The sequence below is a fragment of the Pseudoxanthomonas suwonensis J47 genome (assembly GCF_000513955.1).
Classification (GTDB): Bacteria; Pseudomonadota; Gammaproteobacteria; order Xanthomonadales; family Xanthomonadaceae; genus Pseudoxanthomonas; species Pseudoxanthomonas suwonensis_C.
The window spans coordinates 54,470-111,386 of record NZ_AZUZ01000009.1 but is presented as its reverse complement, the minus strand read 5'-3'; the positions used below and the strand labels follow the sequence as shown (position 1 = coordinate 111,386).

The following is a 56,917-nucleotide window of genomic DNA, read 5'->3' as shown; positions in this document are numbered from 1 at the left end:
CACAGGAAGCCGTAGAGCAGGGCGAACACCGTCTCGAACACGATCATCTGCCCGGCCAGGCTCAGCGGCAGCAGGCGGCTGGCGCGGTTCCAGAAGGCGTTGCCGATCACCGAGGCGAACAGCGCCAGCGCCGCCGACACGCCCCAGAAGCGCGGCCAGTCGCCGGCGCCGTGCCCACCGGCCACCGCAAACGCGGGGACGACCAGCAGCAGGGCCACGCCGCCGGTGGCCACGCCGGTCAGCAGCGACCAGTCGCGGCCGGAGATGTCCGGGCGCCGCGCCAGCCAGCGCGCATTGACCACCGAATAGGCCGACCACGACAGCAGCGCGCCGGCGGCGCAGAGCAGGCCGAGCGCGCGGCCTGCCTGGCCGGTGGCCATGCCGCGGCCGGCGTGCATGGCGTCGATCGCGACCAGGACCATGCCCAGCACCGACAGCACGCAGGGTCCGGCCAGCGCGCGCAGCGAAGGCCCGCGGCGGTTGCGCGCGAACACGCTGGCGACGGTCACCACCACCGGCACCAGGCCGACGATCAGCGCGGTGGCCGCGCCGCCGGCGGAATGGATCGCGCGCGCCAGCAGGACGAAGTAGACGAGGTTGCCGAGCAGGCTCAGGCGGACCAGCGCCCACCATTCCGTCGCGCCGACATGCGAGGTCGCCGCGCGCCAGCGCGGCAGCAGCACGACCAGCGCGAGCAGGCCATAGGCGAGGTAGCGGGCGACCGCCTGCTGCAGCGGCGTGAACGCGGCCAGCAGCTGCGGCGCCAGGAACACCAGGCCCCACAGCGCGCCGGCGGCCACGCCGCTCCACACGCCACGGGCCAGGTGCGCTTCGCGGCGGGGGGTGTCCGCGGGCGTGGATGGAGACATGCGGTGGTGCCGGCCGGCGCGAAGCCGGCCAGGCCTCCTCGGGCTCAGCCGGCCCAGGTGTCGCGCAGGGTCACGCTGCGGTTGAACACCGGGACTTCGGCGGTGTGATCGTAACGGTCGGCGACGAAGTAGCCGGTGCGCTCGAACTGGAACGACTGCTCGGGGGCGGCCTGGGCCGCGGCCGGCTCGACCCAGCCGCGCACGATCTTCTTCGACTCCGGGTTGAGATGATCGCGGTAGGTCTTGCCCTCGGACTCGTCGTCGGGCTTCTCCACCGAGAACAGGCGGTCGTACAGGCGGATCTCCGCGGCCACCGCATGCTTCGCGCTGACCCAGTGGATGGTGCCCTTGACCTTGCGGTTGGCGCCTTCCATGCCCGGGCGCGACTCCGGATCCAGCCAGCCACGCAGCTCGACCACGTTGCCCGCCTCGTCCTTCACCACCTCGTCGATGCGGACGATGCCGGCGCCGCGCAGGCGGGCCTCGCCGCCCGGGACCAGGCGCTTCCAGCCCTTCGGCGGCACCTCGGCGAAATCCTCGCGCTCGATCCACAGCTCGCGCGAGAACGGCACTTGGCGCTCGCCCTGGCTCTCGTCCTTGGGGTGGTTCGGGAAGGTCAGCGATTCCTCGTGGCCTTCCGGCAGGTTGGCCAGCACCAGCTTGAGCGGGTCGATCACCGCCATGCGCCGCGGCGCGCTGGCGTCCAGGTCCTCGCGCAGGCAGCCCTCGAGCACCGAGAAGTCGATCACCGAGTTCTGCTTGGAGATGCCGACGCGGTCCACCAGCAGGCGCAGCGAGGCCGGGGTGTAGCCGCGGCGGCGAAGGCCCTGCAGGGTGTACATGCGCGGGTCGTCCCAGCCGTCGACCAGGCCCTCGCCGACCAGCTGGGTCAGCTTGCGCTTGCTCATCACCGTGTAGTTGATGTTCAGGCGCGAGAACTCGATCTGGCGCGGCTTGCCCGCTTCCTTCGGCAGGCCCTTGGCGACCAGCGGCTCGAGCAGGTCGGGGTTGCCGGCCAGGTCGACGTTGTCCACGCACCAGTCGTACAGGGGGCGGTGGTCCTCGAACTCCAGCGTGCACAGCGAATGGGTGATGCCCTCGATGGCGTCGCCCAGGGCGTGGGCGAAGTCGTACATCGGGTAGATGCACCAGCCGTCGCCGGCGATCGGGTGCGGGATGTGCTTGATCCGGTACAGGGCCGGGTCGCGCAGGTTGATGTTGCCGCTGGCCATGTCGATCTTCGCGCGCAGGGTGCGCGCGCCGTCCGGGAACTCGCCGGCGCGCATGCGCCGGAACAGGTCCAGGTTCTCCTCGACGCTGCGCTCGCGGTACGGCGAGTTGCGGCCCGGCTCGGTCAGGGTGCCACGGTAGGTGCGCACTTCCTCGGCCGACAGGTCGCAGACGAAGGCCTTGCCGTCCCGGATCAGCTTCTCGGCGGCCAGGTAATAGACCTCGAAGTAGTCCGAGGCGTGGCGCAGGCTGGCCCAGTCGAAGCCCAGCCAGCGCACGTCGTCCTGGATGGCGCGCACGAACTCGGGGTCTTCCTTGGCCGGGTTGGTGTCGTCGAAGCGCAGGTTGCAGCGCCCGCCGAACTCGGCGGCCACGCCGAAGTCCAGGCAGATCGCCTTGGCGTGGCCGATGTGCAGGTAGCCGTTGGGCTCGGGCGGGAAGCGGGTGCGGATGGCGGTGTGCTTGCCGCTGGCCAGGTCCTCGCGGACGATCTGGCGGATGAAGTCGCGCTTCTCGGGAGCGGCGTCGGCGGGCGTGGGCGTGTCGGCAGGCAGGGACATGGGGCGCGGGGGCTGCGAAGGCAAACCGCAAGTTTAGCCGAGCGCCGCCCCCGCCGGGCCGCGGCGCCTGCGCCGTTCAGGGCGGGAATCCCGGCCGGGCGTATGCTCGGGACAGGCCCCCCATTCCCCCTTGAGCCCGCATGCAGGTCGCCTACCGCGCCAACAACCTGATCGACGCCCACCTGGCCAGGCACGTGCTGGAGGACGCCGGGATTCCCGCGTTCGTGTTCGGCGAGAACCTGCTGGGCGGGGCCGGCGAGCTGCCGCTGTTCGGGGTGCTGCGGGTCTGCGTGCCCGACTCCTCGTTGCCCGAGGCCGACGCTGCGTTGCGCGCGGCGGGCTTGCGCGACGATCCGCAGGACCCCATCCCGGAGGCCGAACCCGGCCTGCTGCCGGCCTGAAGGAGCCCCCCATGAACCTGGAATCCCTGCTGGGCATCGGCGCGCACAAGCAGCGCATGCCGCGCGCGGAAGACCTGCTGCCGGGCCGCGACACGCCGCTGCCGCTGCACAACGCGCACCACGTCCATGGCCGGCCCCTGCGCGGGGATTTCCCCGGCATGGAGGTGGTCGAATTCGGCCTGGGCTGTTTCTGGGGCGCCGAGCGCAAGTTCTGGCAGGTGCCGGGGGTGTTCACCACGGCGGTCGGCTATGCCGGCGGCGGGACGCCCAACCCGACCTACGAGGAAGTCTGTTCCGGGCGCACCGGGCACGCGGAGGTGGTGCGGGTGGTCTACGACCCGGCGCAGGTGGACTTCGGGACCCTGCTGAAGGTGTTCTGGGAAAGCCACGATCCGACCCAGGGCATGCGCCAGGGCAACGACGTCGGCACCCAGTACCGCTCGGCCATCTACAGCCACACGCCCGCCCAGCACGCAGCGGCGCAGGCCAGCCTCGAGGCCTACCAGGCCGACCTTCGCGCGGCCGGCTATCCGCCGATCACCACGGAGATCGTGTATCCGGCGCCGCCGTTCTACTACGCCGAGGACTACCACCAGCAGTACCTGTCGAAGAATCCGCAGGGCTACTGCGGACTGGGCGGGACCGGGGTTTCCTGCGCGATCTGAGAAGATCCGTTCGTGGAAAGTGGAGGCCGCCCTTGGGGGCGGCCTGCCCGCAACGGGCAGTCGTCGCCCGGACAAGGCCGCAGGCCGCATCCGGGGGAAGATGTGGCGGCATTCCCGGAATCCATGCGCCTGCCGTAAGCCGGCTCCGGATGCGCTTGCTTGTCCGGGCTACGGACGCCCTCGCATAAAGGAAAAGGCCGCCCATGGGGCGGCCTTTCTTTTCGTTGGCGGGTAGCCCGACGCGCCCGTCAGGCCTGCAGGCGCTGGGCGATGTCGGCGCGCAGGGCGTCGAGGTCCTTGGCGAAGGCGGCGATGCCTTCGGCGAGCTTCTCGCTGGCCATGGCGTCGGCGGCCAGGTCGGCGGCGAAGCTGGTTTCGGTGACCGGGGCGATGGTGCGCTCCTCGCGCGGCACCGGCGAGAGCTTGCGTTCGACATGGCCGGTCGAGCCGTCGAGCTGCTCGAGCAGGTCCGGCGAGATGGTCAGGCGGTCGCAGCCGGCCAGCGCCAGCACCTGGTCGACCGAGCGGAACGAGGCGCCCATCACCACGGTGGCGGCGCCGCGCTTCTTGAACTCGGTGTAGACGCCGCGCACGAACTGCACGCCCGGGTCCTCGTCGATGGTCGCCGGCACCTGGCCGCGCGCCTTGTACCAGTCGAGGATGCGGCCGACGAAGGGCGAGATCAGGAACGCGCCGGCCTCGGCGCAGGCGATGGCCTGGGTGGGGTTGAAGATCAGGGTCAGGTTGCAGTCGATGCCTTCGGCCTGCAGCTCGCGCGCGGCCTCCACGCCTTCCCAGGTGGCGGCGACCTTGATCAGGATCTTCTCGCGCGGCACGCCGCGTTCGGCGTACATGGCGATGAACTTGCGCGCCTTGGCGACGGTGGCGGCGGTGTCGTGGGCGAGGTCGGCGTCGACCTCGGTGGAGACGCGGCCGGGGACGAGGGCGCTGAGCATGGTGCCGACGCCGACGGTCAGGCGGTCGGCGACTTCGTCGACCAGCGCCTTGCGGTCGCCGTCCTGGCCGCGCGCCCAGGCCAGCTCGCGCTCGATCAGCTCCGCGTAGACCGGCAGGGCCAGCGCCTTCTTCACCAGGGTCGGGTTGGTGGTGCAGTCGACCGGGCGCAGGCGCACGATCGCGTCGTAGTCGCCGGTGTCGGCCACGACGACGGACAGTTCGCGCAGCTGCTGCAGGCGGGAGGGGGCGGAGGCTTGGGCGGTGGCGGTCATCGGAATCGCAATGGCTCGGGGGACAGGGAAGACTGTCCATCCTAGCCTGCCTGCCGCCCCGCGTCGCCCACCTCTGCTTCACGCGCAGGCCGTTGTTGCTGCAACCTTTTTCCGTCCGCTGGCGTATGTCGAGCCGGTTCGTGATGGCTTGCCGGACGGCCGGATGACAGCGCTGCCTTGGGCCGCGGCGATGTGGTAGTTTCGCCTGTCTTTTCCGACCCCCAGACCACGTCCCGGACATGACCGATCGCCTGCGCCGCACCAAGATCCTCGCCACCCTCGGACCGGCCACGGACGCGCCCGGCGTGCTGGAGGCGCTGTTCCGCGCCGGCGTCAACGTCGTGCGCCTGAATTTCTCCCACGGCGACCCGTCCGGCCAGGCCAGGCGCGCCGCCGAAGTGCGCATCGCCGCGCAGAAGGTCGGCTTGGAGATCGGCATCCTCGCCGACCTGCCGGGCCCGAAGATCCGCATCGAGCGCTTCGCCGAGGGCAAGGTGTCGCTGAAGGCCGGCGACCGCTTCGACCTGGTCGCCTCGAACGACGCGCCTCCCGGCGATGCCAGCCAGGTCGGCGTCAGCTACCTGGGCCTGCCGGGCGACGTGAAGGCCGGCGACGTGCTGCTGCTGGACGACGGCCTGATGCAGCTGCAGGTGGCCGAGGTGCAGGGCGAACGCATCGTCACCACGGTGCTCAACGACGGCGTGCTGTCCGACCGCAAGGGCCTGAACAAGCAGGGCGGCGGCCTGTCGCTGGGCGCGCTGACCGAGCGCGACCGCGAGCTGATCGGCATCGCCGCGAAGATCGGCGTGGACTTCATCGCCGTGTCCTTCTGCCGCAATGCCGAGGACATGAACGAGGCGCGCCGCATCGCCCGCGAGCACGGCAGCGACGCGGCGCTGGTGTCGAAGATCGAGCGGACCGAGGCGATCGAGAACCTGGTCGAGATCGTCGAGGCGTCCGACGTGGTGATGGTCGCCCGCGGCGACCTGGGCGTGGAGATCGGCGACGCCGAGCTGCCGGGCCTGCAGAAGAAGATCATCAAGGAGGCCCTGGCGCAGAACAAGGTGGTGATCACCGCCACGCAGATGCTGCAGTCGATGGTCGAGAGCCCGCTGCCGACCCGCGCCGAGGTGCTGGACGTGGCCAACGCGGTGATCGACGGCACCGACGCGGTGATGCTCTCGGCCGAGACCGCCGCAGGCGCCTACCCGGTGCGTGCGGTCGAGGCGATGGCGCGCATCTGCCTGGGCGCCGAGCGCCAGTTCCAGACCGAGACGGACTACGGCAAGGCGCAGCGCAACCTCGAGCGCGCCGACCAGGCCATCGCCATGGCGACGATGTTCCTGTCCGAGCACATCGGCGTGCGCGCGATCGTGGCGATGACCGAGTCCGGCGGCACGCCGCGCTTCCTGTCGCGCTTCCGCGCCTCGGCGCCGATCTACGCGATCAGCCGCCACGACGGCGCGCGCCGGCAGATGGCGCTGATGCGCGACGTGTTCGCGATCAATTTCGACAGCCGTGGCCTGACCCCGCGCGAGGCCGCGCGCGGCAGCATCCGCGTGCTGGTCGACGCCGGCCTGCTGGCGGCAGGCGACCGCGTGGTGTTCACCAGCGGCGAGCACATGGAAACCCACGGCGCGACCAATACGCTGCGCCTGCTCGAAGTCGGCCCCGACGGCCGCGCCAGCGGCCTGGGCGAGCTGTAAGCGCCGCCACTCGCCCGGGCGGGAGCCGTTCCCGCCCTGCGTTGGGGCCGGCTGCGCCACGCTTGCGGCCGAACGCGGGTGGGCCGGCGTGGGCCACCTGCGCCGCGACCCTGGTTGTCAAAAGGCCTGCACGGGGGCGCCGCTTATAATTTGCGGCTGCATTCTTCCCCCACAGGCTTTCCCCCCATGAGCATCGAGCAGCTTGCCGAAACCGCCCAGGCGATGGTCGCCCCGGGCAAGGGCATCATCGCCATCGACGAATCGACGACCACCATCGGCAAGCGCTTCGCCGCGGTCGGCATCGAGAACACCGAGGAGAACCGGCGCGCCTACCGCGAGCTGCTGCTCACGACGCCGAAGCTGTCCGAGCACATCTCCGGCGCGATCCTGTACGACGAGACGCTGCGCCAGTCGACGAAGGGCGGGGTGCCGTTCGCCAGGTACCTGGAAGAGCACGGCATCCTGCCGGGCATCAAGGTCGACAAGGGCACCACGCCGCTGGCCGGTTACCCGGGCGAGCTGGTCACCGAGGGCCTGGACGGGCTGCGCGCGCGGCTGGAGGAGTACTACCGGCTGGGTGCGCGCTTCGCCAAGTGGCGGGCGGTGATCAACATCGGCGAGGACATCCCCACCGGCACCTGCATCGACGTCAATGCGCACGCGCTGGCGCGCTATGCGGCGCTGTGCCAGGAGCAGGGCCTGGTGCCGATGGTCGAGCCGGAGGTGCTGATGGACGGCGACCACGACATCGAGACCTGCTACGAGGTCACCGAGGCGGTGCTGCGTTCGGTGTTCGGTTCGCTGTACGACCAGAACGTGCTGCTGGAAGGCACCATCCTCAAGGCCTCGATGGTGCTGCCGGGCAAGGACTGCGAGGAGCAGGCCGACGTGCAGGAGGTGGCCGAGTCGACGCTGATGTGCCTGAAGAGCACGGTGCCGGCGATCCTGCCGGGCATCGTGTTCCTCTCCGGCGGGCAGAGCGACGAGGATGCGACGGCGCACCTGGACGCGATGAACCGGCTGGGCCCGAACCCGTGGCCGCTGAGCTTTTCCTACGGGCGGGCGATGCAGCAGGCGGCGCTGGCGCTGTGGGCCAAGGACATGGCTGGCAACTACCGCAAGGCGCAGGAAGCGGTCTACGTCCGCGCCCGCGACAACGGCCTGGCCGCGCTGGGGCAGTGGAAGGGCGCCTGAGTGTGGCGAAGGGAGAGGGGCTCGCACGTAGTCCGGACAAGGCCGAAGGCCGCATCCGGGGTTCGTGCCTGGCGCGCAGCCGTCCCTGATGCGCTTCGCCTATCCGGGCTGCGAACAGGGGCTCCGGCCGGGAGCCGATCTCATTCCGTCCGCAGCGTCCCACCCGGCACGAACACCCAGGTGCGGGTGACGTGCAGGATGTCCACGCCGTCCTTCGCGTCGGGCAGCGGCGGGAAGGGTTCGGCGAGCCGGACCATGTGCAGGACGGCGTCGTCCAGCAGCGGGGTGCCGCTGGGCCGCAGGACTCGGGTGCTCTCGACCGTGCCGTCGCGGCGCACGCCGACGCTCACCACCACCTGGCCGCCGAGGCGCTTGCGCCGGGCCTCGTCGGGGTAGTTGAGGTTGCCGATCAGCTCGGCCCGGTCGACCCAGGCGCGCAGGTAGTTGGCGTAGGCGTATTCGCGGGTGCTGGCGGAGACGAACTTGCGGGTCGGGCGCTTGGCGTACAGCTCCGAGCGCAGGTAGACCTCGGCGGCCAGGCGCGCCATCTCGGCGTCGCGCGCGGACTTGGCCGGGCTCACCGGCGGCAGTTCGGCGGGCAACTCCGGGGCGATGGGCTGGGCGGTGGGCACCGGATGCTCGCCGCGGCGGCTTGCGAGCACGCGGGCCTGCTCCGGCGGCGCCTCCACCGGTGCGCGGGCGCGTTCGGGCAGTGGCGCGTCGCCGGGCTCGGCGCGCGGCACGGCGCCGGCCTGCAGGTCGCGTGGGCGCTGGGCCTGGTCGTGTTCGCCACCGCCGCGGTTGTTGGCCTGGGCGAGGAAGTCGGCCTGTTCGGGGGTGAGCGGGGTTTCGGTGCGGCTGAAGATCACGTCCAGGGTCGGCACCAGCGGCGCTTCGCCCTTGAGCACGAAGCCCAGGCCCAGGATCAGGATGCCGTGGACCAGCACCGAAAGGACGACGGTGGCATTGAGCCGCTGCTGCGGCCCGATCGGCGGGCGCGGGGCGACGGCCGTCGCGTTCATGCCTGGCGGGCGCCCGGCGGGCCGGCCTCGATCGCGTCGAACAGCTGGCCGGCGATGTTCAGCCCGAACTGCGCGTCCAGCTCGCGCACGCAGGTGGGGCTGGTGACGTTGACCTCGGTCAGGTAGTCGCCGATGACGTCCAGGCCGACGAAGCGCATGCCACGGCGGCGCATCTCGGGGCCGACCTGGGCGGCGATCCAGCGGTCGCGGGCACTGAGCGGGCGGCCTTCGCCGCGGCCGCCGGCGGCGAGGTTGCCGCGGAACTCGTCGCCCTGCGGGATCCGCGCCAGGCAGTAGTCGACCGGTTCGCCGTCGATCAGCAGGATGCGCTTGTCGCCGGCGCTGATCTCGGGGATGTAGCGCTGCGCCAGGGCCAGCTTGCGGCCGCCCTCGGTCAGCGTTTCCAGGATCACGTTGAGGTTGGGGTCGCCGGCGTGGCTGAGGAAGATCGAGCGCCCGCCCATGCCGTCCAGCGGCTTGAGCACCACCTTGCCGTGTTCGCTGGCGAAGGCCTTCAGCTCGGCCGCGTCGCGGCTGATCCGGGTCGGCGGGCAGCACTGCGGGAACAGCATCGCCGCCAGCTTCTCGTTGAAGTCGCGCAGGCCCTGCGGGTCGTTCAGCACCTCGGCGCCGGCGGCCTTGGCGATGTCCAGGATGTGCGTGTCGTACAGGTACTCGCCGTCGAACGGCGGGTCCTTGCGCATCAGCACCACCTGGCCGGGGCCGAACGGCAGTTCGGCGAACCCGCCCAGCTCGTACCAGCCGGCCTTGTCGTCGCGGACCGCCAGCGGGGCGGCCCAGGCCAGGGCCCGGCCGTCGCGCAGCGACAGCCCGCCGGGGCGGACGTAGTGCAGGCGGTGGCCGCGCCGCTGGGCCTCCAGCAGCATGGCGAAGGTGGTGTCCTTGGCGATCTTGATCGACCCGATCGGGTCCATCACCACGATCACGTCCAGGGGGGCTGCCATGCGGTCGGCGGGAAGCGGTGGGGGTGGACCGGGGATGTTAGCCGATCCGGGGGCCGGACCCCGCCGGTCCGGAATGTGAACTGCGCCACAGAATCGCAGGAGGCCCCTCCCGCGCCGCGGTCGGCGATCCCAGTGCGGTCAAGCCGGGCTTGACAGCCCTTTGCCGGACTGGGATATAGAGACCTTCGCAGTGGCGCCACCAGAAGCGCCACGCGCATGGGGAAGTAGGGTAATGACTGACAACACGGCCCCTAGCGGGGCATTGGGCGGCTTGCGGGTCATGGTGATCGATGACTCCAAGACCATCCGGCGGACGGCCGAGACGCTGCTCAAGCGCGAAGGCTGCGAGGTGGTCACCGCCAGCGACGGCTTCGAGGCCCTGGCGAAGATCGCCGACCAGCAGCCGCAGATCATCTTCGTCGACATCATGATGCCGCGGCTCGACGGGTACCAGACCTGCGCGCTGATCAAGGGCAACCAGAAGTTCAAGTCGACGCCAGTGATCATGCTGTCCTCCAAGGACGGTCTTTTCGACAAGGCGCGCGGCCGGATCGTCGGCTCCGAGCAGTACCTCACCAAGCCATTCACACGTGAAGAGCTGCTGGGCGCGATCCGAACGTACGTCAACGCCTGACCGGGGGGCAGGCACAACATGGCTCGAATTCTGCTGATCGAGGACTCGCCGACCGACAGGGCGGTCTTCACCCAGTGGCTGCAGCGCGGTGGGCACCAGGTGCTCCTCGCCACCAACGCCGAGGACGGGCTGGAACTGGCGCGCAAGCAGCTGCCGGACCTGATCCTGATGGACGTGGTCCTGCCCGGCATGAGCGGGTTCCAGGCCACCCGTGCGCTGACCCGGGACGATGCGACCAACAAGATCCCGGTGCTGATCGTCAGCACCAAGAGCATGGAAACCGACCGGGCCTGGGGCATGCGCCAGGGCGCGGTCGACTACGTGGTCAAGCCGCCGCGCGAGGAAGACCTCCTCGAGCGCATCAAACAGCTGGTAGCCGCCTGACATGCGTACCCCGTTCGACATCCTCGCCGACTACGAATCGCGCAGCCTGGCCCATGCGGTGCAGCTGCCCTCGCGCGAGCTCGGGCCGGAAACCTGGCGCGGCGTGGGCTACCGCATCGGCGACCACCGCCTGGTTTCGCAGTTCGGCGAGGTGGTCGAAATCCTGTCGATGCCGCCGGTGACCCCGGTCCCCGGCGCGCAGCCGTGGCTGCTGGGCATCGGCAACCTGCGCGGCAACCTGTTCCCGGTGGTCGACCTGAAGCTGTTCCTGGAAGGCGAACGCACCGTGCTGCACGAGGGCCAGCGCGTGCTGGTCATGCGCCAGCAGGGCGGCGACGTGGCGCTGACCATCGACGAGCTCTACGGCCAGCGCAGCTTCGGCGAGGAGCAGGCGATCGACCCGGCGCCGCTGGCGCAGGGCCGCTACGCGCACTTCATCGAACGTGCCTTCCACAGCGACGACGCCGACTGGGGCGTGTTCTCGCTGTCGCGCCTGGCACGCACCCCCGAATTCCGCCACGCCGCCGCGTAAGCGCAGCGGCCGGCTTTACCGCATCGAGGTCGAGCAAGCATGAGCAGCACTCCGGACTCCTCCAAGGCCAGCCGCACGGGTGGCAGCACCGGCTTCTGGCTGGTGATGCTCATCCTCTCGGTCATCGTCCTCGGCCTGAACACCGGCGTGAGCCTCTGGCAGGGCAACCGCCTGGCCGGCGCCAGCACCGGCGCCGCCGACCTGCAGGTGCTGTCGCAGCAGCTGGCCAACCAGGGCCGCGACGCGGTCGGCGGCAACGCCGAGGCGTTCAAGGATTTCCGCCAGACCAAGACCCGCGTCGAGAGCACCGTGCAGGCGCTGCAGTCGCGCTTCGGCGCCGAGCCGGGCGTGTCGGGGCAGCTGGCCGACCTGGTCAAGGTGTGGCGCCCGCTGGGCGAGAACGCCGACCAGATCGTCGCATCCGAGCCGGCGGTGCTGGCGCTGGCCGGCAATGCCGACCGCTTCACCGGCCGCGTCCCGCAGCTGCAGGCGCAGCTGAACGAAGTGGTCCGCGCGATGACCGCCGGCGGCGCGCCCGCCTCGCAGGTGTTCAGCGCGCTGCAGCAGGTCGTGGTCGCGGGCACCATGGCCCGCCGCGTGACCGAAATCCGCGCCGGCGGCCCCGGCGCCTCCTCCGCCGGCGACGCGCTGGCGCGCGACGCGGTGGTGTTCGGCCAGGTGCTCGAGGGCCTGACCAAGGGCAACGAGGAACTGGGCGTGGCCCCGGTCCGCAACGCCGCGGCGCTGGCCGCGCTGGAGCAGTCGCAGAAGCTGTGGGCCGAGATGCGCACCGACCTGGACGCGATCCTGGCCAGCTCCCGCAACCTGTTCGCCGCGCAGGCGGCGGCCTCCAGCCTGGTGGCCGGCTCGGGCGAGATGCTCGACTCGAGCAAGAAGCTGTTCGATGCGTTCGCCGCGTTCGGTTCGGTGCGCGACACCCGCATCTTCCCGAACTTCTGGATCGGCGCCGGCTCCGGTTTCATCGCCCTGCTGTCGCTGACCCTCTACATCGTCGCCACCGTGCGCAGCCGCCAGCGCGAACAGGAACAGCGCTACCAGGCGCAGGTGGAATTCAACAGCCGCAACCAGCAGGCGATCATGCGGCTGCTGGACGAAATCAGCTCGCTGGGTGAAGGCGACCTGACGGTGAAGGCCTCGGTGACCGAGGACATGACCGGCGCGATCGCGGACGCCATCAACTACGCCGTGGACGAGCTGCGCCACCTGGTGACCACGATCACCGAGACCTCGGTGCAGGTCGCGGCCTCGTCGCAGGAAACCCAGGCCACCGCGCTGCAGCTGGCCGAGGCGTCCAACCACCAGGCCGAGCAGATCACCGCCGCCTCCGAGCGCATCAACGAAATCGCGGCGAGCATCGAGCAGGTGTCGCGCAACTCCACCGAATCGGCGGAAGTGGCGCAGCGCTCGGTGGTCATCGCGGCCGAGGGTGCCGGCGTGGTGCGCGAGACCATCCAGGGCATGGACCAGATCCGCGACCAGATCCAGGAAACCTCGAAGCGCATCAAGCGCCTGGGCGAATCGTCCCAGGAGATCGGCTCGATCGTGGAACTGATCAACGATATTTCCGAGCAGACCAACATCCTGGCGCTCAACGCGGCCGTGCAGGCCGCCGCGGCGGGCGAGACGGGCCGCGGCTTCGCGGTGGTGGCGGACGAAGTGCAGCGACTGGCGGAACGAACCTCCAACGCGACCAGGCGGATCGAAGGCCTGGTCCAGGCGATCCAGGCGGACACCAACGAGGCGGTCAGCTCGATGGAACAGACCACCGCCGAGGTGGTGTCCGGTGCCCGCCTGGCCGAGGACGCCGGTACCGCGCTGACCGAAATCGAGCGCGTGTCGAACGACCTCAACGAACTCATCAAGAACATCTCCGTCGCGGCGCAGCAGCAGGCAGGCGCCGCCGCCGACATCACCAAGACGATGGAAGTGGTGCGGCAGATCTCCGGCCAGACCTCGCGGGGCGCGGGCCAGACGGCGGATTCGATCGGACACCTGGCTCAGCTGGCGGCGGACCTGCGTCGCTCGGTGGCCGACTTCAAGCTGCCGGCCTGATTGGCGCGCGACGGGGGAAAGAGCCAATGACGGGTCGTAACATGCGCACGCAGGGATGCCGCCCGGAGGAACGCCGATGAGCGCCCTTCGCGATGCGATGAGCCATGCCGTGCTGGGCTGGGTGAAGCCCGAGCTCGACGAGACGCTGCGCCAGGCGCGCAACGAGATCGAGGCGTTCGTCGAGGATCCGGCCGATACCAGCCGGATGCGTTTCTGCGCCGGTTACCTGCACCAGGTGCAGGGCACGCTGCGCATGGTCGAGCTGTACGCCCCGGCGATGGTGGCCGAGGAACTGGAGCTGCTGGCCCAGGCGGTGCAGCAGGGCGCGGCCAACGACCGCGACGAAGCCTGCGCCACGCTGATGCGCGGCACCGTGCTGCTGCCCGATTACCTGGAGCGCCTGCAGAACGGCCACCGCGACATCCCGATCGTGCTGCTGCCGCTGCTCAACGACATCCGCGCCGCGCGCGGTGCCGCCGGCCTCAACGAAAGCGTGCTGTTCGCGCCCGACCTGACCCGGCCGCTGCCGGAACAGGTGCCGCAGGCCTCGCAGCTGCCGTGGATCCAGCGCCAGGACAAGGTCGCCGCCGCCCGGGCCCGCTTCGAGCAGGCGCTCGGTGCCTGGCCGGAGCAGGGCGGTCCCGCCGATCCGGCGGCGCTGGCCCAGGCCGCCGGCGAGCTGCTGGAGAACGCCCGCCACGACACCACCCGGCGCATGCTGTGGGTGTTGTCCTCGACCGCCGACGCCCTGCGCGACGGCGCGCTGCCGGCCTCCGACGCGCTGCGCTCGGCCTTCGCCGGCGTCGCCCGCGCGCTGCGCCAGGCCTACGAGGACGAATCCGCGTCGACCGCGTCGCAGGGCGCGGCCAGCCAGGAACCGACCCGCCAGCTGCTGTACGTGGTCGCGCAGGCGCGCGCCGCGCACCCGGCGCTGGACGCGCTGCGCCAGGCCTTCGACCTGGACGCGCTGGCCCCGACCGAAGCCGAGCTCGACCACGCCCGCGGCAGCCTCTCCGGCCGCAACCGCGAGCTGCTCAACACCGTCGGCACCGTGGTCAAGGAAGAACTGCTGCGGGTGAAGGACGCGCTCGACCTGCACCTGCGCACCGGTGGCGACCCCGGCGCGCTGCAGCCGCAGGTCGGCGACCTGGCCAACGTCGCCGACACCCTTGGCATGCTCGGCCTGGGCGTCGCCCGCGACGTCGTGCTGCAGCAGCGCGACACGCTCGATGCGATCGTCCGCGGCGACCAGCCGGCCAGCGAAAGCGCGCTGCTGGACATCGCCGGCGCGCTGCTCTACGTCGACGCCTCGCTGGACGACCAGGTCTCGCGCCTGGGCGCGCCGGGCGAGGAATCGCGCGAGGATGCCTCGGCCGCCGCCGAGACCCTGCGCACCCTCGAGGTGCTGGCGCAGGAGGCGATCGCCAACTTCGCCGCCGCCCGCGAGCACTTCGTCGCCTTCATCGAGACCAACTGGGACCACGAGCGCCTGGCCGACGTGCCGCGCCTGCTGTCCGAAGTCTCCGGCGCGCTGCGCATCCTCGACCTGCCGCAGCCCGCCGACTACCTGGAAGGCGTGCGCCGCTACATCGGCACCGAGCTGCTGCTGCGCCACCGCGTGCCCAGCGGCCGCCAGCTCGACACCCTGGCCGACGCCATGGCCAGCCTCGAGTACTACCTCGAGGCGCTGCGTGACCGCCGCCCGAACCGTGACGAGATCCTCGAGATCGCGCGCAGCAGCCTGGAAAGCCTGCATTACTGGCCGCTGCCGGACGAACCGGAGCCGGTCGCGCCGGTGGTCGAACCGGCCGCCGTGGTCGCGGTGCCCGCCGCCGCGGCGCCCGCGCCGGTCGCGCCGGCCGCCGCTTCGCCGTGGGATCCGGTCGCCGCCGAAGCCGCCTCCGCTCCGCAGCCGGAAGCGCTGGAGCTGCCGTCGCTGCAGGTCGACCTGCCGCCGGTCGAGCCGGCCGCCGTGCAGGCGCCGGATGCCGGCGCGGTCGCGGCGCAATGGACCAGTTTCGACCCGGTGGCCGCCGAAGCCAGCGACGCGCCGGTTCCGGCCGATGCGGCGCCGCAGGCGCCGGCCGCGGAAGAGAAGCCTTCGTGGCTCAACGTGAGCATGAAGGTCGAGCCGGAAGTGCACCTGGGGCAGGTGTTCGAGGCCAGCAACAGCCGCCTCGAGGTGGATGGCGATTCGACCACGCTGATCGCCGAGATCACCACGGCCGCCGCCAACCTCGACGCGCCGTTGCCGGCGGCCCCGGCCATCGAGCCGGCTGCCGCTGAAGCGGCCGCGGCCCCGCTGGCTGCGGAAGCCGCGGCTGCCGCCGTGGTGGCTGCGCCGTCCGCGGACGTCCCGGCCGCGCCGGTCGCGCCCACCGGCGCGACGATCGGCGGCTTCGACGAAGCCGAGGACATCGACGCCGACATCCGCGAGGTGTTCCTCGAGGAGTTCGAGGAGGAGCGCGGCAACCTGGAGCGGATGGTTCCGGAGTGGCTGCAGGCGAGCGAGGACCTGGAGCGCCTGCGCCCGATCCGCCGGGTGTTCCACACCCTCAAGGGCAGTGGCCGCCTGGTCGGCGCGCGCGCCCTGGGCGAGTTCAGCTGGAAGATCGAGGGCATGCTCAACCGCGTGCTCGACGGCACCCGCCCGCCGAGCCCGGCGGTACAGGCGATGGTGCAGCTGGCCTGCAGCACGCTGCCGCAGTTCGACGCCGCGCTGCGCGGCGTGGCCAGCGTCCAGGCCGACATCCACGCGATCGAGGCGGTGGCCGAGCGCATCGCCGCCGGCGAGGAAGCCTTCTACTCGGCGCCGGCTTCGGTTGCAGTCGAAGCCGTGGCCGCCCCGGCGGCCGCCGAAGCCGCGCCGGCCGTCGTGGCCGCCGAACAGCCGCTCGAGGGCACGCCGGCCTCGGTCGACAGCGTCCTGCGCGAGATCCTCGAGGCCGAGGTCACCCAGCACCTGGAAACCGTCGACGCGTGGCTGGCCGAAGCGCGCCCGGTCCCGGTCGCGGCGACCGACGCGCTGCTGCGCGCGATCCACACCATGAACGGCGCGTTCGCGATGACCGACGTGCCGGAGATCACCACGGTCACCGATCCGGCCGAAACCTTCGTCAAGCGTTCGCTGGCCGCCGCGGCGGTGCCGTCGGCCGACGCGGTCGACGCACTGGCCTCGATGGCCGCCGCGATCCGCACCTGCGTCGCCGCGCTGCAGGCCGAGTCGCCGCGCATCCCGGGCTTCGCCGTGCTGTCCGCGCGCCTGCGCACCCTGGCCGATTCGCTGCCCGAAGCGCGCTGGCCGCAGGTGGCCGACGTCGAGGCGCCGGTGGAAGAGCCGGCGGCCGCGGACGAGGGCCTCACCGCGGTCGACGACCTCAGCACCTATTTCGATCCGGCCCAGCTGGACGAAGTTGCCGCGGCGCTGCCGGGCGAGCCGCTGGCGGCCGCCGATGCCGCCGCCACCGCGCCGGTCGAGGAGGCCAGCGCGATGGCCTTCGACCTGGCGTCCGTGGCCGAAGATGCCGACCCCGCGACCCCGGTCGAGGCGTTCGAGCCGGCCCCGGCCGACATCGACCTGGCCGGTATCGAAGCCGCGCTGGCGTCCAGCGACGAGGCCGGGGCGGTCGAAGCCGCCGGCGCCGACACCATCGAATTCGCGGAAGAAGCCGCGGCCGATGCGGACGGCGTGGAGATGGCCGACGCCGGTGCCATCGAGTTCGAGACCATTACCTGGGAAGCCGAACCGGTCGCCGCCGTGGCGGACGAGAGTCCGGCGCCGGAGTACGTCGCCGCGGAAACGCCGGCGGAAACCGAAGAAGTCCAGGCCGAGGCCGCTGCCGACGCAGGCCTGGTGGCCGCCGACGCGACGCCGGACGTGGCGGAAGAGCTGGCCGCCGGCTTCGACGTCGAAGCCGAAGCCGCCGCCGCCGCGCCCGAAGCCATCGAAGCCGCCGCGACCGTGGAAGCGGTCGAGATCGCCGGCCTCGAAACCGGCTTCGTCGAGGTGGAGGCCGCTGCGGTCGAGGAGACCGATGCGTCCGAAGCCGCCGGGACTGTCGAGACCGCGGAGGCTGGCGAAGCCCTCGAGGTCGTCGACACCATCGACGCTGTCGAGGCCGTGGAGTCCGTCGAGCCCGCGGAGGCCGTCGAAGCGCAGGCCGAAGCCGCAGATCCGGTCGAGGCCATCGAACCCGTCGTTGCCGAAGACGTGGTGGCCGAAGTCGCTGGCGAGGCGGCCGCGACCGAAGCATCCGCCCCGGCTCCGGAAAGCGTCGAGGTCGCCGCGCCGGCCGAAACGCCCGCGCCAGCTGTGGACCTGCCGGCCCTGGGCGAACCGGTGCCCGTCGAGGCTCCGCTGGCGATCGAGGAAGAGGTCGAGGCCGACGCCCCGATGCTCGACTTCAACGAACTGGACCGCGACCTCGTCGACATCTTCGTCGAGGAGGGCGTGGACCTGCTCGACCACATCGACGGCCTGATCCAGGAGCTGCGCGCCGACACCAGCGCCCGCGAGACGATCATCAGCCTGCAGCGCGACCTGCACACGCTGAAGGGCGGCGCGCGCATGGCCGGCATCGCCACCATCGGCGACCTGGGCCACATCATCGAATCGCTGCTGGAAGCGGCCGCCGAGCACCGCACCGAGCTGGGCCGCGGCGACATCCAGCTGCTGGAACGCGGCTTCGACACGCTGCACCGCCTGCTGCAGCAGACCCGTGCGCACCGCGCCACGGAGATGCCGCAGGCGCTGATCGACCAGTTCGAAGCGCGCCTGCGCGGCGAGCCGCTGCAGGCCTCCGTGCCCGCCCCGGCGCCCGCGCCGGCCCCGGCCGCGCCGCAACCCGCCGCCCCGGCGGCCGAGGCGAAGCCGTCGCCTGTCGTGCCGTTCCCGGTGCGCCAGCCGGCCGCGCAGAAGCCGCTGTCGGCGCCGCTGGAGGACGACCGCCAGCACGCCGCGACCGAGGAAGGCCTGGCCCGCGCGCCGCAGGAACAGGTGCGCGTCCGCGCCGACCTGCTCGACAACCTGGTCAACCACGCCGGCGAAGTGGCGATCTACCGCTCGCGCCTGGAGCAGCAGCTGGGCGCGTTCCGCGCGGCGATGGCCGAGCTGGACCGCACCAACGCCCGTCTGCGCGACCAGCTGCGCCGCCTGGACCTGGAAACCGAGGCGCAGATCGTCGCCCGCTACCAGCGCGAACAGGACAGCGCCGACCCGACCTTCGACCCGCTGGAGCTGGACCGCTTCTCCACGCTGCAGCAGCTCAGCCGCGCGCTGAACGAATCGGCGGCCGACTTGACCGGCCTGCAGGGCGTGCTCGACGACCTGGCCCGCCAGTACGACGTGCTGCTGCAGCAGCAGTCGCGCGTCAGCTCGGAGCTGCAGGACGGCCTGATGAGCGCGCGCATGGTGCCGTTCGACAGCATCGTGCCGCGCCTGCGCCGTACGGTCCGCCAGTCCGCGCACGACACCGGCAAGCAGGTGCAGCTGCGCCTGGATGGCACCCACGGCGAACTCGACCGCAACGTGCTCGATCGCATGGTCGCGCCGCTGGAGCACATGCTGCGCAACTCGGTCGCGCACGGCCTGGAAACCCCGGCCGACCGCCGTTCCGCCGGCAAGGACGAGGAAGGCACGATCACCATCGCCCTGCGCCACGAGGGTTCGGAAATCGTGCTGCAGGTGTCCGACGACGGCCGCGGCCTCGACCGCGCCGCGATCCGCCGCCGTGCCGAGCAGCGCGGCCTGATCCGGCCGGGCGCCGAGCTGACCGACGCCGAGCTGGACTCGGTGATCTTCGAGTCCGGCTTCACCACCGTCGAGAAGGCCAGCCAGCTGGCCGGCCGCGGCGTGGGCATGGACGTGGTCCGCAACGAAGTGCGCCAGCTGGGCGGCTCGGTCGACATCCGTTCGACCACCGGCCAGGGCGTCACCTTCACCCTGCGCCTGCCGCAGACGCTGGCCGTCACCCAGGCGGTGTTCGTGCAGATCGGCGACACCACCTATGCGGTGCCGGTGGCCTCGGTCTCCGGTATCGGCCGCATCTCGCGCGAGCGCTTCGAGGCCGGCACCGGCGGCTACCGCTACGCCGGCGAGGAGTACGCGCTGCACGACCTCGGCCTGCTCGTCGGCCAGGGCCCGGCCAAGGCCGAAGGCCAGCCGCAGGTTCCGCTGCTGCTGGTCCGCGCCGGTGACCTGCGCGCCGCGGTGGCGATCGACCAGGTGATCGGCAACCGCGAAATCGTGGTCAAGCCGGTCGGCCTGCAGATCTCCTCGGTGCCGGGCATCTATGGCGCGACGATCACCGGCGACGGCCGCGTGGTGGTCATCCTCGACGTCGCCCCGCTGGTGCGTCGCCACCTGGCGCAGCCGGAGCGTCCGGCCGCCCAGGTCGACACGCAGCAGCAGCGCCACGTGCCGCTGGTGATGGTGGTCGACGACTCGCTGACCATGCGCAAGGTCACCGGCCGCGTGCTGGAGCGCCACAACTTCGAGGTGGTCACCGCGCGCGACGGCATCGAGGCGCTGGAACGGCTCGAGGAGCGGGTGCCCGACCTGATGCTGCTCGACATCGAGATGCCGCGCATGGACGGCTACGAGCTGGCCACCGCCATGCGCGCCGACGCCCGCTTCCGCGACGTGCCGATCGTGATGATCACCTCGCGTACCGGCGAGAAGCACCGCCAGCGCGCCTTCGAGATCGGCGTGCAGCGGTACCTGGGCAAGCCGTACCAGGAGCTGGACCTGATGCGTAACGTGTATGACCTGCTGGGGATCGCCCGTGCACGTGGCTGACGAACGCAAGGCGGTTGCCCTGCTGGCGCGCGCGGGCCAGGCCCGCGACCGCCTGCGCGAGGCGCTGGACGCGGCCGGCGCGCGGGTGGTGCTGGAAGAAGACCCGACCGTGCTCGACGCGGCCACCTTCGCCGCGGCCGCGCCGCAGGCGGCGCTGGTGGCGCTGGAGCCGGCGGTGGAGGACGCGCTGGTCGCCCTCGAGCCGGCGCTGGAAGCCCCGGGCCTGCTGGTGATCTTCGACGAGGCCGACCTGGCCGCGCGTCGCGACGGCTGGGAAGCGCAGCGCTGGATCCGCCACCTGGCGGCCAAGCTGCACGGCCACGACGACGTGCTGCCGCCGGGCCGGGAACAGGACTTCGTCATCGACCTGCAGCCGGGCCATCCGGTGACGCCGGCGCAGCTGCACGCGGACGATCCGTTCGAGGCCTACCTGGCCGAGGCGACCGCGCGTGCCGGCGGCCTGCCGCAGGACCGCCCCGGCGAAACGCCGGCGGTGGCCGAACCGTCGTTCGCCTACGAGCTGCCGGTGGAGGACGCGCCCAGGCCGCCGCCGCTGCCGCCCGCGCATGCGTGGACGCTGGCCGACGATCCGGTGGTGGTGGAGAGCAAGCCGCGCGCCGACGCCGTGCCGCCGCCGATCGATTTCTCCAGGCTGGAACTGGCGCCGCTGGAACCGGAAACCCCGGCGCCGACGGCGCCGGGCGCGGTGCTGGTCGTGGCCGGCATCGGCGGCCCGGATGCGGTGCGCCGGCTGCTGACCGCGCTGCCGCAGGAGTTCAGCCGCCCGCTGCTCGTGCAGCTGCGCCTGGACGGCGGCCGCTACGACAACCTGGTCAAGCAGCTGGGTCGCGTTTCGCAGCTGCCGGTGGCGATGGCGATGCCGGGCGACGCGATCGCCGCGGCGACGGTGTACGTGCTGCCCGACGGCGTCAGCATCGAGGCGCGCGACGGCGGCCTGGCCTTCGTCGACGGCGGTGGCGATCCGCTCGAGGTGCTGCCGCCGGCGGAGAGCGCGGTGATCGTGCTCAGCGGCGCGGAAACCGGGCGGGTCGAACTGATGCTGGGCCTGGCCAGTCGCGGCGGCCATGTCGCCGGCCAGGCGCTGGAGGGGTGCTACGACGCGACGGCGGTGAAGCTGCTGGCCGCGGCCGGCATCGAACTGGGCACGCCGGCGCAGCTGGCCGAACAGCTGGCCGCGCGCTGGAACTGACCGGCGCGCGCCATTCGAGGAACAGAGGACGATGGGCTACAACAGCGACGAAATCCGCGGCGTACTGGTGCAGGTCGGCGAAGAGCGCCTGCTGCTGCCGAACGCTACGGTGGCCGAGGTACTCGCCCGCGTGGCGGTGGAGCCGCTCGAGGGGGCGCCGGACTGGCTGGCCGGACAGATCGCCTGGCACGGCTGGCACGTGCCGCTGGTCTCGTTCGCACGCCTGGCGTCGCTGGGCGAGGAGGCGGTCCAGCGCAACAACCGCGTGGTGGTGTTGAAGGCGCTGGGCAACAACGAGGCGATGCCGTACTTCGCGCTGCTGACCGCGTCGTTCCCGCAGCTGGCCTCGGTGGCCCGCGACAGCCTGCTGGCCGACGCGTCCGAGGAAGACCTGCCGCGCGGCGTGCAGATGCGCGTGCTGCTGGGCGACCAGAGCGCGCTGCTCCCCGACCTGGAAGCCCTCGAGCGCACGATCGCCGAGGCGATGGCGACGGTAAGCGTCCCCGCCTGACGTTTTACCCCGCTCCCCACGGGGTGGGACGGCATGTCTGCGTGCCACTGGCGCGCGTGCCGTCGAACGCCCGCGTCCCGTGGAGGCGGGCGGGGGGCCATGTGCTGCCTGCGCCAACTCCGGCGCTACCGCATCTTCAGGTGCATCCAGGCCGGGCTTCGTTTGCACCCCGTCGGAAGAGGGGCGGTACCTCGTATCCCCGATAAGCGCAGCGCATCCGGGAATACCGCGGTTGGCCCTCGGCCCGGAGCTACAGGTCCCCGAACCGCGCCTGCAGCGCGGAAATCGCCGCGAGCCCCGCCGTCTCGGTGCGCAGCACGCGCGGCCCCAGGCGCAGGCCGGTGAAGCCGGCGGCGCGCAGGATGTCGCGGTCGCGCGGCGACCAGCCGCCTTCGGGGCCGATCGCGATCCATGCGGTCGCGCTGGCCGGACGTTCCAGGCTTTCCAGCCGGTGCTCGCCCTGCGGATCGAGGACCAGTCGCAGCCCTTCCCCGTGCAACGCCTGCGCGGCCACGTCGAGCGCGGCGGGCGCGGCGACCTCCGGCACGCGTGCGCGTCCCGACTGCTCGCAGGCCGACTCGACCACGCTGCGCCAGTGCGCCAGGCGCTTCCCGGCGCGCTCCGGATCCAGCCGCACCTCGGTGCGTTCGCCGGACACCGGCAGCACCGCGGCCACGCCCAGTTCGGTGGCCTTCTGCAGGACCAGGTCCATCTTCTCGCCGCGGGCGATGCCCTGCAGCAGCGCGATCCGCAGCGGCGATTCGTTCTCGACAACGCTGGCCGACAGCACTTCCGCGCGCACCTCGCGCTTGCCCACCGCCGCCAGCCGCGCGGCGTAGTCGTGGCCGTCGCCGTTGAACAGCACGCAGGCGTCGCCCTCGCGCAGGCGCAGCACGCGGGCCAGGTGGTTGGCGGCGCGTTCGGGCAGGACCACTTCGCTGCCCGGCTGCAGCGGCAGGTCGACGTGGCAGCGGGTCAGGCGCATGCGGTGGCTTCCTCGATGGCCTCGCCGGTCGCTTCGGCGAGCAGTTGCAGTTGCGCCTCATCGACGCAGTAGGGGGGCATCCAGTACAGCACGTCGCCGAGGGGGCGCAGCAGCACGCCTCGTTCGAGCGCGGCGCGGTAGGCGCGCAGGCCGATCCGCAGGGCGGGATCGAACGGCACGTCGCGCTGGCCGTCGCGGGTGAGTTCGAAGGCGACCACCATCCCGGCCTGGCGCACTTCGGCCACGTGCGGCAACGAAGCCAGCGGCGCGGCCAGCCGGGCCATGCGCGCGGCGGTGGCGCGGTTGCGCTCGAGCACGCCGTCGCTTTCGAAGATGTCCAGCGAGGCCAGCGCGGCGGCGCAGGCCAGCGGGTTGCCGGTGTAGCTGTGCGAATGCAGGAAGGCGCGCTCGCGCGAGTCGTCCAGGAATCCGTCGTAGATCGCCTGGGTGGCCAGCACCGCGGCCAGCGGCAGGAAGCCGCCGGTCAGGCCCTTGGACACGCACATGAGGTCCGGCATCACCCCGGCCTGTTCGAAGGCGAACAGGGTGCCGGTGCGGCCGAAGCCGGTGGCGATCTCGTCGGCGACCAGGAAGGCGCCGTTGGCGTCGCACAGCTCCCGGACCCTCCGCAGGTACACCGGATCGTGCATGCGCATGCCGCCGGCGCACTGCAGGCGCGGCTCGACGATGACCGCGCAGATCTCGCCGGGGTGCCGGTCGAACAGGTCGGCCAGCGCGTCGGCGGCGCGCAGCGCCCGCTGCGCCGGGGTTTCCCCGGGGGCGGCGAGCCAGGCGTCGGGCGAGGGCGCGAACAGGGCTTCGGCCAGCAGCGGGGCGTAGGTGCGCCGGTACAGCGGGATGTCGCCGACCGCCAGCGCGCCGAGGGTCTCGCCGTGGTAGCCATTCTCCAGGGCGACGAAGCGGGTGCGCTGCGGTTCGCCGCGATTGCGGAACCAGTGGAAGGCCATCTTCAGCGCGACCTCGACCCCGGCCGAGCCGTTGTCTGCGTAGAACACCTTCGCCAGCGGCTCGCGGCCGGGCTGGCGCGGGGCGACGGCCAGCAGGCGCTCGGCCAGCTCCACCGCCGGCGCGTGCGAGAAGCCGGCCAGGATCACCTGTTCCAGCGAGCGCGCCTGGCGGGCGATGGCCTCGGCGATGCGCGGTTCGGCGTGGCCGTGCAGGTTGGTCCACCAGCTGCTGATCCCGTCCAGGTAGCGGCGCCCGTCCTGGCCGACCAGCCACGCGCCTTCGCCGCGGGCGACCGGCACCAGCGGCAGCACGTCCGGGTGCTCGCGCATCTGCGTGCAGGGGTGCCAGAGCACGGCCAGGTCGCGCATGCGCCACGCATCGGCAGCCAGTGCCGCGTCCGGGTCTGCTAGCATTCGGGATTCATGAGTACGTCCGTGCATCCCGCCATGATATCGGTCGCGTCCCGGCCCCGCCGCGGGACCCGTTCATGAGCCGCCGGCTTCCCCTCATCCACGGCACCACGGTGGAGGACGCAGGTCCCTACCGCCTGGAACGCCTGGACCTGGAGTTCTCCAACGGCGAACGACGCCGCTTCGAGCGCATGGTCAGCCGTGGCCACGGCGCGGTGGTGGTGGTGCCGATGCTCGACGACGAGACCGTGCTGCTGGTGCGCGAATACGCCACCGGCGTGCACCGTTACGAGCTGGGCCTGGTCAAGGGTCGCATCGACGCCGGCGAGACCCCGGAGCAGGCCGCCGACCGCGAGCTCAAGGAAGAGGCCGGCTATGGCGCGCGGCGCATCGACGTGCTGCGCGGCCTCACCCTGGCGCCGACCTACATGAGCCACGTGTCCTGGCTGGTGCTGGCGCGCGACCTCTATCCCGAGAGGCTTCCCGGCGACGAGCCGGAGGAGCTCGAAGTCATTCCCTGGAAACTGCAGGACCTGGAAAAGCTGATGCTGCGCGAAGATTTCTCCGAGGGCCGCTCGCTGGCGGCGCTGTTCATCGCCCGCTCCTGGCTGGCCGCGCAATGATCCGCATCACCGCGGACCTGCGCGAAACGGTCATCGCCATCGCCCGCCAGGCCGGCGCGGCGATCATGGAGATCTACGCGGCCGGCTTCGAGGTCGCGCAGAAGGACGACGCCAGCCCGCTGACCGCCGCCGACCTGGCCGCGAACCGGATCATCGTCGAAGGCCTGGAACGGCTGACGCCGGACGTGCCGGTGCTGTCGGAGGAATCGGCCAAGGTGCCGTGGGACACGCGCCAGCACTGGGCCACCTACTGGCTGGTCGACCCCCTCGACGGCACCCGCGAGTTCGTCAAGCGCAACGGCGAGTTCACCGTGAACATCGCCCTGGTCCACCACCACGTACCGGTGCTGGGCGTGGTCCAGGCGCCGGTGGGCGGACAGGTGTGGCACGCGGTGCGCGGCGAGCAGGCCTACCGCCGCGACGGCCACCGCGACACCCAGCTGCGCACCCGCTCCCCGGCCACCGCGCCGCTGAAGGTCGCCGCCAGCCGTTCGCACCGCGACGCCCGCACCCAGGGCGTGCTCGACCGGATGGGCGAGATCGAGGAGATGTCGCTGGGCTCGTCGCTGAAGTTCTGCCGCATCGCCGAGGGCGGGCTGGACGTGTACCCGCGCTTCGGGCCGACTTCCGAGTGGGACACCGCCGCCGCGCAATGCGTGCTGCATTCGGCAGGTGGCGTGCTGCTCGCCGCCGACACCGGCAAGCCGTTCCGCTACAACCGCCGCGAATCCCTGCTCAACGGCGACTTCATCGCCCTGGGCGACCCCGACCTGCCCTGGCGCGACTGGCTCTGACCGCGGCGCCGCCCGTCGGACACGGGCGCGCGGCGGCGACGCGTGGCGCCACCCGAAGCTGGAGCTCCATCGCATGCAACCCGAACGCCCGATCGACCGCCTGCTCCGGATCATGGCGAAGCTGCGCGATCCGGACGGCGGTTGCCCGTGGGACCTCGAGCAGGACTTCTCGACCATCGCCCCGTACACGATCGAGGAGGCCTACGAGGTCGCCGATGCGATCGACCGCGGCGACCTGCACGCGCTGAAGGACGAGCTCGGCGACCTGCTGCTGCAGGTGGTGTTCCACGCACAGATGGCGCGCGAGCAGGGCGCGTTCGGCTTCGACGACGTGGCCGAGGCGATCTCGGAGAAGATGGTGCGCCGGCACCCGCACGTGTTCGGCGAGGCCAGCTTCGCCGACGCCGAGGAGCAGACCCGCAACTGGGAGCAGATCAAGCGCGCCGAACGCGAGGCCGCCGGCGAAGCCGATACATCGGCGCTGGCCGGAATTTCCCGCGGCCTGCCGGAATGGCAGCGCGCGGTGAAGCTGCAGTCGCGCGCCGCGCGCACCGGCTTCGACTGGCCGGGCCCGGAACCGGTGATCGCCAAGCTGCACGAGGAGATCGAGGAAGTGCGCGCCGAGTTCGCCCGCGGCGACGTCGTTGCCAACCGCGCGCGGCTGGAGGACGAGATCGGCGACCTGCTGTTCGTCGCCGCCAACCTGGCCCGGCACGCGAAGGTCGACGTCGGCGCCGCCCTGCGTCGCGCCAACCTCAAGTTCGAGCGTCGCTTCCGCGCGATGGAACAGCTGGCCGAGGCCGACGGCACGCCGCTGCCGACGCTCGACCTGGCCGGGCAGGAAGCGTACTGGGAGCGCGCCAAGCGGCGCGAACGCGGCCAGCCGGACTGAGCCGGTGGCCACCTTCCTGCTGTTCGCCCTGACCGCGCTGGCCGAGATCGGCGGCTGTTGGCTGGTGTGGTCGTGGCTGCGCAACGGCGGCAGCGCCTGGCTGCTGCTGCCGGCCGCCGCCAGCCTGGCGCTGTTCGCCTGGCTGCTGACCCTGCATCCGACCGCCACCGGGCGCGTCTACGCCGCCTACGGCGGGGTCTACGTCAGCTTTGCCCTGGCCTGGCTGTGGGCGGTGGACGGGGTGAAACCGACGCGCTGGGACCTGCTCGGCGCCGCGTTGTGCCTGGCCGGCATGGCGGTCATCATGTTCGCGCCGCGGCAGGGGTGAGCCGCGTTACCGGGAGGAGGATGCGATGGCCCGCTTCGCCAGCTTCCGCGAGTTCTACCCGTTCTACCTGTCCGAACACAGCAACCGAACCTCGCGCCGGCTGCACTTCATCGGCAGCTGCGGCGTGCTGGTGCTGGTCGCGCTGGCGCTCCTCGAGCGCAACGCCTGGTGGCTGCTGGCCGCGCTGGTCTGCGGCTACGGCTTCGCCTGGGTCGGGCACTTCTTCTTCGAGAAGAACCGGCCGGCGACCTTCCGCCACCCGTTCTATTCCTTCGCCGGCGACTGGGTGATGTTCAAGGACATCCTCGCCGGGAAAATCCCGTTCTGAAGTGCCGGCGCTCAGCGCGCCATCGGCGACGGGCCTTCGTAGAACATCAGGAACGCCGCGCCCACGATCAGGGCGAAGGCGGCGTAGTGGTTCCACTTCAGTGGCTGGCCCAGGTACCAGGCCGAGAACCCGGCGAACACCACCAGGGTGATGATCTCCTGGATGGTCTTGAGCTGGACCACCGAGTACACCGCGCTGCCCATGCGGTTGGCCGGCACCATCAGGCTGTATTCGAAGAAGGCGATGCCCCAGCTGACCACGACCGCCATGAACAGCGGCGCGCTCTTGTACTTGAGGTGGCCGTACCAGGCGAAGGTCATGAACACGTTGCTGGCCAGCAGCAACAGGACCGGGACGATGTAGCTGTGCAGGGGCAGGGCGGGCATGGCGACGGTGCGCAGGCAAGGGAGCGCGCAGCATAAGCCAGCGCTCCCCCTGCTGCGCGGTCAGCCCTGGCGCAGGGCCAGCGCCGGCGGCGTGCGCAGGATCCGGCGGGTGCCGGTCCAGCCGGCCAGCAGGCTCAGGGCCACGCCGAGGGCACCGCCGCCCAGCAGCGCCGGCCACGGCGGCGACAGCGCCAGCTCGAACAGCTGACGCGAAAGCAGCGTGCCGATCACCGCCGCCGCGCCCACCGCCAGTACCGCCGCCAGCAGGCCGAGCGCACCGAACTCCACCAGGACCGCGCCACGCAGCTGGCCATGGCGCGCGCCGAGGGTGCGCAGCACCGCGCTGTCGTAGCGGCGTTCGGCGGCGGTCGCCTGCAGCGCGGCCAGCAGCACCAGCACGCCGGCGACCAGGCTGAACCCCATCACCAGCTGCACCGCCTGCGAGACCCGTTCGATCACCTCGCGCACCCGCTGCAGGATCGCCTCGATCTCCAGCACCGACACGTTGGCGAACTCGCGCGACAGCGGGGCCAGCGCGGAGGTGCCGCCCGACGGCAGGTGGAAGCTGGAGATCAGTCCGTGCGGCGCGTCGCCGACCGCGCCGGGGTTGAGCAGCAGGAAGAAGTTGACCCGGAACGAATCCCAGTCGGCCTTGCGCAGGCTGGTGACGGTGAAGCTGCGTTCCTCCTCGCCCAGGCGCAGGGTCAGGGTGTCGCCGAGGCCCACGCCGTAGCGCCGCGCCCAGCCTTCCTCGACCGAGGCTTCGGCCTCGCGGCTGCCGGGTTCCCAGAAGCGGCCGGCGACCAGTGCGTTCGCCGGCGGGAAGCTGCTGCGCCAGGAGAAGTTGACCGGGCGGTTGCTGTCGTCCCCGGCCTCGTCGCCGGCCTGCACCTGCTTCGGCGCCTGGCCGTTGATCGCGACCAGCCGGCCGGTGGCGAACGGCTGCAGGTCCGGGTCGGCCACGCCCAGTCCGCGCAGCGCGGCGGTGACCGCCTCGGCCTGGTCGCGCTGTACGTTGAGCAGGAAGTGGTTCGGCGTGTCCGGCGGCAGGCGGTCGCGCCACTGCCCGAGCAGGCCCGGGCCGATCACCGCCAGCAGGAGCAGCGCGCACAGCGACAGCGACAGCCCGACCAGCTGCACCACGGCCAGGCCGCGACGCCGGGTCAGCGCCGCCAGGCCCAGCTTCCATGGGCCACGCAGCCGGCCCTGCACGCGCCGCAGCAGCCACAGCAGGCTGGCACCGGCGACTGCCGCCAGCAGCGCGAGCACGCCCAGCCCGCCGAGCACCCACAGCGCCAAGCGCAGGTCGCCGGTGGCGTACACGGCCAGTGCCAGGGTGGCGGCGAGCGCGGCCACGTAGGCCAGCAGCGACACCGGCGGCAGCGCGGCGAAGCTGCGGTTGAGCACGCGCATCGGCGGTACCCCGCGCAGGCGCAGCAGCGGCGGCAGGCCGAAGCCGAGCAGGAGCAGCAGGCCGATGCCGGCGCCGCTGAGCACCGGCGTGGCCTGCGGCAGCGGCAGCCGGCCAGGGATCAGTCCACCCAGCGCCTCGACCAGGGCCAGCTGCGCCAGCATGCCCACGCCGATGCCCAGCACGCAGGCCGGGATCGCGAGCAGCAGGAGCTGCAGCGCCAGCGCGGCGAGGATGTCGCGCTGGCGCGCGCCCAGGCAGCGCAGTACCGCCACCGTGTCGATGCGGCGCAGGGCGAAGCGGTTCGCCGCCAGCGCGGTGGCCACGCCGGCCAGCAGCACGGCCAGCAGCGCCGACAGCGCCAGGAAGCGGCCGGCGCGGTCGAACGAATCGCGCAGGCCGCGACGCGCGTCTTCCAGCGTGACCAGGCGGGTGGCGCCGTCGAGCTGCGGGCGCAGCCAGTCGCCGAATTCGGCGATGCGATCGGCGTCGCCGGCGAACATCAGCCGGAACGAGGCGCGGCTGCCGGGGCCGAGCAGGCCATGGCTGTCGACGTCGTCGCGGTGGACCAGCAGCGGTGGCGCCATCTGCAGCAGCTCGCCGGAGGCATCCGGTTCGGCCAGTAGCACCCCGGCGATGCGCAGCGTGCCGCTGCCGAATTCGACGTCGTCGCCGATGCTCACGCCCAGCGCATCCAGCAGGCGCGGATCGGCATAGGCCTCGCCACGCGCCGGCGCACCGGCGGGGCCGGCATCGAGGCCGGTGGCGTCGCGGGCCACGCGCAGTTCGCCGCGCAGCGGATAACCGTCGTCGACGCCCTTCACCGTGGCCATCTGGCTGGCCTCGCCATGGAACAGCACGCTGGGGAAAGCGACGATGCGCGCGCTGCGCAGGCCGCGGCGGCGCGCTTCCTCGGCAAACCGTTCCGGCGGGTCCTCGCGCCCGCGGACGCCGAGGTCGCCGCCGATCACTTCGGCGGCGCTGGAGGCCAGCGCCAGGTCGACCCGGTCGACCAGGGTGCCGACCGCGGTCATCGCCGCCACGCCCAGTACAAGCGCGGCGACGACGGTCAGCAGGTCGCCGGCGAAGAATTCGCGGCGCAGCGAGCGCGTGGCATGGCGCAGCACGTTCATGCGCGCGGGCCCGCGGCGAAGGCGTGCAGGCGGCCGCCGTCGAGGCGGTAGACGTGGCGGCAGCGGCGGGCCAGTTCGAGGTCGTGGGTCACCAGCACCAGGGTGGTGCGGTTGCCGCGGTTCATCTCGAACAGCAGCTCGCTGACGTGCTCGCCGGTGGCCTGGTCGAGGTTCCCGGTGGGTTCGTCGGCGAACAGGATCCGCGGCCGGCCGACGAAGGCCCGGGCCAGGGCCACGCGCTGCTGCTCGCCGCCGGACAGCTGCCGAGGGTAGTGCCGGCGGCGCGGTTCCAGTCCGACCGCCTGTAGCACCTCGCGGACCCGCGCCGGATCCTCGCGCCCGGCCAGTTCCAGTGGCAGGGCGACGTTCTCCTCGGCGGTGAGCGAAGGAAGCAGGTGGAAGCTCTGGAACACGAAACCGACCTCGCGGGCGCGCAGCGCGGCGCGCGCTTCCTCGTCCAGCGCGTCCAGACGCTGGCCGGCGAGGGTGATCGCGCCGCGGGTGGGCAGGTCCAGGCCGGCGAGCAGGCCGAGCAGGGTGGTCTTGCCGGAACCGGAGGCGCCGACGATGGCGACGCTGTCGCCTTCATCGATGGTCAAGTCCACGCTGTCGAGAATCCGGACTTCACCCTCGGGTCCGGCGACGGACTTGCCGACGCCGGAAACCGCGATGGCGGCGGGGCTGGCTATGCTGGGGGAGGCAGGCGTATCGATGGGAGGCTCCAGGATGGTGCGGATGTGGGCGAGGATCGTGGGTCTGCTGGCGGTGGCAGCATTGCTGCTCGCGCCGGTACTGGCCTGTGCCGGAGGTCGTCCTGCCGGAAGCCCCGGTGGCCCGATCCTGGTGCTGGGCGACAGCCTCAGTGCCGAACACAACATACCGGCCGGATCGGGCTGGGTCAGCCTGCTGGGCAAGCGCCTGGCGCAGGAGCGTCCGCGCCCGCCCGCGGTGGTCAACGCCAGCATCAGCGGCGAGACCACCGCCGGCGCGCTGGCGCGCCTGCCGGACCTGCTGCGCAAGCACCAGCCCTCGGTGCTGGTGATCGAGCTGGGCGGCAACGACGCCCTGCGCGGCCTGTCGCCGGCGCAGCTGCGCGCCAACCTCGAGAAGATGATCGTACTGGCCGACGGGGCCGGCGCGCGGGTCCTGCTGCTGGGGATTGACATCCCCCCGAACTACGGCCCGGCCTACCGCGAGCGCATCCGCCGCACCTATGCCGAGCTGGCCCAGGCGCACGGCGCCGGCCTGGTCCCGTTCCTGCTGGAGGGCGTGGCCCTGCAGCCGGGGCTGATGCAGGGCGACGGCATTCATCCCACCGCCGCGGCCCAGCCGCGCCTGCTGGACAATGTCTGGCCGGCGCTGGAACCTCTCCTCAGGCCCTGAGCGCGCGGTCCCGCGGTAGAGGGCGGGCCGGCCCGGGCCGTCTTCACGCCTTTTCCACTGCCGCTTCGGCATGTTTCACAAAGCTGAAAACCACGGAGCCGTCCACATGCGTCAGGGCAAAGAGACCTCGGGACTGGTACTGGTCGTCGAGGACAACCGCAACATCTCGGAAATGATCGGCGAGTACCTGGAAAGCCGCGGCTTCGAGGTCGACTACGCAGCCGATGGACTCGACGGGTACCGGCTCGCCGCCGAAAACAGTTACGACGCGGTCGTGCTGGACCTCATGCTGCCGCGCCTGGACGGCATCGAGGTCTGCCGTCGCCTGCGCAGCGATGCGCGCAAGTCCACCCCGGTGCTGATGCTCACCGCCCGCGACACGCTTGACGACAAGCTCACGGGCCTGAGCCACGGCGCCGACGACTACCTGACCAAGCCCTTCGCGATCCAGGAACTGGAAGCGCGCCTGCGCGCGCTGATCCGCCGCGAGCGCCGCCAGGTGGGTTCGGAAGTGCTGACCGTGGCCGACCTGGTGCTGGACCCGGTGAGCATGCGCGTGACCCGCGGCGACGTCGAACTGCAGCTGTCGCCGATCGGCCTGAAGCTGCTCACCATCCTGATGCGCGAGTCGCCGCGGGTGGTCAGCCGCCCGGAGATCGAGCGCGAGATCTGGGGCAACAGCCTGCCGGATTCGGACACCCTGCGCAGCCACCTGTACAACCTGCGCAAGGTGATCGACAAGCCGTTCGACCGTCCGCTGCTGCACACCGTGCAGAGCGCCGGCTACCGCGTCGCCGACATCGCCCAGCCGGTGGCCGCCAACTGAGGAGCCGGGGCCATGGGGAGGGGGGAACGCGTTGCCGCCGGGTCCACGGACCGGGCGCCTGCTCACGCCGGCGCGATCCGGTCCTGACTAGACTCGGCTGCCTCGCAGCAGAAGTACCCCGATGCCCCACGGCCTGCCCCGCAAGATCCGGATCGCCTTCATCGTGCAGATGGCGCTGGCGAGCCTGGCGATCCTGCTGGCGTTCTACGTCGTCACCGCGCTGTTCAAGTACAGCTTCATCCAGGCGACCCTGAAGGACGAGGCCGCGCACTTCTGGGAACTGTACGCGGCGTCGCCGGCGCAGCCGCCACCGAACAACCATACCCTGCGCGGCTACCTGGTCGAGGCCGGTTATTCGAACCTCTCGCTGCCGGCCAACCTGCGGCCGCTGACCCCGGGCTTCCACGACCTGGTGGACGACGGCCAGCTGGTCTGGGTCGACCGCCAGGACGCCGGCACCCTCTACCTGGTCTACCTGCGCGAGCAGGCGACGCGGGTGGCGCTGTGGTTCGCGGTGCTGCCGGCGATGCTGGCCCTGTTCGCGATCTACGGCGCGACCTGGCTCACCTATAAGGCGTCCAAACGGATGGTCTCGCCGGTGGCCTGGCTGGCGCGGCTGGTATCGCGCTGGGATCCACGGCATCCGGACATCGCCGCGCTGGCGCCGGAACGCCTGCCGCCGGACATGGAAGGCGAGGCCCGGCAACTGGCGCGCGCCCTGCACACGCTGGGCGGCCGGGTCGAGGCGCACCTGGAGCGCGAGCGCAACTTCACCCGGGACGCCAGCCATGAGCTGCGCACGCCACTGACCGTGATCCGGGTGGCCAGCGACATGGCCCTGGAGGAAGAGGGGCTGGCGCCGCGCGTGGTCCGCAGCCTGCACCGGATCCAGCGCTCGGGCCGCGACATGGAGGCGGTGATCGACGCCTTCCTGATCCTGGCGCGCGAATCGGAGATCGAGCCGCAGAGCGAGTGGTTCGACGTGTGCGAGGTGGTCCAGGAGGAAGCCGGCACCGCGCGCGACCTGCTCGGCGACAAGCCGGTCGAACTGCTGGTGCACTGCGAAGCGCGACCGCGCCTGTACGCCCCGCCGCGGGTGCTGCACGTGGTGGTCGGCAACCTGCTGCGCAACGCCTGCAGCTATACCGACCGCGGCCGCATCGAGGTCACCATCGAGGAGGACGGCGTGGTCGTGGCCGATACCGGCATCGGCATGGCGCCGGAGGCGCTGGCGCGGGCCTTCGAGCCGTTCTACCGTGCTGCGCCGGAGCGGCCGACCGGCAGCGGCCTGGGCCTGTCGATCGTGCGCCGGCTGTGCGAGCGCTTCGGCTGGACCGTGCAGCTGGACAGCACCCTCGACACTGGCACCCGCGCGGTCATCCGCTTCGACCGCGAAGGCGGGCAGCTGGCCTGAACGCCGCGCACCGGTGGGCCGCGGCTGTCAACCGCGGCCCCACCCGGGCGTTAGAGTGTGCGTCCCTCAGACTTCCCCGCGCGCATGAGCCGTCCCTCCCGCAACCAGGTCTCCCGCTCCCGTTCAACGCTGTTCCGCACCGGCATCGTCGTTGCCGTGCTTGCCCTGGCCGGGGCCGGCTTCTGGTACTGGAAGGGCCATCGCGGCGCCGCCGACGAGGGCGCGTTCCGCACCACGCCGGTGGAACGCGGCAACATCCGCGTGGCGATCTCCTCCACCGGCACGCTCAGCGCGACCTCGACCGTCACCGTCGGCAGCCAGATCTCCGGCCAGGTGCTGGAGGTGCTGGCCGACTTCAACGACCAGGTGACCGAAGGCCAGGTCCTGGCCCGGATCGACCCGAAGACCTACCAGACGCAGATCGAGCAGGGCAACGCCCAGATCGCCAGCGCCCAGGCCAGCCTGCGCCAGGCCCAGGCGACCCTGGCCAACGCCGAGGCCGACTACCAGCGCAAGGCTGCCCTGGTCGACCGCCAGCTGATCGCCCGCGCCGACATCGACCTGGCGAAGGCCGCGCTGGACCAGGCCCGCGCCCAGGTCAACTCGGCGCAGGCGCAGATCCGCCAGCAGACCGCCTCGACCGAAACCACCCGGGTCAACCTCGATCGCACCGTGATCCGCTCTCCGGTCAACGGCGTGGTCCTGACCCGCAGCATCGAACCGGGCCAGACCGTGGCCGCCAGCCTGCAGGCGCCGGAGCTGTTCACCATCGCCGAAGACCTGTCGAAGATGAAGATCGAGCTGTCGGTCGACGAGGCCGACATCGGCCAGGTCAAGCCGGGCCAGCGCGTGAGCTTCACCGTCGACGCCTTCCCGGACCGCCAGTTCCGTGGCGAGGTGCAGCAGGTGCGCCTGGCGGCGACCACCAACAACAACGTGGTGACCTATCCGGTGGTGGTGAGCGTGGACAACAGCGACGGCACCCTGCTGCCGGGCCTGACCGTCAACGCCGAGATCGAGGTCAGCCGCCGCGACGACGTGCTGAAGGTGTCCAACGCCGCGCTGCGCTTCAAGCCGTCCGACGCGACGGCCGCGCCGGCGCCGGCGCCCGGCCCGCGTGGCGGCGCCGGCATGCTCGACGACCTGGCCGCCTTCGTCGGCGCGATGGAGCTGGCCCCGGCGCAGCGCTCGGCCTTCGAGGCCGACCTGGCCGCCGCGCGTCAGCGCCAGGAGGAAATGCGCAAGGCGATGGAAGCGGCGATGCAGAACGCGCAGCGCGCCGGCGCCGGCGGTCCGGCGGGCGGCATGATGGTGATGCGCTCCGGGCAGGGCCAGGGCCAGGCCGGCGCCAGCGGGCAGATGCGCCAGCGCATGATGGAACGCTTCCAGCAGAGCTTCGCCGGCTTCTTCGCCACCCTCGACGACGCGCAGCGCCAGGCCGTGGAGCGCGAACTGGCCAACCTCGCCGGCGCGCGCCGGGTGACCGTGTACCGCCTCGAGGGTGGCAAGCCGGTGCCGGTCATGGTCCGGGTCGGCGCCAGCGACGGCATCAGCACCGAGATCGCCGGCAACATCAAGGAAGGCGACGTGCTGGTGACCGGCGAACGGGCGGCTTCGCGATGAGCGCGGCCGCAGCGACGGCGTCCAGCCCCGCGCTGACGCCGGTGATCGAGACCCACGACCTGCGCAAGGTCTATTCGCCGGGCACCGAGGCGGAGGTGGTGGCGCTGAGCGACGTCGACCTGAAGGTGATGCCGGGCGAGTTCATCGCGATCATGGGCCCGTCCGGGTCGGGCAAGTCGACGCTGATGAACCTGATCGGCTGCCTGGACACGCCCAGCGGCGGCCGCTACCTGTGCGACGGGGTCGACGTGTCGACCCTGGACGCGGAGGAGCTGGCCACCCTGCGCCGCGAGAAGATCGGCTTCGTCTTCCAGGGCTTCCACCTGCTGCCGCGCATGAGCGCGCTGGAGAACGTGGCCATGCCGCTGGGCTACGCGCGGATCCCGCCGGCCGAGCGCCGTGAGCGCGCCCGCGCCGCTCTCGAGGCGGTGGGCCTGGGCCAGCGCGTCGGCCACCGTCCCAACGAACTGTCCGGCGGCCAGCAGCAGCGCGTGGCGATTGCCCGCGCGCTGATCAACAACCCGCCGGTGCTGCTCGCCGACGAACCGACCGGCGCGCTGGACAGCCGCACCGGCGAGGAGATCCTGGCCCTGTTCAAGCGCCTGCGCGACGAGGGCCACACCGTGGTCCTGATCACCCATGACGCCCATGTCGCCCGGCATGCCGACCGCATCTGCGTGATGCGCGACGGCCAGCTGCACGAGGCCACGCACGAGGAGGTGGCCGGATGAACTTCCTCGACATCCTGCGTACGGCGATCTTCGCCCTGCGCGGCAACTGGATGCGCAGCGCGCTGACCTCGCTGGGCGTGATCATCGGCATCGCCGCGGTGATCGTGATGGTCTCGGTCGGACAGGGCACCCAGGCGGAAATCGAGCGCCAGCTCGCCGGCCTGGGCGCGCAGAAGCTCGACATCGGCCCGCAGATGCAGCGCAGCATCGGCGGCGTGCGCATGAGCGCCAGCAGCTTCTTCACCCTTACCGAGGGCGACGCCGCGGCGATCCGCGACGAGATCCCGGAGGTGCAGCTGGTCTCCGGCTCGCTGCGCGGCAGCAGCCAGGTCGTGTACGCCGAGACCAACTGGTCCACCAGCTGGCAGGGCGTGCAGGCCGACTTCCTCGAGATCAACGGGTGGCAGCTGGCCAGCGGCTCGGCGTTCGAGGCCCAGCACTTCGGCGGCGACAAGGTGGCGGTGATCGGCGAGACCGTGCGCCGCGAACTGTTCGGCACCGGCAGCGGCATCGGCGAGACGGTGCGCATCGGCCGCACCAACTTCACCGTGATCGGCACGCTCAAGCCCAAGGGCATGAGCGGCTTCGGCCGCGACCAGGACGACATCGTGTTCGTGCCGCTGGACACCGCGCGCCGCCGCCTGATGGGCTCAATGGGCCTGCCGCCCGGCGCGGTGATGGACATCTCGCTGACCGTGTCGCATCCGGACGATCTGTCCTACGTGCAGGGCGAGGTGGAGTCGCTGCTGCGCCAGCGCCACCGCATCGACCCGGGCGCGCCCGACGACTTCCAGGTGCGCAACGTCGCCCAGCTGGTGGCCACCCGCAACGAGACCACGCGGCAGATGTCGTGGCTGCTCGGCGCGGTGGCGACGATCTCGCTGATCGTCGGCGGCATCGGCATCATGAACATCATGCTGGTGTCGGTGACCGAGCGGATCAAGGAGATCGGCCTGCGCCTGGCGGTCGGTGCCGGTCCGTCGGACGTGCGCCGGCAGTTCCTCGCCGAGGCGATGCTGCTGTCGCTGGGCGGCGGCGTGCTGGGCATCCTGTTCGGCATCGCCGGCGCGCTGCTGGTCGGTCATTTCAATACCGACCTGCCGATCCAGCTCAACGGCAGGGTCATCACCCTGGCCGCGGCGTTCTCGGTGGCCACCGGCCTGTTCTTCGGCTACTACCCGGCACGCAAGGCCTCGCAGCTGGATCCGATCGAGGCGCTGCGCCAGTAAGGCGGGGCGGATCGGCGGGCTGACATAATGCCCGCCGGTTCCTTCCGCGGACGTGGCATGCAAGCACGATCGATCGAAGCCTGGCGCCGGGCCGAGGCCGCCGCGCGTGGCGGCGCGGCGGCGGCGCGGGCCGCCTTCGAAGGGCTGCTCGCAGAGCCCGAACTTGAACTGCCGGCGCGCCTGCGCCTGTCCGCGCTGGACCTGGGCCAGGGCGCGTTGCGCGACGCCACCGCGCAGGTGCTGGCGGCCGCGCGCCTGCCGGAATCCGAACCGGACCTGCTGCTGGAACTGGCGCGACGCCTGTTCGACCTGGGCGAGGTGCAGGCCGGCCTCGAATGCCTGCGCCGGCCGGTGCTGGCCGCTGCGCGCGATCCCGGCGTCCACGCCACGGCCGGGCGCATGCTGTCGGACCTGTCCTTCTACGACCTGGCGCTGGAGCGGCTCGAGCACGCGCAACGGCTCGGCCTGCGCGACCCGCGCCTGGACTACGCCATCGGCCTGGCGCGCATGTACTGCGGCGCGCTCGATCCGGCCGAAGAGTCGCTCGAAGCCTGCCTGCGCGCCGCCCCCGACTTCCTGCCGGCGGCGCGCCTGCTGTCGACGCTGCGCCGGCAGACGCCGGAGCGCAACCACGTCGACCGCCTGCGCACGTCGCTGGCGCGGCTGGGCGAGGGCCATGTGTTCGCGCCGCTGGCGCACTACGCGCTGTTCAAGGAGCTCGACGATCTCGGCGACACCGATGCGGCGTGGCGCCACCTGGAGCACGGCATGCGCGCGCGCCGCGCGCAGCTGGCCTACGACGAACAGGCGGAAGTCGCGCTGTTCGACGCGCTGGAGCAGCTGCCGTTCGGCGAGGTGCCGGCGGCCGCGCCGGCGGCGGGTACGCCGGCGCCGGTGTTCGTGGTCGGCATGCCGCGTTCGGGCACCACGCTGCTGGAACGCATGCTCGCCGCGCATCCGGCAGTGGCCGATGCCGGCGAACTGCGCGACTTCACCTGCCAGCTGCGCTGGTGCACCGACCGGCTCGGCGGGCCGCATCCGGACGCGGCGCTGGCGCGGGCCGCCGCCGGCATCGACCTGCACCTGCTCGGCACGCGCTACCTCGAACACACCACCTGGCGTGCGCAAGGCCGCGAACGCTACATCGACAAGCTGCCGGCCAACTTCCTCGTCGCCGGGCTCATCGCCGCGGCGCTGCCGCAGGCGCGGATCGTGCACATGACGCGCGAGCCGATGGACAGCTGCTTCTCCAACCTCAAGGCGCTGTTCGCCGACGCCTATCCGCACAGCTACGCGCAGGAGGAGATGGCGCGCCACTACCTGCGCTACCGCGCGCTGATGGCGCACTACGACCGGCGCTTTCCCGGACGCATCCACGAAGTGCGCTACGAGGCGCTGGTCACCGATCCGGAATCCGAAGCGCGGCGCGTGCTCGACTGCTGTGGCCTGCCGTGGCGCGACGAGGTGCTGGGCGAGGGCGCGCGCACCGGCATGGTCGGTACCGCCAGCACGGTGCAGGTGCGCGAGCCGATCCACCGCCGCTACCTCGGCCAGTGGCGTCGATACGCCTCCCGACTGATGCCGATGAGGACAATCCTGGATACGTATGAAACTGAATAGGCGGCGCATGTTTTCCCCTATCCATATGAAAAACAAGGGGAAAACACCGGGCTTGAAATTGTTTCAAACGAGCCGATAACACGCGCTTGCGGCAAAATTAAGGAATTGATAACGTCCGGGGCAGCTGGACGGGCTTCCCTCCCCTTCCGGCATCCCATCCTTGGCTCCGTTCTGGCGCCAGGAATCCTTTAAAGCTGGAGAGAAAATGATGAAGTTGAACCACAATCTCCTGAGCGATGCGGTGCGCTACGGCCTGATGGCCGGCCTGGTTGGCGCCGTCGTGGCTCCGGTGGCCGCGTTCGCCCAGGAAGCGGAAGAAGGCGAGGCCAAGACCCTCGACCGCATCGAGGTCACCGGTTCCCGCCTGAAGCGCGCCGAAATCGAAGGCGCCGTGCCGGTCATCGTGATCGACCGCGCTTCGATCGACGCTTCGGGTGACGTGTCCGTCGCCGACGTGCTGCGTGACAGCACCTTCGCTTCCTTCGGCAACTTCCGTCCGCAGTCCGGCAGCTCGGCCCAGTCGCTGGCCACCGTCGACCTGCGCGGCCTGGGCTCGGGTCGTACCCTGGTCCTGATCGACGGCCGTCGCGCCCCGACCAACCCGATGTCGGCTTCGTCCGGCTCGGACCTCAACGCCATCCCGCTGGCTGCCGTTGAGCGCATCGAAATCCTGTCCGACGGCGCTTCGGCGGTGTACGGCTCCGACGCCATCGGCGGCGTGGTCAACATCATCCTGCGCAAGGACTTCAACGGCGCCGAGCTGCGTTACGGCTACGGCTCGACCAAGACCAAGGGCGGCGACCTGGAAGACGTCTCCGGCGTGTTCGGCGTTGCCAGCGACCGCGGCCGCCTGATCGGTGGCGCTTCGTTCTCCAGCCGCGGCATGGTCTTCACCCGCGACCAGATCGGCGGCCAGACGCTGGGCGTCTCGACCTACGGCAACAACTACTACGACTGGGACACCGGCGCTGCCGCCCCGGTCCCGGGTTTTGCCTGTAATTCGAACGGCTTCTGGACCCTGCCGAACGGCCTGTGCTCGTTCGACTTCAACTCGGTCGCGGCCAACGAAGCTTCGGTCGACAACACCTCGGTGTTCGTCCGCGGCGACTACCAGATCAACGACGACTGGACCGTCTACCTGACGGCCACCACCACCAAGGTCGAGACCTTCGGTCGCTATGCCCCGGTCCCGGGCATCTTCCAGGTGTCCGACGGCACGGTGAACGACATCGTCAAGGGCGACGGCCTGCCGACCTACTTCTACCACCGCTTCGCCGCGGCCGGTAACCGCGACAACTACACCGACACCACCAACAACGACTTCCTGCTCGGCTTCCAGGGCCAGCTGACCGACACCGTCTCGGTGGACTTCGGCATGCGCCGCACCGAGTACAAGTACATCGAGACCGGCTACGGCTACGTGATCTCGAGCCTGGCCCAGCAGGCCGCCGACCGTGGCGACTACCTGGTCACCGATCCGTTCGGCGCCTCGCAGGAGACCCTGAACGGCTTCACCGCCACCATCGGCCGCAACTCGTTCTACAAGAGCGCCGAGTGGTTCGCCAACGTCAACTTCGACCTGTTCGAAATGGGCGGCGGCATCTCCAACGCGGTGGTCGGTGCCGAGTACCGCGAAGACCGCTTCCAGGACGTCTACGATTCGCTGTCGCAGGCGGGCGTGGTGCTGGGTTCGTCGGGCGGTTCGTCGGGCGGTGGCCGTGACGTGACCTCGGCCTACTTCGAGTGGCTGCTGCCGTTCAGCAGCTCGTTCGACATCACCCTGGCCGGCCGTTACGACAAGTACAGCGACTACGGCAGCGACTTCTCGCCGAAGATCGCCGCCCGCTGGCAGCCGCTGGACAACCTGACCTTCCGCGCTTCGTGGGGCCAGGGCTTCCGCGCTCCGGGTCTGGACATCCTGACCCAGGCCCGCAGCTTCTCGGCCGAGCCGGTCAACGACCCGCAGTCGTGCGCCGCCCTGGGCCAGCCGGCCACCTGCCGCCTGCAGGTCGACACCTACTTCATCGCCAATCCGTCGCTGGCTTCGGAGCACTCCGACCAGTTCAGCATCGGCGTGGTGTATGACCCGACCGACTGGCTGGACCTGAGCCTGGACTACTACAACATCAAGGTCGAGGACACCATTTCCTCGATCGGTGCCCAGGACATCATCAACATGGACACCGACCCGGCCAACTGGGGCGCGATCCCGGCCGGCCTGAGCCTGACCCGTAACGCCGCTGGCCGCATCACCGAGATCGTTGCCGGTTACGCGAACGAGGGCGACCTCGAGACCGACGGTATCGACTTCCGTGCCAACACCGACTTCGACTTCGGTGCCGCCGGCCGCCTGCAGAACCGCCTGACCGTTTCCTGGATCAACAAGTACGACGTGACCCAGATCAACGGCGACGTGGTTGAGTACGCGGGCATCCTGGGTTCGCCGGACCTGCGCGCCAACCTGCAGAACGACTGGACCTACGGCGACTGGACCTTCACCTGGAACATCAACTACATCGATGGCCAGCAGAACCCGCGTCTCGCCAACGGCAACCCGGGTCTCCAGGTGGGTGGCTACGCGACCAACGACGTCCAGGTCTCGTGGCAGGCTCCGTGGAACGGCAAGGTTGCGGTCGGCGCGATGAACGTCGGCGACCGTTATCCGGAGCTGGTGCCGTATGACGGCCGTCCGTGGAACTTCTACCTGTACGACGCCTACGGCCGTACCGTGTACTTCCGCTACACCCAGACGTTCTAAGAGCGTCGCCCTGCTGTAACTGGAAGGCCCCGGAAACGGGGCCTTCTTTTTTTTGCGCACCATGCGCGCTTCGCAAGCCGACAGCCTCCGCGCTTGGCAGCACGGCGTTTCGCCCGCATCCTTGCGCGATGCACGAAGACGGCGACAACGGGCGACGCGAGGCCTGGACCCGGTACTGGTCCAGCGGCCGCCTGCATTCCTGCGTCGGCAGCTATGCCGGCAACTACGACGGCGCGATCGGCGCGTTCTGGCGCACGCTGGGCGCCGGGCTGCCCGCGGGCGCGCGCGTGCTCGACCTGGCCACCGGCAACGGCCCGCTGCCGCTGCTGCTGTGGGAACTGCGCGGCGACGCGATCGAGGTGGATGCGGTGGACCTGGCCGCGCTGTCGCCGGCCTGGCACCAGCCCGGCACCCACCGCACGGTGCGCTTCCACCAGGGCGTACGCATGGAGGCGCTACCGTTCGCGGCGGCGGGCTTCGACTGCGTCGCCAGCCAGTTCGGCTTCGAGTATTCCGACCGTCCGCGCGCGCTGGCCGAATGCCTGCGCGTGTCCAGGCCGACGGCGACGCTGGCGCTGGTGATGCACCACGCCGGTTCGTTGCTGGTGCGGGTGGGGCGCGAGGAACTGGCGCACCACGCGCGCCTGCTGGGCGACGACGGCCTGCTGCGCGCCGCGCTGGAGGTGATCCCGTGGATCGCGCAGGCGCGCTCAGGCGCGCCGATCCAGGACGTGGCCAGCGCCAACGCCGCGCGCGAACGCTACAACCAGGCGATGCGTGCGCTCGCCGACGCGGCAGGCGCTTCGCCGGTTCCCGACCTGCTGCACGAATCGGCCAGCGCCGTGCAGCGCCTGCTCGCCGGCGTGCGGCCGGAGAACGCGCGCCAGGCCGGCGAGGCCTTGCGCGGCTACGCCGGCGAACTGGAGGGTGCGCGCCTGCGCACCGCCGAGATGGTCGCCCACGCGCTGGAACGCGCGCAGGTCGAGGAGATGGCCGCGCAGGTGCGCGCGGCGCGCCCGGATGCGCAGGTGCGCATCGACGAACTGCGTCAGGCCGAGGGCGTGCTCGCCTGGTCGTTCGTGGCCACGCCGACCGGCGCCGGATAGGCGTCCGGATCGAGCACGTCCAGCAACGGGCCGAGGTGCGCCGCGTAGTGGCGCCAGCGGCCGATCGAGCGCGTGTAGATGGGCTGCTTCACCTGCCAGCGGCTGGGCGTCTGCACGCCGCGCTCGCTGCGGTGGAACTCCAGGCAGGCCGGATCCCAGTCCAGCCCGGCGAACCCGACCAGGCGCCGCGCCTGCGTTTCCGGATCGGTGGCCAGCGCCTCGTAGTGCAGCTCCAGCACCGGTAGCGGCAGCTGCGCCTGCCAGTGCCGCATCAGCCGGGTCTGCTGGTTGATGTAGTGGCCGATGTCGCCGAGGTCGCAGGCCAGCTTCTCTTCCAGCGCGAAGTTCTCGCCGTACACCGATACCGCGATGTCGCGCGGGTCGCGCCGGCACCAGACCACGCGCGCGTTCGGGAACAGCACGGCGATCAGGCCCAGGTGGAAGAAGTTGAGCGGCGCCTTGTCGACCAGCCGCTGCGCCTGCGCCGGCGCGTGGCGCGTGGCTGCGCGCAGGTAGCGGCGCGCCGCCTCGTCGAGCGCGGCGTCGGGCAGGTCGTCGATGCATTCCGGCCAGTCGCGGCCGGGGCCGGCGGTGGCCGGCAGGTTGCGCGCGACCAGGGCGATGTCCGGCAGCTCGCCGCAGCCGTGGCCGGCCGGATGCGCGGCGAGGATCTGCTCGGTGAGGGTGGTGCCGCTGCGCGGCATGCCGACGATGAACAGTGGCCGCGGGTCCGGGTTGCCCGGCCAGCGTGCGCTGCGGGCGCGCAGGCGTGCGCCGTCCAGGGTGGCGATGATCCGGCCCACCGCACCGGCGAAACCGGCCGCGTCGCCCGGGCCGATCACCCGCCGGCGTGCCGCATTGGCCTGGTGCCAGCACTCGATCGCTTCGGCGTACTCGCCGCGGGCGTCGTGGACCTTGCCCAGCTCGTAGCCGACCAGCGCGCGGTCGGGATCCGGCAGGTCGGGTCGTGCCATCAGCGCACGCGCCTGGCCAACCAGGGCCTCGTCGGCCTTGCCGCGGTCCAGGCCGAGCAGGCCGCTGACCGGGAAGGCCCAGTCCGGGCGGCCGGCCAAGGCCTGGCGGTAGGCCTGGCGCGCCGCTTCGCGGTCGCCGGCGTCCTCGGCGGTCTGGGCCAGGGCCATCCACAGGTCGCCGGCCTGCGCCAGGCGCGCGCTGGCCTCGCGCAGCAGGGCCAAGGCGTCCTCGTGGCGACCCAGGCGATTGAGGGTCTCGGCGGTGCGCAGCAGGGCGTTGACGTCGTCCGGGCGCTCGCGCAGCTGCGCCTGCCACAACGGCAGGGCGTCCTCCGGATAGCCGGCATGGAACTCGGCTTCGGCCAGGGCCGGGGCCAGGCGCGGGTTCCCCGGCGCCAGCGCCTGCGAGCGGCGCAGCGCCTGCAGGGCGTCGCCATGGCGGCCGCCGCGCTGCAGGGCCAGGCCGAGCAGGTGCCAGGCCTGGGCATTGAGCGGCTGCGCGGCCACGGTGGCCTGGAAGTGGCCGACGGCCTCGGCGTGCAGGCCTTCGTGGGCGAGCAGGCAGGCCAGTTCGAAGCGTAGGCCCGGGTTGCCGGGGGCCAGTTCCACCGCCCGCCGCATCGCGGCCAGGGCCAGGGGCGGCGAGCCCAGGCGCATGGCGGCCTGGGCGATGCCGCGCTGCTGCTGCGGATCGCTGCCGGTTTCCGTGGCCGCGCGCTGCAGCGCCTGCAGGGCGTCGCCGGGGCGGCCCTGGCGTTCGAGCAGGGCGGCCTGCTGCAGGGAATTCTGGAAACCGGAAGCCGTCATCGGGAGGCGCGGGCAGGGCGGGGGACGGCGATTATCGCCCGCCCGCCTGCGGCATGTGCCGGGACCGGAGCGGGGATCGCAGGAGATGCCGGGTTCCGGCGGCGGGCGCCGGGACGTCGCAGGCCAGGCCTCAGAGGCCCTGCTCGTAGCGGACGTAAGGGATGGTGCCTTCCTCGGCGCCGCCGCTGGACGGCGAGAAGGGGTTCTTGCCGCGGGTCACCACGTTCTCGGCGCCGACGGTGAGCTGGCCGCTCCACGGAGTGCGCCAGGTCAGGCCCAGGCCGAGGCCTTCCCACTTGCCGTCGGGACGGCCCGGGACGTCGACCACGCGGCCGATGATGCTGGCGCTGAACGGGCCGTAGCCGCCGCCGACGCTCAGGCTCTTGGTATCCCAGCGGTCGACCAGGCCGGGCGCGGCGTCGGACAGCGGGACCAGGCGCGCGCGGGCATAGGTGCCGGCGATGGAGACGAAGGCCTCGGTGCCCAGCGCCTTCTGCCCGAACACCTGCAGGTCGTTCTGCTCGATCCTGTCGGCCTGGGCCAGGGTGCTGCCGCTGGCGCCGCCGCTGAGCCAGGCCGGCAGGCCCGAGGCCTGCGTCGCGCCGGCGGTCAGGCCGAAGCGGTTGCCCTGGCGGCTGATCGCGGTGGTGGCGGAGAGCCGGCGGGCCGGGCTGGAAGCCGGGTCGTCGCCGAGGCTGGCCAGCAGGCAGTGGCTGGCCAGGCTGCTGATGTCGCCGCCGCCGGGGCCGCTGCAGAGCAGGCCGAGCGAATCGCCCGCGCCCAGGCCGAAGGCGGCGTCGAGGGTGTTGTTGCCGAAGCGCCAGCGGGCGCCCGGACCAGCCTGGCCGGTGGGCTCCAGCAGCAGCACGGCTTCGACCTTGCCGCTGCCCTTGTTCCACACCGGCAGGACCGTCTGCGGGGCCTTGTCGCTGGCCGCGCTGGCGTTGGCACCGCGCGCCTGCTGGGCATGCACGGCCGGACCCGCGCATAGCGCGGTCAGCAGTACGGCCAGCAGTGGCAGGCGGCGCAGGGTCATGTACGGTCTCTCAGACCGGCGGCGACGGGAGGAGTTCCCGCGCCGGCGGTAGGCCGATCGTATGGGATTTACGTTTAGTTAACAAGCGCCGCCCTCCCCAGAACAGCATCCCCCGGCTACTGCAGCCGGTCGGGCGTCGGCGAGTTGGCCGACGGCTGCTCGAACAATACGCCGATTTCCGCCAAAGAAAAGTGATAGCGGCGGCCGCAGAAACCGCAGGCGATCTCGGCCTGGCCGGCCTCCCCGGCGGCGGCCCGGGCCTCGGCCTCGCCCAAGGACTCGAGCATGGCCGCGACCCGCTCCCGCGAGCAGGAGCAGCCGAAGGCCAACTGCTTCTGCGCCAGCAGCTCCGGGGCCTCCTCGTGGAACAGGCGGTGCAGCAGGACCGGCCCGGGGGTGGCGGCCAGCTCGGCCGCGGTGAGGGTGTCGAACAGGGCGCAGGCCCGGGCCCAGCCGTCGTCGTCGCCGGAGTCGCCGGGCAGCTGCTGCAGCATCAGCCCGCTGGCGCGGTCGCCGTCGGCGGCCAGCAGCAGGCGGCTGGGCAGCTGCTCGGACTGGCGGAAGTAGTCCTGCAGGACCTCGTCCAGCTCGGCGGAGGCCAGCTCGACCAGGCTCTGGTAGCGCAGCGGTTCGCGCGGGTCCAGGCCCGGGTTCTCGATGGTGATGGCCAGGGTGGGGTTGGGCAGGTCGCGCAGGTCGGCCGGCGCGTCGTCGCCGTCGAGCTGGACGATGCCGCGCAGGTGGCCGGCGGCGGTGCATTCGGCGAACAGCAGCTTGACCCCGGCGTCGGCGCGCAGCTGCAGCGACAGGCGGCCGTCGACCTTCACGTGCGCGGTGAGCATGGCCGTCGCCGCGCAGGCTTCGCCCAGCAGGCGCTTGGCCCGCGTCGGGTAGGTCGCGTGCGAGAGCAGTCCGGTCCAGCTGTCCTGCAGGCATACGTGGACCCCGCGCACCCCCGCGTGGGGCAGGAGGAAGCGGGTCAGCAGGTCGGTTCGGGGCGTTTCGTTCACAGTTCTCCCAGGTCGGCGTCGTCGCCGTAGAAGCCCATCAGGCCTTGGGTCATCGCCACCACCAGCTCGCGTTCGAGCGGGGTGAGCATCGGGTGCCAGACGTCGAAGATCAGCACCACGCGCAGGCGGTCGCTGAAGTTCCACGCTTCGTGGCGGATAGTGTCGTCGAACATCACCAGCCGCCCGGGTTCCCAGATATGGACTTCCTCGCCCACTCGCAACCCGCAGTCTGACGGCGGGATGATCAGCGGCAGGTGCACGGTCAGGCGGGCGTTGGTGGCGCCGTTGTGCGGCGGGATGTGCACGCCCGGGCGCAGCGCCGAGAAGAAGATGACCGGAGCGCGGCCGGGCACCCTGATCTGCGGGGCGCGGGCGATCGCCGCCTCGGTGCGCGGGCAGGCGTCGGCCTGGGCGTCGATGCGGCGGCCGTGCTTCCACAGGAAGTAGGCGCCCCAGTCGGTGCTGCGGTCCAGTGCGGCGAACTGGCCCTTCGGCTGGCCCTCGGGGGTCTGCACGTAGGGTTCGAAGCCGGACTGGTCGCCCAGTACGTTGTGGAGTTCCTCGAGGATGTCGGGGAAGGCCGCTTCCACCTCCGGCGCCCAGTCGAAGTCCTCGCGGTGGAAGATGGGGATCGCCGGCAGGCGCGGGATCGGCAGGGTCAGCGGCTTGGCGGTGATGAAGGTGCGGCGGCCGGCGAGGATGTCCAGCGAATGGCGGATGCGTTCGACCTCGCGCGCATCGTGGCCCTTGATCAGCGGCGCCAGGTTGTCCTCGAGGTAGGCGCCGAGCTCGTCGCGGGTGCGTTGCACGGCCACCTGCGCCTGCCGCACGACCGCCTGCACGTTGGCCTGGCGCTGCAGCGCCTCGGGCATGTAGGTGAGCATGTTGCCCCAGTGCAGCGCGGCGGCGCGGTGGTCGCCGCCGGCCTCGAGCAGGCGCGCCTTCTCTAGCTGAGGGCCCCAGGCGGTGGGATCGGCGGCGATGGCCGCGTCGATCGCCGCCAGCGCCGCCGCGCGGTCGCCGCGCTGGGTGTGGACCCGCGACAGGTGGGCGTGGGCCATGGCCAGGCGCGGTGCCGCGGCGACCGCGCGCTCCAGGTAGTGCTGCGCCTGTTCGAGCTCGCCGGCGGCCAGGGCCAGGCTGCCGAGCTGGGTGAGCGCGGTGGCGTGCGCAGGATCCATGCCGACCACGCGTTCCCACATCGCACCGGCCTCGCGCATGCGGCCCTGGCGGGTCAGCGATTCGGCTTCGGCGACCAGCGCCGCGACCAGTTCGGCGGAACGTTCGGTGGAACGCGTGTTCATAAACGGGTCTGGCCGGGAAGTTGGCGCATTATCATTCCCCCGGGCATCGACAGACAGGGGGCGGCCATCGCCAGCGGAAGCGGCAAGCGCGGCAGGCGTCTTTGGCGGTGGCTGCGGTGGGCGCTGTGGCTGCCGCTGCTCTTCGTGGCCGTGACCGCGCTCCAGGTGGCGGTGCTGCGCTTCATCGACCCGCCCACCTCGGCCTTCATGGTGGCGCGCCAGTTCGAGGCCTGGTCGCAGGGCGACTGGGACTTCCGCGTCGCCTACGACTGGCGGGACCTGGAGGAGATTTCCCCGCACCTGCCGCTGGCGGTGATCGCCGCGGAGGACCAGAACTTCGCCCGCCACCATGGCTTCGACATGGACGCGATCGAAAAGGCGATCGACAACAACCGCCGCGGCCGGCGCGTGCGCGGCGCCAGCACGATCAGCCAGCAGGTGGCCAAGAACCTGTTCCTCTGGCAGGGCCGCAGCTGGGTCCGCAAGGGCCTGGAGGCCTGGTACACCGTGCTGGTCGAACTGATGTGGCCGAAGCAGCGGATCCTGGAGATGCACGTGAACATCGCCGAGTTCGGCGACGGCGTGTACGGCGCGCAGGCCGCCGCGCGCAGCTTCTGGGGCAAGGACGCCAGCAGCCTGGATGCGGCGCACGCCGCGCGGCTTGCGGCGGTGCTGCCGGCACCGCGGCGCTACAGTGCCACCCGGCCGGGACCCTACGTGCAGCGGCGCGCGGCCTGGATCCAGCGGCAGATGCGCCAGCTGGGCGGCAGGCACTACCTGGAGCAGCTGGACTGAGCATGGCCGAAACCGCCTCCGGGCCGACGCCCGCCGTTCCCGACGACAGCGCCCGCGACCGCCTGACCGTGGTGGTGGCCGCCTGCAATGAGGCCGAGGCCCTGCCGCTGCTGCACCCGCGCATCCGCGCGGCGCTGGATTCGGTGCAAGGCCTGGACGGCCGCGTGCTGTACGTCGACGACGGCAGCCGCGACGCCACCTGGGAGGTGCTGCGGCGGATCGCCGCGGCCGACCCGCGCGTGGCCCTGCTGCGGCTGTCGCGCAACTTCGGCAAGGAGGCGGCGCTGACCGCCGGCCTGGACCAGGTCGAAGGCGGCGCGGCGATGATCCTCGACGCCGACGGCCAGGACCCGCCCGAGCTGATCCCGCAGTTCATCGCGCGCTGGCGCGAGGGCTGGGACGACGTCTATGGCACCCGCATCGCCCGTGAAGGCGAAGGCTGGGTGCGGCGCGGCGCCGCCGCGGCCTTCTACCGCCTGATCGGCCGCCTCTCGCATACGCCGGTGCCGGCCGACACCGGCGACTACCGGCTGCTGTCCCCGCGCGCGCTGGCCGCGCTGCGCCAGCTGCGCGAACGGCATCGCTTCATGAAGGGCCTGTTCGGCTGGATCGGCTTCCGCCGCATCGCCCTGCCGTACCGGCGCGGGCCGCGCCTGGCCGGGCGCAGCAAGTTCGGGCTGTGGCGGCTGTGGAACTTCGCCCTGGAAGGCATCACCAGCTTCTCCACCGCGCCGCTGCGGGTGGCGACCTACGTCGGCCTGTTCACCGCGCTGGGCGCCTTCGCCGCCGGCGTGGGCGTGGTGGCGAAGACCCTGCTGTGGGGCGACCGGGTGGCCGGCTGGCCGACCATGATGGTGGTGATCCTGTTCCTCGGCGGCGTGCAGCTGATCGCGCTGGGCCTGATCGGCGAATACCTGGGGCGGCTGTACGACGAAGCCAAGCAGCGCCCGCTGTACCTCGTCGACACCTGGCAGCCGGCCACGGGAGTATCCTCGGCGCAGGAACCCGCTGACGGAGGCGCACATGCGCACGGTACGTCAATTGCTGGCGGAGAAGCCGGCTGAGGTCTACGCGGTGGCGCCGGAGGCGCCGGTGGTGGAAGCGATCCGGCTGATGGCCGAGAAGTCGATCGGCGCCGTGCTGGTGCTGCGCGGGGAAATGCTCGCCGGGATCCTTTCCGAACGCGACTACGCCCGCAAGGTCGTGCTGCAGGGACGTTCCTCGGCCGACACGCCGGCCAGCGCGATCATGACCAGCCAGGTCGTCACCGTGACCCCGGATACGCCGGTGCCGGCGTGCATGCAGCTGATGACCGAACGCCGCATCCGCCACCTGCCGGTAGTGGAGCAGGGCCGCGTGATCGGGGTGATCTCCATCGGCGACCTGGTCAAGGCGGTGATCGCCGACCAGCAGATGGAGCTGGAACAGCTGCAGCGCTACATCGCCTCGTAGCCGCCTAGCGCGCGTACTGGCCGCCGCAGTCGCTGTCTTCGCCGGGGCCGGTCTCGAAGGTCGCCAGCAGCGCCGCCGGCGGGGTGATGCTGCCCAGCGCCAGGGCGATCGCGCCGCGCAGGCCCAGCGCGGCCATGTCCGGCCGGAACGACGGATCCCGGAACGTGCCGCCCACGCGCAGCGGCGAGCGCAGGGTGAGGATGCTGCGGTCCTTCGGCCGCGGGCGCAGCAGCAGGTCGAAGGTTTCGTCGTCCAGGTTCACCGTGCCTTCGCCGACGATGATCGTGTCGGTGCTGTCGAAGGCCAGCGCGCGCGAGGTCATCAGCCCGTCCTTCACCCCGAAGTCGGCGAAGGCGCAGCGGATCGGCACCTGGCGGTCCTCGGTGAGCAGGAACTTCAGCGATTCGGCGATATCCAGGCCGGCGAACTCCATCACCAGGTTGCTGATCCGGCCGCGGCCCATGCCGAGGGCGACGTCGCCGTCGGCGCTGCCGAGGATCGCCGCCACCGAATTGCCGCGCCCGTGCAGGGCGATGTCGCCGCCGATCCGGCCGACCGCGCCACGGGCCAGCTCGGCCTTGGCCAGCAGCTTCGGCAGTTCGACCCCGCGTACGCCGATCTTCGCCTGCGTGTCGATCGGCGCGCGCCGCGCGTCCATGCGGATGTCCGCGCGCACGTCGCCGCCGGCCACGCCGAAGTTGAGCGGCTCCAGGCGCAGCCGGCCGGCTTCCAGCAGCAGGCGCGCGTCCATGTCCTCGATCATCGGCAGTTTCGGCGCGTGGATCTTCTGCGCGCGCCAGCGCACGTCGGCATCCATCGCGTTGAGCTTGGCCAGGTCGTAGGGGGTGTCCGGCAGCAGCCGCCCGCTGGCCGCGCGTCTGGCGGCCTCGGCCTTCTGCCGGGCATTGGCGGTCTCGTCGCCACCGGTGGACGGCGGGGCGCCGAGGAAACCGGCGAGGTCGTCGAAGTCGAGCTGGCGCGACAGCAGCTGCGCGTTGAAGCGCGGCCGCTCGCCGGAGGCGTCGATCTGCACGTCGCCGGACAGGTCGCTGTCGCCGACCTTGCCCTTGAAGCCGTCGTAGCGCCACAGGTCGCCGTTGCGGCGCAGGCGTCCGTCGAGCGAGTAGGGCGGCGAAGGCGGCAACGCCAGGCCCAGCAGCGGATACAGGTCCTCCAGGTCTTCCCCGGACAGCTTCATCCGCAGGTCGAAGGTCTGGAAGCGGAATGGATTGGTCAGGGTGCCCGCAGCGCTGGCGCGGGTGGCGCCGGCGCGCGCGTCCAGGTCGACGCGGTAGGGTGTGTCGGTATCGGCCAGTTCCAGCGGCGAGGCGGCCTGGCCCTCGATGCGGAACGGCGCGCCACGCCAGTGGCCCTTGCCGGCGACCGCCACCGGTGCGCCAGCCGCTTCCGTTCCTTCGCGTTCCGGGGCGACGCTGTCGAGGCTGACGTCGATGTCGGTCTTGCGCGCCGCATCGATGAAGCGCAGGCGGCCTTCCTGGATCCGGAGGCGGTCCAGGCGCCAGCGTGGCTCGCCTTCGTTGGGGGAGCCGTCGCCGAATTCCCAGTTGCCGCCCTTGCCCCCGGGCCCGGTTTCCAGCCACACGTCCGGCCGCACCGCGCGCAGTTCCTTCATCCGCAGGCGCAGCGCCAGCAGCGGCCACGGCGCGATGTCGACCTCCACCCGTTCCGCGCTGCCCATCCGCGCACGTTTCGACCACGGCGCATTGGAAATGTGCGCGCGGTCGGCCGAGACGGTGATGGTGCGGCCCAGGTCGACGTCGAGGTCGCCGTCGATCACGAACTCGCGGCCGGTGGCCGAGGACAGCGCGCGCTGCAGCGGGCCCTTGAACCAGTTCCAGTCCCATAGCAGGACGAGGAGCGCGATCGCGGCGGCCACGACGCCCAGCGCAATGCCGGTACGCCGCGAGGGTCGCCGGAGACGCGGGAAGCGCCAGCGTGGACGCGGCTCTGTTGGCGCGGGCGCGTTCATGCGTCCCAGTATCGGGACGCTCCGTGGAGGCCACGCGAATTGCGCGGCGCTGTTTCACGCGCGCTTTGCGGCCGGAGCCGCCGTTCAGGCCGCCTGCAGCCTCGGCATCAGCACGTGCGCACTGACCGCGACGAAGTGGCAGACGCTGCCGCCGATCACGAACAGGTGCCAGATCGCGTGCGAGTAGGGGATCGACTCGCGGTGGTAGAAGAACGTGCCCAGCGTGTAGAACACGCCGCCGCCGAGCAGCCAGCCCAGGGTCCAGCCGTCCAGCGACTGCATCATCGGCTTCATCGCCACCACCACCAGCCAGCCCATCGCGATGTAGATCGCGGTCGACAGGCGCTTGAAACGGCCGGTGTAGAACAGCTTGAAGATCACCCCGCCCACGGCGAGGGTCCAGATCGCCGCGAACAGGCTCCAGCCCCACGGCCCGCGCAGGCCGATCAGGGTGAAGGGCGTGTAGGTGCCGGCGATCAGGAGGTAGATCGCGCAGTGGTCGAACACCTTCAGCCGGCCCTTGGCCACCGGGTGCTGGATCGCGTGGTACAGGGTCGAGGCGGTGTAGAGCAGGAGCAGGGCGACGCCGAACACGATCGCACCCGCGAGCTGCCAGCCGTCGCCATAGATGGCGGCGAGGGTGATCAGCACGGCGCCGCCAGCCAGCGCAGCGGCAGCGCCGAGGCCGTGGGTCAGGGCATTGGCGATTTCGTCGCGCAGCGGGTGCGCGGTGTCTCGTGTGGGGGACGGGGCATCCGGCATGGCGCGCACGTTACCGCAGGGCGCGTGAGCTTGCATCAATACGCGTGGAGCGTGCGTGGAATGGTGCACCGGTGTTTCCCCGATGGGGGGAGCGCGGGTGCTGGCGGGTGGAGGAACCAGGCAGAAGCGTCGCTTCGGACGGGGCCGCCGCACCAAGGAGGTATGGCGCATCGCGCGGGTCCGCCGTCCGCGCCGGGAATAAACGGGGCGCGCGAGATCCCGACCCTCACCCCTGCCCCTCTCCCGGAGGGAGAGGGGAACAGGAACGAAGCCACGACCCGGATGTGCCGAAAGACGCGGTAGCGCGGGGGTATGGCGCAAGCACGCCATGGATGGCGTGCGTTCGCGCGTTGGAGCCATGGATGGCGGAACCGCGCGATGCGCCATACCCCCGCGCTGCCGCGGCTCCTTCCGAAGCCGACCACCCTGACGGCGTTGCCGTTGCCGTTGCTGTTGTTGCCGCCGTCAGCGACAACAACAGCATCCGGGCATGCGGTTCCGACTCAGTCCACCGACTGGCTGTGCGCGTGCTCGCGGGTGGCGGAGAAACGGACGTCCGGGGCGCGTTCCTGGGCCAGCTGCAGGTTGACCCGGGTCGGGGCCAGGTAGACCAGCTCGCCGGCCGCGTCGATCGCCAGGTTCATCGCGTTCTTCTCGCGGAACTCCTCCAGCTTCTTCGCGTTGTCGCAGTGGACCCAGCGCGCCGTGGCCACGCTGACCGGCTCGAAGCTGGCATCGACCCCGTACTCGTCCTTGAGCCGGTAGGCGACCACGTCGAACTGCAGCACGCCGACCGCACCGAGGATCAGGTCGTTGCTCATCAGCGGGCGGAAGAACTGCGTCGCGCCTTCCTCCGACAGCTGCGCCAGCCCCTTCTGCAGCTGCTTGAGCTTCAGCGGATCACGCAGGCGCGCGCGGCGGAACAGTTCCGGCGCGAAGTTCGGGATGCCGGTGAACGACAGCGACTCGCCCTCGGTGAAGGTGTCGCCGATCGAGATCGTGCCGTGGTTGTGGATGCCGATCACGTCGCCCGGGTACGCCTCGGCCGCGATCTCGCGGTCGGAGGCCATGAAGGTCAGCGCATTGGCCAGCTTGTGCTCCTTGCCGCTGCGCACGTGGAAGGCCTTCATGCCGGCGGTGAACCTGCCCGAGCACACCCGCATGAACGCCACCCGGTCGCGGTGCTGCGGGTCCATGTTCGCCTGGATCTTGAACACGAAGCCGGTGAGCTTCTCCTCCTGCGGCGCCACGTCGCGGGTGGTGGTGGCGCGCGGCTGCGGCGGCGGCGCGTGCTCGACGAAGAAGTCCAGCAGCGGCTGCACACCGAAGTTGTTCACGCCCGAACCGAAGAACACCGGCGTCTGCTCGCCGCGCAGGTAGGCGTCCTTGTCGAACGGATGGCTGGCGCCCTGCACCAGCTCCAGCTCCTCGCGCAGGCTGGCCAGCATCTCCGCGCCGATCTTCGCCTCCAGGCCCGGCGCGTCGAGCGACGGGAAGATGGTCGAATCCTGGCGGGTGAAGTTGCGGCCCGGCTCGTACAGGTGGACCTCGCCGGTCACCAGGTGGACCACGCCCTTCAGGCGCTGGCCCATGCCGATCGGCCAGGTCACCGGCGCGCACTGGATGCCCAGCACGGTCTCGACCTCGTCCAGCAGCTCGATCGGGTCCTTGCCCTCGCGGTCGAGCTTGTTGATGAAGGTCATGATCGGAGTGGCGCGCAGGCGGCACACCTCCATCAGCTTGATCGTGCGTTCCTCCACGCCCTTGGCCACGTCGATCACCATCAGCGCCGAGTCCACCGCGGTGAGCACGCGGTAGGTGTCCTCGCCGAAGTCGGCGTGGCCGGGGGTGTCGAGCAGGTTGACGATGCGGCCCTCGTAGGGGAACTGCATCACCGAGGAGGTCACCGAGATGCCGCGCTCCTTCTCCAGCGCCATCCAGTCGGAGGTGGCGTGGCGGGCGGCCTTGCGGCCCTTCACCGAGCCGGCCATCTGGATCGCCCCGCCGAACAGCAGCAGCTTCTCGGTCAGCGTGGTCTTGCCGGCGTCGGGGTGCGAGATGATCGCGAAGGTGCGCCGGCGCGCGGCTTCGGTGGAGACTTCGGACATGGGGGCGGGCGCCTGGCGGCGCTCTGCAGGGCGGAAAGCCGGCGATTATACCGGGCCCGCCGATCCGGCCCCGGTGCGGCCCGGGCCGGCGCGCGGGGCGCCGGCCCGCCACGTTCAGTTCTGCAGCCAGGGATGCGGCCGCGCGCGCAGCCGGGCCGCGCCCAGGCTCCATAACGCGGTGCCGGCCAGCAGCGCCACCGACCAGGCCGGCATCTGCCAGCCTGCGCCCGGCGGCACGGTCATCGTCGCCAGGATCGCCAGGATGACCGCGACGACCAGCACGATCGCCACGCCGCGCATCGCCTTCGAGTGCAGCGACAGCAGCACCAGGCCACCGAACAGCGCCGCCCCGGCGAAGCTGGTCCAGACCAGCAGCTGGAAGTAGGGCGCCGGCGCACCCGCGTAGAGACCGAACCCGGCCAGCAGCGCCAGCGACGGCAGCATCCGTGCCAGGATGCAGCGCAGCAGCAGCATCACCAGCGACTGCGCCGGCGCGCGCGCCGGCAGGCCGGGGAGCAGGGCCAGTTCGTGCAGGCCGAGCCCGGGCCGCAGGTAGAGCGCCTGCAGGCGCAGCAGCGGGGCGAGGGCGCTGCTCAACACCAGCAGCGGCGCGAACTTCAGGCTGACATCGCTGGCGCCGCGGCCTTCGGCGCCGACGCCCAGCAGCACCCACAGCACGATCACCGCCACGATCGGTCCCTGCGTGGCGAGCACCGACTTCAGCGAGGCGCGGCCGAAGCCGGGACCGAGCGCTATGCCCAGCGCCTGCCGCGGCTCGCGGCGCAGGTTGCTGCCCACGGGCGTGTCGCCGGCCGGCGCCTGCCCGCCGGGGCCCTGCTGCCAGGCCTGCGACCAGTTCATCCCGCCCAGCATGGACAGCGCGATCGGGGTCGACCAGGCGCCGCCGTTGCCGGTGCGCCTGGCCTCGCGCCACCAGCCCAGGGCACTGGCCGCCAGCAGCGCGAGCGCGGCGCACGCGACCAGCGGCGCCGACGTCACGGCCGCGCGCAGGGCGGCGCCGTCCAGCTCGAACGGCAGCCAGCGCGCGGCGACGCCCAGGCCGATCACCAGCCACATCGTCCACGGCGGGATGCTCACCCAGAAGATCCCCAGCGCGGCGCCGCACGCCAGCGCGGCCACGGCCAGGCCGTAGCGCCCTGCGTCCATGAACACCACCGCCGGCAGCAGCGCCGCCAGCAGCAGCGCCCAGCCCAGCCAGGCCAGGCCGAGGCGGCCGACGCGCGGCATCCGCAGTCGCGCCGACTGCACCGCGGTCCCGGCCAGGCGGGCACCGGCCAGCATTGCCCAGAAGGTGGTGCACACCGTGGCCAGGCTCAGCCCCAGGCCGAAGGCCTTGCCCTCGTCGATCGGCAGCAGCCGCACCAGCATGGCCAGGGCCATGCCGGACAGGATCAGGCCGTTGCTCCAGCCGCCGGCAGCGACGAGGGTGCGCAGCGCCGGGGCCCGCCGGTAGCGCGCGGGGCCGTGGGCGGGAATCGCGCTCATCCGGCCACCTCCACGAACAGGTCTTCCAGGCCGAGCCGGTCCACGCGGACGCCGTCGACCAGCAACAGGTCGCGCCAGCCGTCGGCGCTGGACAGGACCAGGGACAGGCCGCCGCCTTCGAGCGGGCGACGCGCGAGCTCGCCGGGAAGCTTCGCCGGCAGGTTCGCCGCGGCCGCGGCCGGCACGGTGGCGCGGACCATGTTGTCCTTCACTTCGTCGAGCGCGCGGTCCAGCAGCAACCGC

General features: G+C 71.6%; 47 protein-coding genes (2 of these 47 cut by a window edge). 28 read left to right on the top strand and 19 right to left on the bottom strand.

What is annotated here, in order from left to right; all coding sequences use genetic code 11:
- Positions 1-869: the 5' portion of a DMT family transporter gene (locus tag M503_RS0103105; RefSeq protein ID WP_051414175.1), read on the bottom strand. 115 nt of this gene lie to the left of the window's left edge; the window shows 869 of its 984 coding nt (coding positions 1-869); its start codon is at positions 867-869; its stop codon lies off the left edge, out of view.
- 44 nt (positions 870-913) lie between these two features.
- Entirely contained in the window at positions 914-2,659 is a 1,746-nt protein-coding gene (locus M503_RS0103100; RefSeq protein ID WP_028919139.1) for a glutamine--tRNA ligase/YqeY domain fusion protein, read from the bottom strand.
- Positions 2,660-2,799: 140 nt separating this feature from the next.
- Between M503_RS0103100 and M503_RS0103095 the strand changes: the two genes are divergently transcribed.
- Both M503_RS0103095 and msrA read left to right on the top strand, forming a co-directional pair.
- Positions 2,800-3,060, top strand: a complete 261-nt coding sequence (locus M503_RS0103095; RefSeq protein WP_024869066.1) for a DUF2007 domain-containing protein — start codon at positions 2,800-2,802, stop codon at positions 3,058-3,060.
- 26 nt (positions 3,061-3,086) lie between these two features.
- Positions 3,087-3,725 (top strand): peptide-methionine (S)-S-oxide reductase MsrA, encoded by a 639-nt coding sequence (gene msrA, locus M503_RS0103090; RefSeq protein WP_028919138.1) that lies wholly within the window; start codon positions 3,087-3,089, stop codon positions 3,723-3,725.
- 248 nt (positions 3,726-3,973) lie between these two features.
- On the opposite strand, the gene M503_RS0103085 is transcribed toward msrA, so the two are convergent.
- On the bottom strand, positions 3,974-4,954 hold the full coding sequence (locus tag M503_RS0103085; RefSeq protein ID WP_028919137.1) for a transaldolase: 981 nt from the start codon (positions 4,952-4,954) through the stop codon (positions 3,974-3,976).
- A 239-nt stretch (positions 4,955-5,193) separates the two neighbouring features.
- On the opposite strand from M503_RS0103085, the gene pyk reads away from it, so the two are divergent.
- Complete coding sequence (gene pyk / locus M503_RS0103080) at positions 5,194-6,660, top strand: pyruvate kinase (RefSeq protein ID WP_028928087.1); 1,467 nt, start codon at positions 5,194-5,196, stop codon at positions 6,658-6,660.
- Between the two features lie 186 nt (positions 6,661-6,846).
- The gene (locus M503_RS0103075) at positions 6,847-7,854 is read left to right on the top strand and encodes a class I fructose-bisphosphate aldolase (protein WP_028919136.1); all 1,008 of its coding nucleotides are present in this window, start codon (positions 6,847-6,849) and stop codon (positions 7,852-7,854) included.
- A 140-nt stretch (positions 7,855-7,994) separates the two neighbouring features.
- Here the strand turns inward: M503_RS0103075 and M503_RS0103070 are convergent, their stop codons facing one another.
- Together M503_RS0103070 and gshB are read right to left on the bottom strand one after the other, a co-directional pair.
- Positions 7,995-8,876, bottom strand: coding sequence for an energy transducer TonB family protein (locus M503_RS0103070; protein WP_028919135.1), 882 nt, complete (start codon positions 8,874-8,876; stop codon positions 7,995-7,997).
- The gene (gene gshB / locus M503_RS0103065) at positions 8,873-9,841 is read right to left on the bottom strand and encodes a glutathione synthase (RefSeq protein ID WP_028919134.1); all 969 of its coding nucleotides are present in this window, start codon (positions 9,839-9,841) and stop codon (positions 8,873-8,875) included. Before gshB ends, M503_RS0103070 begins: the two co-directional genes overlap by 4 nt.
- A gap of 232 nt (positions 9,842-10,073) precedes the next feature.
- Between gshB and pilG the strand changes: the two genes are divergently transcribed.
- The 7 genes from pilG (at position 10,074) to M503_RS0103030 (ending at position 21,981) form a co-directional block, all read left to right on the top strand.
- Positions 10,074-10,475, top strand: coding sequence for a twitching motility response regulator PilG (pilG, locus tag M503_RS0103060; RefSeq protein ID WP_024869059.1), 402 nt, complete (start codon positions 10,074-10,076; stop codon positions 10,473-10,475).
- An 18-nt stretch (positions 10,476-10,493) separates the two neighbouring features.
- Complete coding sequence (locus tag M503_RS0103055) at positions 10,494-10,859, top strand: response regulator (RefSeq protein ID WP_028928086.1); 366 nt, start codon at positions 10,494-10,496, stop codon at positions 10,857-10,859.
- A gap of 1 nt (position 10,860) precedes the next feature.
- Positions 10,861-11,391, top strand: a complete 531-nt coding sequence (locus M503_RS0103050) for a chemotaxis protein CheW (RefSeq protein WP_024869057.1) — start codon at positions 10,861-10,863, stop codon at positions 11,389-11,391.
- 39 nt (positions 11,392-11,430) lie between these two features.
- Positions 11,431-13,464: a methyl-accepting chemotaxis protein gene (locus M503_RS0103045; protein WP_028919133.1), complete on the top strand. Its 2,034-nt coding sequence runs from the start codon at positions 11,431-11,433 to the stop codon at positions 13,462-13,464.
- A 76-nt stretch (positions 13,465-13,540) separates the two neighbouring features.
- A complete protein-coding gene (locus M503_RS0103040) occupies positions 13,541-20,260 on the top strand; it encodes a hybrid sensor histidine kinase/response regulator (protein ID WP_028919132.1) in 6,720 nt (2,239 codons plus the stop codon).
- A complete protein-coding gene (locus M503_RS0103035) occupies positions 20,226-21,470 on the top strand; it encodes a chemotaxis protein CheB (RefSeq protein WP_051414173.1) in 1,245 nt (414 codons plus the stop codon). Before M503_RS0103040 ends, M503_RS0103035 begins: the two co-directional genes overlap by 35 nt.
- Positions 21,471-21,501: 31 nt before the next feature.
- Entirely contained in the window at positions 21,502-21,981 is a 480-nt protein-coding gene (locus M503_RS0103030; protein WP_028919130.1) for a chemotaxis protein CheW, read from the top strand.
- 250 nt (positions 21,982-22,231) lie between these two features.
- Here M503_RS0103030 and M503_RS0103025 read toward each other — a convergent pair whose 3' ends face one another.
- Positions 22,232-22,966: a 16S rRNA (uracil(1498)-N(3))-methyltransferase gene (locus tag M503_RS0103025; RefSeq protein ID WP_028919129.1), complete on the bottom strand. Its 735-nt coding sequence runs from the start codon at positions 22,964-22,966 to the stop codon at positions 22,232-22,234.
- A complete protein-coding gene (bioA, locus tag M503_RS0103020) occupies positions 22,957-24,375 on the bottom strand; it encodes an adenosylmethionine--8-amino-7-oxononanoate transaminase (RefSeq protein WP_081720919.1) in 1,419 nt (472 codons plus the stop codon). The genes M503_RS0103025 and bioA overlap by 10 nt, the downstream gene beginning before the upstream one ends.
- Positions 24,376-24,422: 47 nt before the next feature.
- On the opposite strand from bioA, the gene nudE reads away from it, so the two are divergent.
- The 5 genes from nudE to M503_RS0102995 all read left to right on the top strand — a co-directional run bounded on the left by nudE (position 24,423) and on the right by M503_RS0102995 (position 27,310).
- Positions 24,423-24,968 carry an ADP compounds hydrolase NudE gene (nudE, locus tag M503_RS0103015; protein WP_028919127.1) on the top strand — a complete coding sequence of 182 codons (546 nt, stop codon included), beginning with the start codon at positions 24,423-24,425 and terminating at the stop codon, positions 24,966-24,968.
- Positions 24,965-25,762, top strand: coding sequence for a 3'(2'),5'-bisphosphate nucleotidase CysQ (gene cysQ / locus M503_RS0103010; protein WP_024869050.1), 798 nt, complete (start codon positions 24,965-24,967; stop codon positions 25,760-25,762). The genes nudE and cysQ overlap by 4 nt, the downstream gene beginning before the upstream one ends.
- Positions 25,763-25,835: 73 nt before the next feature.
- Positions 25,836-26,654, top strand: a complete 819-nt coding sequence (gene mazG / locus M503_RS0103005) for a nucleoside triphosphate pyrophosphohydrolase (RefSeq protein ID WP_028919126.1) — start codon at positions 25,836-25,838, stop codon at positions 26,652-26,654.
- A gap of 4 nt (positions 26,655-26,658) precedes the next feature.
- On the top strand, positions 26,659-26,982 hold the full coding sequence (locus M503_RS0103000) for a YnfA family protein (RefSeq protein WP_024869048.1): 324 nt from the start codon (positions 26,659-26,661) through the stop codon (positions 26,980-26,982).
- A gap of 25 nt (positions 26,983-27,007) precedes the next feature.
- On the top strand, positions 27,008-27,310 hold the full coding sequence (locus tag M503_RS0102995; RefSeq protein ID WP_028919125.1) for a DUF962 domain-containing protein: 303 nt from the start codon (positions 27,008-27,010) through the stop codon (positions 27,308-27,310).
- Between the two features lie 11 nt (positions 27,311-27,321).
- Here M503_RS0102995 and M503_RS0102990 read toward each other — a convergent pair whose 3' ends face one another.
- The 3 genes from M503_RS0102990 to M503_RS0102980 are packed head-to-tail and all read right to left on the bottom strand — an operon-like array spanning position 27,322 to position 30,845.
- Positions 27,322-27,696, bottom strand: a complete 375-nt coding sequence (locus M503_RS0102990) for a DMT family protein (protein WP_028919124.1) — start codon at positions 27,694-27,696, stop codon at positions 27,322-27,324.
- A gap of 60 nt (positions 27,697-27,756) precedes the next feature.
- Positions 27,757-30,240, bottom strand: coding sequence for an ABC transporter permease (locus M503_RS0102985; RefSeq protein WP_028928085.1), 2,484 nt, complete (start codon positions 30,238-30,240; stop codon positions 27,757-27,759).
- Positions 30,237-30,845 (bottom strand): ABC transporter ATP-binding protein, encoded by a 609-nt coding sequence (locus M503_RS0102980; protein ID WP_269319848.1) that lies wholly within the window; start codon positions 30,843-30,845, stop codon positions 30,237-30,239. Before M503_RS0102980 ends, M503_RS0102985 begins: the two co-directional genes overlap by 4 nt.
- A gap of 121 nt (positions 30,846-30,966) precedes the next feature.
- Between M503_RS0102980 and M503_RS0102975 the strand changes: the two genes are divergently transcribed.
- The 9 genes from M503_RS0102975 (at position 30,967) to M503_RS0102935 (ending at position 42,930) form a co-directional block, all read left to right on the top strand.
- Positions 30,967-31,623, top strand: a complete 657-nt coding sequence (locus M503_RS0102975; RefSeq protein WP_028928083.1) for an arylesterase — start codon at positions 30,967-30,969, stop codon at positions 31,621-31,623.
- 106 nt (positions 31,624-31,729) lie between these two features.
- Entirely contained in the window at positions 31,730-32,449 is a 720-nt protein-coding gene (locus M503_RS0102970; RefSeq protein WP_028928082.1) for a response regulator transcription factor, read from the top strand.
- A 121-nt stretch (positions 32,450-32,570) separates the two neighbouring features.
- A complete protein-coding gene (locus tag M503_RS0102965) occupies positions 32,571-33,863 on the top strand; it encodes a sensor histidine kinase (protein WP_028928081.1) in 1,293 nt (430 codons plus the stop codon).
- Between the two features lie 84 nt (positions 33,864-33,947).
- Complete coding sequence (locus M503_RS0102960) at positions 33,948-35,486, top strand: efflux RND transporter periplasmic adaptor subunit (protein ID WP_028919119.1); 1,539 nt, start codon at positions 33,948-33,950, stop codon at positions 35,484-35,486.
- Positions 35,483-36,217: an ABC transporter ATP-binding protein gene (locus tag M503_RS0102955; protein ID WP_028919118.1), complete on the top strand. Its 735-nt coding sequence runs from the start codon at positions 35,483-35,485 to the stop codon at positions 36,215-36,217. Before M503_RS0102960 ends, M503_RS0102955 begins: the two co-directional genes overlap by 4 nt.
- Entirely contained in the window at positions 36,214-37,446 is a 1,233-nt protein-coding gene (locus M503_RS0102950; RefSeq protein WP_028919117.1) for an ABC transporter permease, read from the top strand. The genes M503_RS0102955 and M503_RS0102950 overlap by 4 nt, the downstream gene beginning before the upstream one ends.
- 57 nt (positions 37,447-37,503) lie before the next feature.
- A complete protein-coding gene (locus M503_RS0102945) occupies positions 37,504-39,066 on the top strand; it encodes a tetratricopeptide repeat-containing sulfotransferase family protein (protein ID WP_028919116.1) in 1,563 nt (520 codons plus the stop codon).
- Between the two features lie 214 nt (positions 39,067-39,280).
- On the top strand, positions 39,281-41,824 hold the full coding sequence (locus M503_RS0102940) for a TonB-dependent receptor plug domain-containing protein (protein ID WP_028919115.1): 2,544 nt from the start codon (positions 39,281-39,283) through the stop codon (positions 41,822-41,824).
- A 128-nt stretch (positions 41,825-41,952) separates the two neighbouring features.
- Positions 41,953-42,930 carry a class I SAM-dependent methyltransferase gene (locus tag M503_RS0102935; protein ID WP_028919114.1) on the top strand — a complete coding sequence of 326 codons (978 nt, stop codon included), beginning with the start codon at positions 41,953-41,955 and terminating at the stop codon, positions 42,928-42,930.
- Here the strand turns inward: M503_RS0102935 and M503_RS16750 are convergent.
- The 4 genes from M503_RS16750 to M503_RS15555 all read right to left on the bottom strand — a co-directional run bounded on the left by M503_RS16750 (position 42,873) and on the right by M503_RS15555 (position 48,061).
- Positions 42,873-44,711, bottom strand: coding sequence for a tetratricopeptide repeat-containing sulfotransferase family protein (locus tag M503_RS16750; protein WP_051414170.1), 1,839 nt, complete (start codon positions 44,709-44,711; stop codon positions 42,873-42,875). The genes M503_RS0102935 and M503_RS16750 overlap by 58 nt on opposite strands.
- Positions 44,712-44,841: 130 nt before the next feature.
- Positions 44,842-45,711: a hypothetical protein gene (locus tag M503_RS0102925; RefSeq protein WP_428992213.1), complete on the bottom strand. Its 870-nt coding sequence runs from the start codon at positions 45,709-45,711 to the stop codon at positions 44,842-44,844.
- Between the two features lie 152 nt (positions 45,712-45,863).
- On the bottom strand, positions 45,864-46,757 hold the full coding sequence (locus M503_RS0102920) for an Hsp33 family molecular chaperone HslO (protein ID WP_028919112.1): 894 nt from the start codon (positions 46,755-46,757) through the stop codon (positions 45,864-45,866).
- Positions 46,754-48,061, bottom strand: a complete 1,308-nt coding sequence (locus M503_RS15555) for an aspartyl/asparaginyl beta-hydroxylase domain-containing protein (protein WP_081720917.1) — start codon at positions 48,059-48,061, stop codon at positions 46,754-46,756. Before M503_RS15555 ends, M503_RS0102920 begins: the two co-directional genes overlap by 4 nt.
- 66 nt (positions 48,062-48,127) lie before the next feature.
- On the opposite strand from M503_RS15555, the gene mtgA reads away from it, so the two are divergent.
- From mtgA to M503_RS0102900, 3 genes are read left to right on the top strand one after another with little or no spacing between them, the layout of a single operon-like run.
- A complete protein-coding gene (gene mtgA / locus M503_RS0102910) occupies positions 48,128-48,856 on the top strand; it encodes a monofunctional biosynthetic peptidoglycan transglycosylase (RefSeq protein WP_028919161.1) in 729 nt (242 codons plus the stop codon).
- A 2-nt stretch (positions 48,857-48,858) separates the two neighbouring features.
- On the top strand, positions 48,859-49,920 hold the full coding sequence (locus M503_RS0102905) for a glycosyltransferase family 2 protein (RefSeq protein ID WP_051414166.1): 1,062 nt from the start codon (positions 48,859-48,861) through the stop codon (positions 49,918-49,920).
- Positions 49,880-50,308, top strand: a complete 429-nt coding sequence (locus M503_RS0102900) for a CBS domain-containing protein (RefSeq protein ID WP_024869028.1) — start codon at positions 49,880-49,882, stop codon at positions 50,306-50,308. The genes M503_RS0102905 and M503_RS0102900 overlap by 41 nt, the downstream gene beginning before the upstream one ends.
- A gap of 4 nt (positions 50,309-50,312) precedes the next feature.
- On the opposite strand, the gene M503_RS0102895 is transcribed toward M503_RS0102900, so the two are convergent.
- From M503_RS0102895 to M503_RS0102875, 5 genes are all read right to left on the bottom strand, one after another.
- On the bottom strand, positions 50,313-52,298 hold the full coding sequence (locus tag M503_RS0102895; RefSeq protein ID WP_028919110.1) for an AsmA family protein: 1,986 nt from the start codon (positions 52,296-52,298) through the stop codon (positions 50,313-50,315).
- Between the two features lie 84 nt (positions 52,299-52,382).
- Positions 52,383-53,060: a PAQR family membrane homeostasis protein TrhA gene (trhA, locus tag M503_RS0102890; protein ID WP_051414164.1), complete on the bottom strand. Its 678-nt coding sequence runs from the start codon at positions 53,058-53,060 to the stop codon at positions 52,383-52,385.
- A 503-nt stretch (positions 53,061-53,563) separates the two neighbouring features.
- Positions 53,564-55,168 (bottom strand): peptide chain release factor 3, encoded by a 1,605-nt coding sequence (locus M503_RS0102885; protein ID WP_028919108.1) that lies wholly within the window; start codon positions 55,166-55,168, stop codon positions 53,564-53,566.
- Between the two features lie 114 nt (positions 55,169-55,282).
- On the bottom strand, positions 55,283-56,674 hold the full coding sequence (locus M503_RS0102880; protein WP_028919107.1) for a hypothetical protein: 1,392 nt from the start codon (positions 56,672-56,674) through the stop codon (positions 55,283-55,285).
- On the bottom strand, positions 56,671-56,917 hold the end of the coding sequence (locus M503_RS0102875; RefSeq protein WP_028919106.1) for an ABC transporter ATP-binding protein. The gene runs 662 nt beyond the window's last position; the window shows 247 of its 909 coding nt (coding positions 663-909); its start codon lies beyond the right edge, outside the window; the stop codon is at positions 56,671-56,673. The genes M503_RS0102880 and M503_RS0102875 overlap by 4 nt, the downstream gene beginning before the upstream one ends.

Bases quoted from the DNA above. Each gene is read 5' to 3' on its own strand.
- M503_RS0102900 (WP_024869028.1), top strand. From the start codon at position 49,880: ATGCGCACGGTACGTCAATTGCTGGCGGAGAAGCCGGCTGAGGTCTAC.
- M503_RS0102895 (WP_028919110.1), bottom strand. From the start codon at position 52,298: ATGAACGCGCCCGCGCCAACAGAGCCGCGTCCACGCTGGCGCTTCCCG.
- M503_RS16750 (WP_051414170.1), bottom strand. From the start codon at position 44,711: ATGACGGCTTCCGGTTTCCAGAATTCCCTGCAGCAGGCCGCCCTGCTC.
- M503_RS0103040 (WP_028919132.1), top strand. From the start codon at position 13,541: ATGAGCGCCCTTCGCGATGCGATGAGCCATGCCGTGCTGGGCTGGGTG.
- pilG (WP_024869059.1), top strand. From the start codon at position 10,074: ATGACTGACAACACGGCCCCTAGCGGGGCATTGGGCGGCTTGCGGGTC.
- M503_RS0102990 (WP_028919124.1), bottom strand. From the start codon at position 27,696: ATGCCCGCCCTGCCCCTGCACAGCTACATCGTCCCGGTCCTGTTGCTG.
- M503_RS0102985 (WP_028928085.1), bottom strand. From the start codon at position 30,240: ATGAACGTGCTGCGCCATGCCACGCGCTCGCTGCGCCGCGAATTCTTC.
- M503_RS0102885 (WP_028919108.1), bottom strand. From the start codon at position 55,168: ATGTCCGAAGTCTCCACCGAAGCCGCGCGCCGGCGCACCTTCGCGATC.
- M503_RS0102960 (WP_028919119.1), top strand. From the start codon at position 33,948: ATGAGCCGTCCCTCCCGCAACCAGGTCTCCCGCTCCCGTTCAACGCTG.
- M503_RS0102945 (WP_028919116.1), top strand. From the start codon at position 37,504: ATGCAAGCACGATCGATCGAAGCCTGGCGCCGGGCCGAGGCCGCCGCG.
- M503_RS0103085 (WP_028919137.1), bottom strand. From the start codon at position 4,954: ATGACCGCCACCGCCCAAGCCTCCGCCCCCTCCCGCCTGCAGCAGCTG.
- M503_RS0102975 (WP_028928083.1), top strand. From the start codon at position 30,967: ATGGTGCGGATGTGGGCGAGGATCGTGGGTCTGCTGGCGGTGGCAGCA.
- M503_RS0102955 (WP_028919118.1), top strand. From the start codon at position 35,483: ATGAGCGCGGCCGCAGCGACGGCGTCCAGCCCCGCGCTGACGCCGGTG.
- M503_RS15555 (WP_081720917.1), bottom strand. From the start codon at position 48,061: ATGAACACGCGTTCCACCGAACGTTCCGCCGAACTGGTCGCGGCGCTG.
- M503_RS0103055 (WP_028928086.1), top strand. From the start codon at position 10,494: ATGGCTCGAATTCTGCTGATCGAGGACTCGCCGACCGACAGGGCGGTC.
- M503_RS0103050 (WP_024869057.1), top strand. From the start codon at position 10,861: ATGCGTACCCCGTTCGACATCCTCGCCGACTACGAATCGCGCAGCCTG.
- M503_RS0103025 (WP_028919129.1), bottom strand. From the start codon at position 22,966: ATGCGCCTGACCCGCTGCCACGTCGACCTGCCGCTGCAGCCGGGCAGC.
- cysQ (WP_024869050.1), top strand. From the start codon at position 24,965: ATGATCCGCATCACCGCGGACCTGCGCGAAACGGTCATCGCCATCGCC.
- M503_RS0102905 (WP_051414166.1), top strand. From the start codon at position 48,859: ATGGCCGAAACCGCCTCCGGGCCGACGCCCGCCGTTCCCGACGACAGC.
- M503_RS0103030 (WP_028919130.1), top strand. From the start codon at position 21,502: ATGGGCTACAACAGCGACGAAATCCGCGGCGTACTGGTGCAGGTCGGC.
- trhA (WP_051414164.1), bottom strand. From the start codon at position 53,060: ATGCCGGATGCCCCGTCCCCCACACGAGACACCGCGCACCCGCTGCGC.
- nudE (WP_028919127.1), top strand. From the start codon at position 24,423: ATGAGCCGCCGGCTTCCCCTCATCCACGGCACCACGGTGGAGGACGCA.
- M503_RS0103035 (WP_051414173.1), top strand. From the start codon at position 20,226: ATGACCTGCTGGGGATCGCCCGTGCACGTGGCTGACGAACGCAAGGCG.
- M503_RS0102880 (WP_028919107.1), bottom strand. From the start codon at position 56,674: ATGAGCGCGATTCCCGCCCACGGCCCCGCGCGCTACCGGCGGGCCCCG.
- M503_RS0103045 (WP_028919133.1), top strand. From the start codon at position 11,431: ATGAGCAGCACTCCGGACTCCTCCAAGGCCAGCCGCACGGGTGGCAGC.
- M503_RS0103100 (WP_028919139.1), bottom strand. From the start codon at position 2,659: ATGTCCCTGCCTGCCGACACGCCCACGCCCGCCGACGCCGCTCCCGAG.
- M503_RS0102970 (WP_028928082.1), top strand. From the start codon at position 31,730: ATGCGTCAGGGCAAAGAGACCTCGGGACTGGTACTGGTCGTCGAGGAC.
- gshB (WP_028919134.1), bottom strand. From the start codon at position 9,841: ATGGCAGCCCCCCTGGACGTGATCGTGGTGATGGACCCGATCGGGTCG.
- M503_RS0103070 (WP_028919135.1), bottom strand. From the start codon at position 8,876: ATGAACGCGACGGCCGTCGCCCCGCGCCCGCCGATCGGGCCGCAGCAG.
- M503_RS0102995 (WP_028919125.1), top strand. From the start codon at position 27,008: ATGGCCCGCTTCGCCAGCTTCCGCGAGTTCTACCCGTTCTACCTGTCC.
- pyk (WP_028928087.1), top strand. From the start codon at position 5,194: ATGACCGATCGCCTGCGCCGCACCAAGATCCTCGCCACCCTCGGACCG.
- M503_RS0103095 (WP_024869066.1), top strand. From the start codon at position 2,800: ATGCAGGTCGCCTACCGCGCCAACAACCTGATCGACGCCCACCTGGCC.
- M503_RS0102965 (WP_028928081.1), top strand. From the start codon at position 32,571: ATGCCCCACGGCCTGCCCCGCAAGATCCGGATCGCCTTCATCGTGCAG.
- mazG (WP_028919126.1), top strand. From the start codon at position 25,836: ATGCAACCCGAACGCCCGATCGACCGCCTGCTCCGGATCATGGCGAAG.
- M503_RS0103075 (WP_028919136.1), top strand. From the start codon at position 6,847: ATGAGCATCGAGCAGCTTGCCGAAACCGCCCAGGCGATGGTCGCCCCG.
- M503_RS0102950 (WP_028919117.1), top strand. From the start codon at position 36,214: ATGAACTTCCTCGACATCCTGCGTACGGCGATCTTCGCCCTGCGCGGC.
- M503_RS0102935 (WP_028919114.1), top strand. From the start codon at position 41,953: ATGCACGAAGACGGCGACAACGGGCGACGCGAGGCCTGGACCCGGTAC.
- bioA (WP_081720919.1), bottom strand. From the start codon at position 24,375: ATGCACGGACGTACTCATGAATCCCGAATGCTAGCAGACCCGGACGCG.